We start from the raw sequence: 57671 nt of genomic DNA on the forward strand, positions 1-57671 counted from the left end.
TGCCTTCGATAAGCTTGCGGTTAACGGCCAAGTGATTTTTCCGCTGGAGCCGGCTTTCTGGGGAGCTTTATTTGGACAAATCGAGGACAAATTCGGTATACGATGGATGATTACAACAACTGCGCCACAAGCTTAAAGTACATGAAAAAGGCCATCCCTTCTGCCTTGCGGGATGGCCTTTCCTTTTTAATCCTTATTTCGAGGAGGCAGCAAGGTAAGCCTTCACCTTGTGCACCGCTTCCGCTATCGTACCCGCTTCTATCTCGACTCTATCCTGCTTATACTGCATCATCGAATGCTCGTAACGGGGATCGTAGTAATGCTCCAGCAGCAAACGGACTGCCTGCTCGAACCGGTCTTCCGTTAGAGCCTGCATAATCTGCGCAGCAATCGGCGTATGCATCCGCTTCTCGATCTGCTTAAACGCGGCAATCAATTCCTGCTTGTTCTCATACGGATTGTAGTCCTCCACGATATGGCGGACCCGCTCTTCCAGCGGCAGCCGGATAAAGAGCTGCATGCCGGCTTCTTTCTTCCCGATCAGGAATGGAGGAAGCACGGCTTTGCCGATCCGTTTGCTCTCCCCTTCCATCAGCACGTATGGAGCTTCCTGCAGCTTCAGCAGATCCGTCACGAGCAAGGCTTCGAACGTCTTCTGGTTATTCGCCTTCTGTCCGACCTGGCCAAAGATCGAACCTCGATGACCCGCCATGCCTTCCAGATCAAGAACAGGATACCCTTCCCCTTGAAGCTCGCGCAATATCGCCGTTTTTCCGGTTCCCGTATGGCCCTGCAGCACAATCGCCTGCGGCTTGAGCTCGAGATGCTCGAGCGTATCCACAATCCATTTCCGGTAGGTTCGAAAGCCTCCCGTCAGCCTGTAAGCCCGGATTCCCATCAGCGACAGCACCGTTGCCGTCGTCTTGCTTCGCATGCCGCCGCGCCAGCAAAATACGGCTTTGGAATCTTTGATCTGCTCGAAGGATTTGATGAATGCCGGCAGCTTGGCCGAAAACAATTCAAGCCCCCGGTCTTTGGCGGCCTGGACGCTGACCTGCTTGTAGATCGTGCCTACTTCCGCCCGCTCCGAATCATCGAAGAGCGGAATATTCAAGCTGCCCGGAATGGTGGAATCGGCGTACTCCGAGGGAGAACGCACGTCAATCATAACGATTTCTTTTTTATCCCGTAATGCCAGCAATTCCTCTATGGTGATATCTTGAAACAAGTTAACCGCTCCTTATTCGATCAAGCTACAGTACGACAATACGTCCTGGATGGTCGGCAACCGTCTCTCCGATAATAGCCGCTTCCACGCCGGATTGCTTCAGCTTGCCCAGAAGCTCTTCCGCTTGGCTGCCTTCCACGGAGATAAGCAATCCTCCGGACGTTACCGCATCGCATAGAATCCATTGGCCGATCTGATCCAGCGTATCCGGGAAGGTAATCGAATCCTGCACATGGGCAAAATTGTTCTTGGTTCCACCGGGAACAAAGCCTTCCTCGGCCAGCTCCCTGACGCGCGGCAGTACCGGCACTTCCTTCGCATGGATGCGGATTCCGACGCCGCTGCCTTTGGCCATCTCAAGCGAGTGGCCAATCAGGCCAAAACCGGTGACGTCCGTGCATGCATGCACATGATACGGCTCCATCGTTTCAGCCGCCGTCTTGTTCAATGCAGCCATCACATCCGTCACGCGCTGAACCTCTTCATCCGACAGCTTGTCTTTCTTGATGGAGGTCGTAAGAATGCCTACGCCAATCGGTTTGGTCAGAATAAGCTTGTCTCCAGGAACCGAACCCGCATTGGTTCTCACTTTGTCCGGGTGGATGAGGCCAGTAACGGCGAGACCAAACTTCGGCTCGTTATCGTCGATGGAATGCCCGCCAACAAGGGTAATGCCCGCTTCCTTCATCTTATCGCCCGCACCGCGCAAAATATCCGCCAGTACTTGCTTGTCCAGCGTCTTGATCGGGAAGGCAACGATGTTCAGAGCAGTCAGCGGTCTGCCGCCCATGGCGTAAATATCGCTGATCGCGTTGGCAGCGGCTACCTGTCCGAATGAATACGGATCGTCAACGATGGGAGTAAAGAAATCGACGGTTTGCACCAACGCAAGATCGTCGCTTAATTTGTACACGCCTGCATCGTCGCTCGTATCGATGCCGACCAGAAGATTGGGATCGGCTACGGGTACTGGCAGGGAACGGATAACTTGCGACAGGTCGCCGGGACCAATCTTGCAGCCGCAGCCGCCTTTCGTGGAGTAGGAAGTCAGTTTGATTTTTTCAGTTTCAGGCATTGGCTCGTATCCTCTCTATATAAGAAATGTTTCATAAAGCTAAGCATATAGATTCATGATAAAGGATTATGCAGATAAAATCTAATGGTCCGTCCTAAGCAGTCCGTAGTATCTCAAATCCTCGTACGTATCTCCCTTGCGGATATGGTTACGCAATACCCCTTCGAATTTCATGCCGATCTTCTCCATCACTCTATACGATGCCGGATTCCGGGTCATTGCGGCCGCATACACCCGGTTTAACTCCAATTCTTCAAACGCAAATTTCACAACCCGTCCCGCAGCTTCCGAACAATATCCGTTGCTCCAATAGGGCTTGCCAATCCAATAGCCCATCTCGGCCATATTATGGGTCTTAATAACGTGAAGCCCAACAACGCCAAGGAAAGCGCCCGACTCCGTCAAGGTTACGGCAAAGGAGAAGCCGTCTCCTCTTGCCGCAGCATCTTGCCTCGCTTGGATAAAAGTTGCCGCAGCTCCCGCCGGATAGGGATGAGGCATGTTGAGCGTCGTATCCGCTACATCCTTGTCTCCTGCTAATTGTTCAATGAACTCACCATCTGCCAATTCAAGCGGTCTTAAGGTTAAGCGTGATGATACAAGTGCATGAAACATTCAAATCCCTCCAGATTTTTAATAGTAGAACGCAAAAAAGCCCCGTCCCCGCAAGGGACGGAGCCTGCTCCGCGTTACCACCCACCCGGATCCCTGCTGCCTCGCACCAACCGGCAGTTCTCTGAAGCGGTATTTCCCCGGATTTACTTGTCCTCGTCATCGCATTTCGATATGAATTAGCTACACTATAGAGCAGAAGGAATATTCTGTCAATTACTAACTTTTAGACCTAATCTCTCATATTGTTCCGGCGGAGCATCATGAAGATCCATAATCCGAATCAAATGTTTGACCATCTGCTTTTCAATGACGCTATCTTGCAGCGGATGTTTTTGCTCCGGATCCTTCTCCAAATCATACAGCAACGTTCCGAAACGATGTGCCGGGATATACGAGGCTGCGGGGATTTTTAGCGTACGAACCCCTTTGGTAAAGGAAAAGGAATCCGCCAATTCGATTTCCCGTAGTTCCTCTACGCTAAACAGCGAAGCCATATGAGTCGGCATCAATGTATAGTTGAATAACGGTGAATTATCCGGGCGTACCGGGGCGCGCATATAAACATACCTGCCGTCTGTACAATTGACATGCCCGCCGTGAATGCCGAACAAAACGGCTTCTCGATGCTCCTTCTCATTGAAGGAGGGCAATGGAACGCCAATCATATCTTTTGGCACAACTACTCCAAAGTACTCCAGAAGAGTTGGCGCCAAATCTATCAACTGAGTTAAGCTGCCGCTTCGTTCATTTTTCCTCTTATCACGGGGATCCCAGACGAATAGCGGCGTCTTGGCAATCTCGTTGTAAAAGGGCATGATATTTTTGGCCCACCAGTCATGCTCGCCAAGCAGAAAACCATGGTCGGTCGTCACGATCAGCATCGTATCCTGCCATAGATCGTTTTCGTCCATGGCATCCATAACCTTGCCGAGGTAGGCATCGCACATGCTGAGCAACGCCGCATACTCGAATTTGCAGTGTTCAACCTCTTCCCTCGTTTCCTGAACGGGCAAGTAGCCCGGCCAATCGAAATGCCTGCCCGTATAATCATGCGGGTACATGTCTTTGTACTTTTGCGGAGCAAAAAACGGCTCATGCGGATCAAACGCTTCGATTTGCAGCAGCCATCTGTCCTCCTTCCGATTCGTTCGGATGAACTCGATTCCCCTGGAGAAGGTTTCCGACATCGGATGTTGCTGTTCCTCCGTCATGTATTTGCGGTTAATCCAATCCTGACGGAACAAGTGGCTCCGGTATCCATTGAAATCCCCGACATGCTCGGGAATTTCCGGATCCGCAACTTCCCCTTTCCAAGGATCGCCTTCCTGCCCGCGGACGAAATCCCAGGTTGTATACTGACTATGGTACGTTGCTCCTCCGGGCTCCCAATAATGGTAGTGGTCGCTAACCAAATGCGAATATACCTTATTGGCACGCAGCAGAGCAGGCAGGGAATCATCAAATGGCTCCAATGGCCCCCAGCTGCGATGCAAAAAGTTGTATCTACCCGTCAATAAGTCGCGTCTTGCAGGCATGCACGGCATACTCCCTACCCAATGATTATCATAGGTAACGCTTCGCTCGGCCAACCGGCTGAAGTTAGGAGCTTGCGTCCAATCACCGCCGTAAGGGGGAAGCATATGCCGGTTCAGGGAATCAAACATGACAATAATCGCTTTCAATGCCATTACGCCTCCTCTTGAAGGGATTGATACCACTGCCTGACATCCCTCTCCAGCCTCTGAGCGATTTCCGGATATTGCATGGCAAGATTGATCCGTTCGCTGCTGTCCTGTTCCAGATCGGACAAGTGTACGGCATCGGCTTCCGTGCGGCTGAAGTCAAGCTTGCCGTTCAGCACAAGCTTCCACTTGCCTTCGCGGACTGCCAATTGACCCTCGTACTCCCAAAATAGCTGCTTGTGGGGACTCAGGGCGTTTCCGCTTCGTGCATCAAATATGCTATGACCGTCCAGATCGTATCCTTCCGTTCCAACTCCGGACAGTTCGAGCATCGTCGGAAAAATATCCATCATGGCAAACACTTCGTCCGATATTTGCCCTTGCCGATCGGCAAGCCCAGCCGGATAGCTAAGAATAGCCGGTTCGCGGATACCGCCTTCGAACAGGCTAGCTTTATGGCCGCGGAATCGTCCCGCACTGCCTCCGTAATACAAATCCTCTGTGCCGTCCAGCCAGTTGCGGGATTCCGTAGACGGTCCGTTATCGCTGGAGAAGAAAATAATCGTATCTTCATAAGCGCCCTTTTGCTTCAACGCCTCCACGATCTCGCCTACTCCGTCGTCAACGACCGCAATCATCGCGGCCATAATTCTCCGGTCGGGTGGCAGATCCGGAAAACGGTCCAGATAAGCTTTTGGCGCGTGCATCGGGTAATGCGGCGCATTATAAGCGACGTACATAAAATAAGGCTCATCATCGGGAGCGGCATCGATAAAAGCCGTCGCTTCTCTCGTAATGGCTTCCGTCATATATTCGCCGTTTTCCCATACCTCCGTCTCGTTCCGCCACAAATCATGCACGGGATTTACGCCCCCGCCCTGCCCCCAGTAAAAAATATGGGAGTAATAATCAATGCAGCCGGCGCGAAACCCGTAAAACTCGTCAAACCCGTGAGCATTGGGCCCATACTCTGCCGATGCTCCCAAATGCCATTTACCGAACAATGCCGTCTGATAGCCATGACCTTTCAAGGCGGATGCCAGCGTTGTCTGCTCTAGCGAAAGCCCCTTCGTTCCTCTCTTGCCTCCAAGGATAGAGGTGACTCCCGCTTTCGCGGGGTATTTGCCAGTCAGCAGCGAGGCCCTGGACGGAGAGCAGACCGGCGAATTGGAATACCAATTCGTAAACCGGATGCCTTCGCGGGCCAACTGGTCGAGATGCGGCGTCTTCATGGCATCGGAGCCATAGCAGCCCAAATCTCCATACCCCAAATCATCGCAATAAAATAGGATTATATTAGGTCGTTTCATAGAATCTGCCTCCGTTTACGCATAGAGATGGCATCGCACCTGATGTCCGTTTTCCAATTGCGCGATAGCAACCGGCTTGGTCCTGCAAATGTCAGTCGCGAAAGGGCAGCGGTTATGAAAGCTGCAGCAGGCGCCGGAAGCATCCTGCACCTGCGCCTCCACCACTTCGAAGACCTCCGTCTGCTCCCTCCACGGATCGGGAGAAGAATACAGCAGCAGCTTCGTATACGGATGCTGCGGATTCTGGATAAGCTCCTCGGCAGGTCCGTACTCCATCACTCGCCCGGCATACATAACCGCAATTCGGTCAGCCATATATCTGGCACTGCCTAGATTATGGGTGATCATCATGAGCGCCAGGTTTTCCTTCTCCTTCAAATCCAACAGCAAATTCATAATGTCTATGCCGATGGAAACATCAAGCATCGAAGTGGGTTCATCAGCTATGATGACTTTTGGCACAAGTCCGAGCACCTTGGCTATCACCACGCGCTGCTTCTGCCCGCCGGATAACTGATAGGGATATTTATCGATAAAGTCTTCCTCCGGGGTTAAACCTACCTTTCTCAGCAGCTCTAGCACATGGCTTCGCAAATCTCCTTGCGTTAACCGATGCACCTGCAGCGGCCGGCTTATAATATAACCGATAGTGTGATGCGGGTTTAAGGCGGCGAAAGGATCCTGGAAAATCATTTGCACAAAGGTAGGCAACTTCTTGCGCAGCTGCCTGTTCGTACGCAGGGATTCCCCGTTATACACGATATCGCCGGATGTTGCCGGGATGAGATTGGTAAGCATGCGGGCAACAGTGCTCTTGCCGCTGCCGGATTCCCCAACAATCGCTAGTACTTCCCCGGCTTCCAACGTAAAACTGACGTCCTGAACCGCATGAACCTGTTTCTTGCGGAACATCGAGCGGGAACTGAATACCTTCTCCAGCTCATTCACATGCAGCAGAGGCTTGCTCACGGGATAACCCCTCCTCGGAATAAAGATGGCAGGCAATCTGTCCCTTTTCATCCTGCATTAACATCGGCTGCTGAGTCTCGCACAACGCGAGCGCCTGCGAACAGCGCGGGCAAAAACGGCAGCCTGCGGGAGGCCGGATCAAATCCGGCGTATGGCCGGGGATGCCGGACAATCTTTGCTTCGGTCCGGATAACGACGGAAAGGAATTCAGCAGTCCCTGCGTATAAGGATGTCGCGGCTTCTGCAGTATTTGTTCTCTTGAAGTCACTTCAACCAGCTTACCTGCGTACATGATGCCGATTCTGTCGCACATCTCCAGCATTAAAGGGAGATCATGCGTAATAAAAAGAATGGAGAAGCCAAACTTTTTTTGAAGCTCCATAATCTTGCGGATAATGCCGTTCTGGACAACAACGTCAAGCGCGGTTGTTGGTTCGTCCATAATAACGAGGCTTGGCTGCAGGGCTAATGCCATGGCAATAACGACCCGCTGCCGCATACCGCCCGACAACTCATGCGGATAACTGTCCAGCCGGTCAACCGGCAGATCCACGAGCCGCATTAATTGCTCTGCTCTTTGCCGGGCCTCCTTGCCGACATGAGGATCATGCGCCAAAATCGCATCGGTTAATTGATCGCAAATTTTAAGCACGGGATTTAAATTATTCATCGCGCTTTGCAGCACGATGGATATCTTGGACCAGCGCAGCCGGTCGAATTCCTCGTTACTCAGCGTCGTTAATTCCGTTCCGCCGAGCTGCACGCTCCCGCCCGCGATTCGGGCCGGGTGGCGAAGCAGCCTGCTTACGCCAAAAGCCGTTGTTGATTTGCCGCAGCCGGATTCGCCGGCAAGACCAAAGATCTCTCCTTTTCCAATGGAGAAAGTGACATCGTCCACTGCTCTTACAACCCCGCGCGCTGATGCATACTCGATGCTTAAATGTCGGACCTGGAGTAAATCAGCCAACCTAATCCCTCCTTCTACAGGGCTGCGTTTCCGCGATTCGCCCGATATTTTTCCAAGATGCCGTTGCCGATTAAGATAAATCCGAAGCAGAAGAAAGCAATCGCGAGTCCCGGCGGGAGAATCCACCACCAGGCATGGAATAATACCGCATTGTTCGCGTTAGCCAGCGCCAAGATCGTACCCCAGCTCACATTCGTCGGGTCTCCTAATCCGAGAAAGCTTAGTCCCGCTTCCGCCAGCACGGCTTGCGTCGTAACAAGTACCAGATTGGCCAGTATAACGGGAGTGATATTAGGCAAGATTTCGCGGAACATAATTTCCCAATCCTTCATTCCAACCATCCGGGCCGCTTCTACGTATCCGCTTTGCCTTTCGCTCATCGTCTGGCTTCGGATGCTTCTTCCCATATAGAGCCAGCTTAACGAACCTATGATCACGATGGTGCTCATCGTCCCCATAGACGGCAGGAACGAAGCGAGAATAATCATAAGCGCTAGCGTAGGAATAATCAGGAACAGATCCACGATCCGCATGAGCGACTCCTCAATCCAGCCGCCTTTATATCCGGCAACGATACCAACCGCGACGCCGATTACCGTGGTGATCAAGCCGGCAAGTATCCCGACCCAGAAGGAAGTCCGTGTTCCGTAAATCATTTGGCTCAAGACATCCTGTCCATAGCTGTCCGTGCCAAGCCAATGGCCGAAAGACGGCGGAAGCCAAGAGTCGAAGCCGATAAAGTTCTTCGGATAAGGTGCAACCCAGGTACCAAACAAGGCAACTCCTGTAAAAAACAATAGAATAACGAGTCCCATCTTTCCTTTTATGCCTGGAAAAGCGGACCATCCTGCCTTCACTATTTTTTTCATCATTGGTTGTTTGCCTCCAATGCCAGTTAATTGAGCGCCACTCGGGGATCAATGAGCGGATAGACAAGATCGGCGATCAGATTGCAGACGATAACCGAAATGGCAATACATAAGAACGCTCCCTGGATCAACGGAAAATCATGATTCAGAATCGCATTGAAGGTAACCAACCCCACGCCGGGATAAGAGAATACAATCTCCGTCGTGATCGCCCCGCCAATGACATGTCCGAGGGAAGTCATTAATCCGGTAAAGGAAGGAAGCAGCGCATTCCTCGCGCCGTACCTATACTTCCTTCTGCTTGCGCGAAGCCCTTTGGCCTTGGCCAGAAGCATATAATCCTCCGACAGCACGCGCATCAGGTTGTTGCGTAAGACGAGGATATGTCCCGCCAGAGTTGCGATAATTAAAGTAAATACCGGCAAGAAGGCGTGATAAATAACGGATTTTGCTTTTTCCAGCCAGGAGAAGCTGTCGTAGGCCGGGTCTACCGCCTGCCCTAACGGGAACCATCCCAGATAAAAGGAGAAGATCATAATAAAAATGATAGCGATCCAAAAGAAAGGAACCGAATTGAGAAAAAAGGAAGAAAACAACGTTGTATTATCGAATAGCGATCCCGGCTTCCATGCGCCTCGGATACCGATAAGCCATCCGATTAAATAGCTGAGTAAGGTTGCTATTAGAACCGTTCCGAGTGTCCAGGGCAACGCCTTCAGCATGACATCCGCTACGGGCGACGGAAAGTTGGCGTACGATACGCCAAGATTGCCATGGAGCAGTTGCTTCATGTACTTCGCGTATTGGTACCAGAGGCTGGGGTTATCCAGCCCGAATTGTACTTTAAGCGCGTCGGCCACTTCCTGGGATCCCAGAGCCTTTTCCGACGCAAGAGCGCTCGCCGGATCGCCCTTCATCAGCCTAGGGAGCAAGAAATTCAAGGTTACCGCAACATATAACGTGATCAGGGCGATTCCGATTCTTTTGATAAGATAAACCGAATTGTAGCGCATCGAACGTGTCTCCTCTCCGGATTACTTCTTCTTGATTTGCATCAGGGAAAGAGCGGATGTAACCGGCAAATCCTCATTGTAATCCGTGAATTGATCGACACGGTACGGAATATGTCCGCCAACGTTATACATGACGGCTACCGGTGCTTGTTCGGAAATCCGGCTTTGAATTTTCCCATAGAGCTCTTTCCGTTTGCCGGCATCGGCGGAAGAGGCTTCATCCAGCCATTGATCAACCTCCGAATCCCGGAAGCGCATATAGTTGAGACCTGGTGTATTCTCGCCCGTTGGCGCCGTCATTTTGCTATGGAAAATCTCCAGCTGAGCTTGCGGATCCGGCGGCGTTTGAATCCCGTTCTGCAGCAGTTCATAGTCTCCCGACATCAACAGCTTCGTCAGCTCCGGCCATGTTACCAGCTTAACGGTGGTCTCGACGCCGATGCTCTTCAGCCATTCCGTAATCATGGCGCCTTCTTTGTTTTGAGCCGGCGCGTTGGCAGCCATATGGTAGGTGAACGAAAGCGGCTTGCCATCCTTCTCATAGATGCCTTTGCCATTTTTCTTATAACCCACGGATTCGAGCAGCTTGGTCGCTTCATTCACGTTATAAGCGTAGGATGGGTTATCAATTAGGCCGGAATCCGCCATGTCGCTGAATACGGAGGACAAAAAGCCCGGATTGGCGGGAAATACGCCGTTGGATTCGCCTTTTTCGATTAGCGATTTGCGGTCGATCGCGATTTGGATCGCGCGCCGTACAGCTGTGTCGTTAAGCCCTGGCTTTTCATTGTTCATAATGACGGAGAACGTGTTTAAACCGGGATACACCTGCAATTTATTCACGGGATTTTCCAGCAGTTTCGGCACGCTTGGCATGGCGACAGTTCCGGTTGAGCCTTGCACGTCCCCTTTTTCCAAGGCAAGCGTTAAGGTGGAAGAGTTATTGAACCGGTCCACGAATAATTGATCGATGTTCGGAGAGCCAAGGAAATAATCCGCGTTCTTGTCCAGAACTATAGCGCTTTCATTTATGCTTTTAAATTGAAACGGCCCCGTGCCAATCGGCTGTTTGTTCAGGAACTGGGACGGATCTTCTTTTTCGTACTGATGTTTCGGCACGATATAGACGGTTGATAAATAGAAAGGCAAGGATGGGAAGGTATTGCTTAATTTGAACACAACCGTATCGCTGTCCTGCGCGGTCACTTCCTGCAGCCTGCCGTCCCCCCATAATTGATAACGGTCAAGCACCTTATAGTCTTTCAAGGTATTAAAGGAATAGAGCACATCGTCGATGGAAAAAGCGGTGTCATCCTGCCATTTTGCATTCATATTCAGCTTGACGGTATACGTTTTGTTATCCGCGGACCAAGTTCCTTCACCTTCGGCCAATCGAGGAACCAGCTCGCCTTTTACAGGATTGAAGTAGTATAGAGGATCAAATACGTAATCGAAGAATGGCGCCCAGTTGCCGGTGGCAAGAAACGGGTTAAAATTGGTCACCTGCTCCGGATTTACTGTTTCCCCGAGATGGTATACGACAGCCCCTCCTTTATTAACAGGCTTCGAGGAACTTGTCGTATCCGACTGCCCTTCCGTACCGGTCTGCGCTTGCGACGTTGAGTTGCTGCAACCGCTGAGTACGCTTGCGAGTAAGACCAACGCGCTTAACAAAATCACGGACGTTTTTCTAGAACCCCACTTCATTTGTATCTTCCTCCTCAAGAAAAGATGGTGTTGTAGACATGCGAAATCTACAACACCGATCATAAAGACAAGATGCGTTTTCCGTATATAGACCATTTCCGAACTATGTAACCGGGTACTCCGAGTGCCTCCCATAAAGGTATGGACCTTTTCTGATATCGTTCACATGCCGCGTAAAATCAGTATATTTCATCTTGATTGAGCTTTTTGGGAGCGTGAATATCCCTGTATTCGCCCGGGGTCATGCCTTCGTACTTTTTGAATATGCGGTTAAAGCTGCGCTGATTGGCATACCCGACCGAAGCGCCGATATCCTTGACGGTGAGCTCGCTTGTCTTCAGAAGCTCCTTGGTTTTCTCCAAGCGCAGCGAAATGACGTAATCCATAAACGTCACGCTGATCTCCTGCTTGAACAAACGGCTGACATAAGAAGGATCCAGCTGCAATTGGTCGGCTATGCCTCCGAGCGAAATTTCCTTGTCGAAGTTATTTTGTATGTACGCTATAATCTGCTTCGCTACTGACTCCGGTCCGCTCCTCTTCTCCGCGCAAAAACGACGGTTGGTCTCTCGGATATAATCCTGTACAGCCATTGCAACATCGTATACAGTCTCCATGCGAAGCAGCTTTTCCTGCAGCTTAGCCAGCTCATTGTCGTTATGCAAAGGCAAGCCAAGATCAACGGAACGGTGGAATACCTCAATCATTAGCTGAAAATAAGCATGCTGGATAAGAGGAAACGGCAATCCCTCCGCGCCTTCGGCCACTTTTTCCAGCTTCCGAAGCTCCTCTTCGAATTTCTCGGAAGGCTCTTCCCGGATTAATAAAAGAATTTCGCGTTTTAATGCGGCGAGTTTGCGGATCAGAAGCTGGTCGCCGGGCTTCTTTTCCGACGCAAGCCAGCTTGGCGCAATGCTTTCATAGCCTTTAAACGCCCGGCCTTCCAGAGCCTCGAAAGCTTCGCGATAGGATTCGCTTATATCGCCTGCCTCCGGCTTGAGCTCGCCTATTCCGATACTGACGGTCAAGTTCAAATATTCACTGACTGCTGCCTGAATTCTCCCTGCCAATTCGGGCGTCTCCTGAAAGAAAGCTTCCTTAATCATGGTTTTCTCCGGGTTGCAGATTAGAATAATATCTCTACTCTCGGTGTGCAAAGGGTAACTGCGGCACAGCTGCCCGGTAATCTCGCCGGCTAGCTTCGCGATAAAATAACGAATCAGGCTTTGGTCAAAGCTCCCGTATGTATTTATATAACCATGGTAATTATCGATGCGGATAACCATAACGAAGAAGCCTTCGCGCGAGACCGGCAACTGATAGTACTCAAATTTCGCAAACCGTTCCTCATGCAGCTTTGTCCGTTCATGAATTAATTGTTGAAGGAAGCTCTGCTGTAAAACCGGCCAGTTTTCCTTCAGCTGGCTTTCCATTTCAGCCCCCTGTTCCTTCATCGTTATGAAAGCGGAGAACAGCATGGACATCTCACTTTGATCCTGAAGCGGGACGACAGACTTCCAGTCCTTCTTGTTAATTACCATCTGCACCAAGGAATGAATGGGGCTGTAGATTCTAAGGGTTAAATAAAAGGCGGCAAGCACGGCGGCCACGATACTGAATGCCATTAGAATCAGCATAAAATTCTGAATTTCTTTACTGCTTTTGTATAAGGAGCTTGTTGGTATAAGGTCGACATATTTCCAACCCGTATAGGGCGACGAAACGGCCGTAAACGAGTATTCGCTGCCGCGGAATTTGGTTGTAAAAGCCGATATGTCGCTGCCCAGCTTGTTTTGAATAATCGCGAACTCATCGCCTGGTACCTGTCCCCCCGTATTGCTGTTGAAAGCAAGCGAAGAATCCGGACTGACCATCCAAATTTCTTCCCCTTGCCGCATCAACCGAAACGACGGAATTTGAAACAGCGCTTGTTGGTTCATATTGACCACAATGGCGCCGCGTACGGGAGAGCTGGCCCAAGGCGTGGTACGGATCAAGGTTACCTGCGTCTCCGATAAGTTTTTATTCTCGTCCGGATAATTCCGGACAAACCATTTCCCTTCCGTCCGGCTCATTGCGCGATAAAAAGGGAGCCAAATCAAATCCTCCGTTTCCCCCGATTTTACCGGACCGATTAAGGCAGACTGTATTTTATCGCTAGCCGCATAATACACATAAATCGATTCAATATAGGGCGAAGTAATGTAAGAATCGAGCATATAGCTTTTGATCTCATCCACATCAGCTTCGGAAGGACCGTCATTTCCCGCTTCCATCGCTTCCGAAAAAGCGCGGTTCTGCGCGAGCCTGATTGTAATTTGATCGACATCATTGAGGATCGTATCCATTAGCCGCCGCGTCTGCTCCAGCATCTGAAAGCTGGACTGCTTTACCTCGGTCTTAACTACGCTCTGGCTATGGCGGTTCGCGAAAAAACCTACGACAAATACCGTAAACACGACGAGCAAGACGAGCAGGAACAAAATCCTAAAAAATAAGCTTCGGAATTTGAAGCTCGAAAACGCAACCTTAATAAGACTAATCATTCCTCCCCCTCCGCCTATCCAGTTTCACATCATCCTTCCCCACTGTTTTCCATTTCGTGCCCTCAATCCCCTTTCCGCAAAATGCGATTTTTCAAAAATTTATGTCGCACGCAATAAGGCCGGTATCCTGCAGGATACCGGCCTTATTGCAATTAATCCGTTACTTCTCGATCTTAATCCAGGCAATCATCGGCTTGGAGTTGCCGGCCTTAACCGCTTTTACAACAATCTCGCCGTTTACTGCCGCAATACTGTCGAATACCTTCGCTTCGCGGTTTGAGCCAATGACGTAATTGCTCAACTTAGTCTCTCCGTTAATGGTCAGGTCCATATTCCGGTCGCTAGCCTTCCATGGGTCATAGAAGCCAACGGTTACTTTATACGTACCTTCCTGCAGCTGGAAACGGTACGCGATTCCTTTGCCGTTCTCGTTGCCGTCGTATTGGCGGATCGTCTCGTAAGCGTCTACCGGCGAGGTTTGAGCCCATGTCTTTCCGTCATCGGCTGCATAGCCCCACATCATGCCCGTAATGGGATCAAGGCCGTATTCCTGCTCCTCTTGCGATTGGAAGATGCCAAGCACTTCGCCGTCCTCCAGCGTGCCAGGCGTTCCATCCCCGGCATCCGCATAATAGACGACTTTGTTATTCGAGTTAGGCGTTGCATCCATTGGAGCGGATTCCGAAAGAGCTTCGCCGCGAACGGCAACGACCTTAAACGAATAAACCGTGCCGTTCTGAAGGCCCGTCACAACCGATGAGCCTGGTGCTGCCGTAACCTCTGCAGCCGTTCCTCCATTCTTTGGCGCGTAACGGATCAAGTAGCTGTCCGCTCCGTCCACTTCCCTGTATTGAAGCACAACCTGCCCGTCGCCCTCTTTGATCTGATAGATTTCCGGTGCGGCTGTCAGGTTTTCCGGCTTACGGGCAACCTGCAGGTAAGCGAATTGCGCGTCCGCCCAGCTATGCAGTCCAACGCGTCCGCTTGTGTACGTGGAATCTTTTACGTCAAAGATGAGATTGCCGTCCAGATAAGCTTGAATATGCTGACCGTCAAGCTGTACCTCCATCTTGTAATACTCGCCTAATTTGGGCGAGAAGGGTACGGCTTCGGCCAAGTTTTGCCCGTCTCTGCGAAGGAACAGAATGCCGTTCTCAAAGCCGAACACATAACCCTTCGAATAGCTGCTGCCGCGGAACGTAATTCCCCAATCCGCTTCGCCGAGCGCATGCTTCGCTACCGCGGTAATGGTACCGTCAATGATCGAAAGATTGTTTACGCCAATCTCGCCGCGGTTATTGCCGCCGGAAGCATGCTTCAGAAGTCCGTCTTCCACCACCCATTTGCTGACGTCCTGCGTGTAGCCCGCCAGATTTCCGCTTGTGAAATCGTCCTTGAACCGGATTTCCCCATTGGCAGGCGTTACCGAGGTTTCGGTATAGCCGGTTCCTTTACCGCCTTTGCCAATCGTCGAGACGCGCACGGTTACCGCTTCTCCGTTGGTTAGACCGGTTAATACGGTTTTGTTGCCGCTGATCTGCTGGACATTGTTGTTCAGAGAGGTTTGAACCGTATATCCTGCAGCTCCTTCAACGGCACCAAACGTAAGCAGAGCTTCCCCGTTGCCCGGAATCGCCACCAGCTTGCCCGGTGCGGCAATGTCCGGCTTTACCGTAAACTCAGCCGTAGGCTTGCTGGAGCTGCTGCCGTCCACGGCTTCCACAACGCCGTAATACGCCGTTCCGTTCGCAAGTCCGTCAATCTGTATCTTACCGTTAGGTACTTCGGCCAAAACTTGCTTGTCGTAATTCCCTGACTCGGTGCCATAACGAACGCGATAGTCAGATACGCCAATCTGGGTATCGTAAGCGAGGACGAAGCCTCCATCCATATTTGCCGCTTTTACGCCGGATGGCGCAAGCAGCTTAGGCGTACCGTAAGCTTTCTTGGATGCGGGGCCAAAGCCCTTGTCATTGCCTGCCCGAATGGTTACGTCATACTGCTGATCATTTTTCAGACCTTGCAGGATAACCGTATCGGTGGACATATTCGACAGCTTTAATACCTTCTTGTCATTTTTGCTGCCGTATTCCACTTCGTACTCATAAGCGCCTTTTGGAGCATTGAAGTCGATTTTAAGGCCTTTGTTAAGCGGCTCTACCTTCACGATTTGAGGAGCATCCGGCTTTTTGTTTTCTTTTACGACATCGCCATTAAGCGTCACGATGGAACGGGCCGGGATTACCGCATCAAACGAGCCGTCTGCCGATGCCGGAATGTCCGCGCCTCTCTCCAGGTCCTTGTCTGACGATGTGACGTAAGGCTTCAATACATGAACCGCCTCATGCTTGTCGATGCCGCTGACTTCAACCTTGATATGCTGCTCCTTCGCGCTGTCGTTGACGAACACCGTCGTAACGGTATTTTCCCCGTCATGCTTGTAAGCCGATCCGAGCAGCGCGCCGTTACGCGCGTTATCGTCAAGGCCGGAGAGCGCGATGCGCTCCGCGCCCGGACGGATAAATTTACTGTAGTTGCCAAGCGTCCAGAGCATCTTGGAAGTGAGGATATTTTGTTCGTCGCCCGGGTTATGGAAGTCGGTATAGATCAGGCCGTCCTTGTAATCTCCCGCGGATACCGCCGTCCACCACTGCCAAGCGGAAGCATTTGCTCTCGACAGGTCGAAATGGATCGTCTTCGCGATATAAAGCGCCGGATCAATGCCAAGGTCGCGGCCGGGACCGTAGTCCCCTAGAATGCAATATTCGCTCATCCAGTAAACCGCTTCGCGGTCGTATTTGTTCAAATTGGAGAACAGCAAATCTCTTAACGTACCGTAACGGTCATCTCCCGTCTTGCTGTAATCCGACCAGTAGGAGTGGGAAGCGATATGATGGCCAACCGCTTCCTGAAGCTCCGGATCGCCGAGCAGGTCTTTAATATATTCGCGGTATTTGCCAACGCCAAGGCTATTGGAGCCGCCACTATACTTCTCTTGGCCCGAGAAGGATTTGAACACTTCGTCATCCAGCAGTGCCGTAATCTCTACGCCATCCGGCGCGCTGATCTGCGTCTGCAGTCCTTTGGCTTGCAACTGCTTATACAGCTCGAGAATGACTCGCTTAATATCGTCGTTGTTATATCGGTTGCCTTCCTGGCCTGCTTTGTTCCAGTCCCAGGTCGGTTCATTAATCGGGCTGATATAGTTCAGATTAATGCCTTGTTCCTTAAAATGTTCAATGACATCCGTCAGGAAGGACGCGAACTCGTCTTCATACCCCTCCTTCAGGTTTGTGGATCCAACCGTGGAATCCGGCTGCGCGTGGCCGTTCTTTGTCATCCACACCGGAGGACTGTTAACGAAACCGATAAGCGTATCTACGCCGCGGTTTTTGGCTGCCTGCAGAAACCATTGTTGACCGGCTTGCTTGCTCCAGTCGTACTCGCCATTCTCGGAGGACTTGAACGATTCGACGCGGCGCCAAGGATCGGTAATGATGGTTTTGTCCGTCTCGGTTGAGCCCGCCCCGATATTGAAACGCCAAGCGGTAAGGCCAATCCCCTTGTCCCTTGAGAAGAGCAGATCCGCTACCTTGTTCTTATTCTCCTCCGTCCAGTTCTTTCCGAGCTGCTCCATACTCCAGGCGTCGGACGCTCCGAAGTTATCGATGGTCTGGAAGGTGGTTGAGGCATCGACTTTTACGACGGCATCATACGCGACCGGTGTCTTTGCAGTCTCTGCCGCATAAGTCGGGCTCCCCAGCGAGGTAAGGCTGATGACGGTACCCAGCATCGCTGCCGCGGTTCTTTTCTTAAGCTTGAACGGTTTCAATCGTCTTCCCCCTTAAATTGAAATGGTCTGGACAATTAAGAAAACGGTTTCATGAAACCGGTTTCTTAAAGCTCCAAAAAGGTGGAGCACGTCATTTTATGAAGGGCTCCACGCTCTCGATTTTACTTCCTGCCTCTTCGCTCCACATCCTACTTTGCTCCTAAAAATCCCGTCTTTCAGCCGCTATTTTTGTCTAATCCTAGCTTTTCTTGTTGAATTAACAAATGGAAAAAGCAGTCGCGTTCCTGCTGTCTTTGTGTCCGCTTCGAATAAATTGGCTCCAGTCTATGAGATATATACCTTATTCCGAGCTCGAGGCTTGCACGTACTATGAAGCATATCGTCAATTGAGGAGTTGAATAATGAAAGCTTTAGTTACTGGAGGCGCCGGCTTTATCGGCTCCCACCTGACAGATGCGCTCGTTCAAAGCGGCGCCGTTGTCCATGTCATTGATAATTTATCTACAGGCTTCAGACACAACGTTCATCCTGAAGCGGTTCTCCATGAGCTGGATATGAATAGCGATGAGGCTATGCAGACCATAAAGCAAGTCAGACCGGATATTGTATTTCATATGGCCGCGCAGGTCGATGTCCAGCGTTCGGTAGCTGACCCGGCTTTTGATGCTTCGATCAATATTGTCGGAACGATTCGCCTGATGATGGCATGCCGGCAGGCTGAAGTCGGCAAGCTTGTTTTTTCTTCTACCTCCGCTGTTTACGGCGATGCCAATAAAGAAAGAAATTTGGAGGATGCCGTTACAGCACCCATCTCCTATTACGGACTGTCCAAGCTTACTGGAGAAAACTATATCCGGCTGTTTCACAAAATGTACGGTCTCCCCTATACGATATTGCGCTACAGCAACGTGTATGGCCCGCGGCAGAACGCTACCGGGGAAGGCGGCGTCGTTTCCATTTTTATGAATAAGTTAAAACAAGGCCTCCCCCTTCACGTAAACGGAAGCGGCAATCAAACCAGGGATTTCATCTATGTGCAGGATGTTGTGCAAGCGAACTTGGCAGCTATCCATCATGGAGACCAGGAAACAGTCAATATCAGCACGGGACTGCGCACTTCCATTAACAATCTGATTCATATGATAAAGCTTATCCATGGTCAAAATGTCGACATCCATTACGGTCCGCAGCGGCCGGGGGATATTATGGACAGCTGCCTGGATAATACAAAAGCCAATCAACTTCTAGGCTGGCGGCCTGCAAGCAGTCTGTTTGAAGGACTCTCCCAAACCTATCAGCATGTGCCAATGAAATAACAAGAAAGCTAATAGCCGCTGCAGCCAGCGGCATATTAGCTTTCTGCTTCATTTCCTTCACTTAGTGGCCACATAAATAATGGTAAATCCATCGTCTCTTCCGGGCACAATCTCGTACGTCTCGTTATCTTGCGTTACGGCTTGCTGGATATGAAAGCCATTCTTAACAAGAAGATTGCGCAGCTCTTTCGGACGATAATGACGATAATGATGAGGGTTTACCCCATGCAAAAAGTAAGGGTTCTTTAAATAAGGAATAACGTTCTCGTTAGGCGCCGATATAAGCAGCACCCCGCCTTTATTCAAGCATTGATACAGCTTCCGGATAAATGACTGGTCATCCTTCATATGCTCGACGGTCTCGAAACAGATGATGATATCGTAGCTTGGCAGAGGGAGCTCCTCGTGAAAGGTGCCGGATAAATCAGTCTGGCAATAAACGGTTTTGTGGGAGAAGAAGTGATGAACCGCCCAATCTAAACCGTGCTGAGACTTATCCACTCCGACCGCTAATGTACATGCAGAATGAGCGGCCATATAATGCGTACCGAAACCTGAACCGCAGGCTGCATCGAGCAAAATATCGCCAGGGCGGATAAAACGTACCGCATATTGATAGCGATAGTAATGATCCGGCATGGCATCGTCTACTGACGTTGCATACATTCGTTCCATCTTGGCAATTTCGTCATCCATTTTTTCGCCTCCAGTAACCATAAAACCAAACTTGATTCCGCATAACAGATATTTACCGGGGGATATCTGTACATTGCAATCTTCTAAATCTATGAATCTAATATATGAAAAGCAGAAACGAGGAGGAGATCAGCTTGAGCGACTGGATAGATTTTTCTGCGCAGGAGGTTTCTGTCGGAGCGGGATCGCTGCCGTTGTCAATAGCCACGGGTACCGAGATTTTGCTAACTTCTATCTTTCTTCCTATTGCGGATCATCAAACCCGGATTAACGGTTATGCAACAATCGGCTGGGAAACTCCTCTGTTACAGAACACGCAGCATATCAACATGATTTTTCGAATTCGCCGAGGCGGGTTTACATCGGCCCATAAGTTGATTTGCTGGGTCGTCGATTCCGTCTCCCTAGGCCATGACGTTCCCATATTAACGCTAGATAAGACTTTATCTTTGCAGTTCACCGATCTGCCAAGTTCAGAGAACATTGGAACCTATCAACAATACTGCCTGACAGCAGAGCTCGTGGGTACGGGCATCGTAACAATCTCCGGGCCAATCACGCTTATCGGCGGAACGTTTAACCTTTAAAAAGAGGAGGGCAACAAAAACGATGGCTATTCAAGATTCCGCTTCGATAAGAGTACTGCCGGGCACTCATTCCCTCCCGCTTCCTATCTCTTTCGGTACAGAAACCTTGCTGACATCCCTATTTCTGAAGTGCTCTAGCCCTGAGAGTAAAATCTTTATCGAAGCCTCCGTCTGCTGGAGAGCCGAAGCATCTCTGCTGCCCATTGTGCCGAAAATCATACTCCGGCTAAGACGCGGCGGCGTTACTCCGGCTTTCCCCGAAGTCTCTCAAATCGCTGACTCCTGCTACTGGACTAACAATATGTCGCCAACCTCTGTCACAACCACCTTTTATCACGTGGAATCTCCCGAGCCTGGAACAGACGGATTATATCAGTCCTATTATCTGACGGCAGAATCAGCCGGTATCGGCACAATAACGGTAATGGGTCCGATCGTACTAAAAGGAACAACAATCGGGTATTCCTGATGATTTTGCTTTTTGAAAGGAGGTGATAGCATGACAGTTACGATTGTAGACTACCAATACCAAGAAGTTGCTGCCGGAACGGGCTCGCTTCCGTTCACAATCTCTCCGGGGACAGAATACTTGCTGACTTCCGTTTTTCTCCAAATCAACAACATCAATAACCGGATTGAAATCAAAGCATCGATTGGCTGGGAAGCACAGCTGCTGCTGCTCAATATTGTTCCAAAGCTGCTCTTCCGGATCCGGCGCGGCGGCATCGCTGCTCCTGCTCCGGTAGTGTACCAGACAATGGATTCAGCCTTTATCGGAACAGTACAAGAAGGCCCATGGGTAGCGCTTGATTTCACGACGGCCTTCCAGCATACGGAAACGGCAACGGCTGGTCTGGTTGGTACCTTCCAGCAATATTCCCTCACCGTTGAACATGTTGGACAAAACTCGGTTACCTTAACCGGCCCCGTGCATCTTGACGGTACGGTCTATCTGTAAGCAGGCAACATTGAGGTGGTTGGTTAGCTGGATTCCGGCTAACCAACCGCTTCTTTGTTTACCTGTCTTCGAAAATATTCTGCGATCCGGTTCTCGTATCCATCCATACAATGAAAGTTGTCCCTGCCGCGTTGATTTCCAGGTCGTTATAATCGCCAATGGACGGTGTAGGTTCGCCAATCGACGGGTCTGCGTTTGGATCAAAGGAGACGCTGGTAATCCGGCGGTTAGGCAGAAACGTATTGCCGGCATCATTCGACTCGGTCAAATACACATCAATGAGATTAGTGGTTACACGGTTCGTATAGTACATAGCCTTGAATGCGCCGGTGTCGCGGGAAACTGTCGCATTGGGCAAAAAGTTCTGCGTACCGGCTGGGCTGTCATCAATCTGCTTGGCGGCTGACCAGGTATTGCCCCTGTCCGTCGAACGCGACATAAAGATATGCGCACTGCCCGTACGGTTATCTTGCCAGACGGCATAGACGATACCTTGGCCGTTAAACGGCGAAATATCCGTTGCCATATAGGCTATGGTTAAGACACGGAAGCCAAAGGTTGGAACCGGAAGAGGGGTTGGTACGAGGCTGACCGTGGACACGGTTACGATTGGCCCAAAGGTTACTCCCCCGTCCAGCGATCTGCGCATTAAATATTGCGGCGTCCCAGGTCCGTATTGCATCCATCCGACATACACATCACCTTGCGGTCCGATCGCAATCGTAGATCCAAAGCTTGATACGCCTTGCACTTGATTCGTCAGCAGAATTGGCGGAGACCAAGTCTGTCCTTGATCAAGGGACCGTTGAAACAGGGTTTCCGACTGCGTGAAATTGTTAAAGTATCGGGTATACGCCACGTAAGCCTGCCCTAAATAAGGGCTGCCATTCGCCGTATCAATCACTAGCGCCGGTTTATCATTATAAACGGCCGTCCCGAAGCCCTGATTGACAATGATTGGAGCAGAAAAAGAAGCTCCGTTGTCGGTTGAACGATAGACGATAATAGACGAGTTCTGCACAGGGTTTACAGTGAGCGCGGTAGCGGCGACGAGAAAGGTCTGACCATAACCAAAAGCGGCTATGCCGTCTCCCGAGGCGTCAAATCCCGGTGGAGGTGAAAGTAAGGTTTGAGTATACGATACCCCTGCGTTAATCGAACGGTAGACCGTTGTCATGTTATTGCCCGAACGCAAATCATTTGTTGTTACCACGATGGTAGACTGGTCAAGCGTATTAAGCGCAATGGACGGCTCCTGCTGAGGTCCGGAAGGGGTAATTTGTTGGTTTGCCATTATCATTACTCCTTTCTAATTATTTATTAAGACTGGTTGGCTTGAAACAAGATCGAGCCAACAATATGGTCGTCTACGATTGAAAAAGACTTAGGAATGTCCATCTGATATGCATTCCGGAAATAGGTGCATATTTTCGCCCCATGGTGACCGGGATGCTTAAGCGGATGGGAAGCCTTGCGGATATGCTGTTTGCTCAGAAGCCGTTCATACAGCTCTTCGATTCGTTCTGCCATTGCGGGAAGAGACCATTGCTTGAGGCCCCAGCTGTGTCCGTTCTTGGCTAAACGGTTGCGAAGCGGCTTGTTCTCGATCAACAATTGCAGGCAGCGCGACAGCTCGCCGCTATCCCCGGCTCTTGCCATCAGACCGGTCTGACCGTGCTGAACCATCTCCGGAATACCTCCGGCATCCGAAACGAGTATCGGCTTGCTCGCAAGCTGAGCTTCCATGACGGCATACGGCTGGTTGTCATTCAAGCTTGGAAGGACGATGATATCCGATTGACGCATTAACGAAGGCACGTCATTCCTGCTTCCCGCAAATACAACATAAGGCGATAAGCCGAGTTCAAGCGCTTTGATCTCCAGCTCTGCCCGGAGATTGCCGTCGCCAACAAACAGACATCTCCAATCGTTTCTGGATTGTTTGAGCAGGTGCAGGGCATCCAACAAGCTGCTGTGTCCTTTTACTTTATCCAGGCGGGCTGGACATAGAATATTGCAGTTGTCTTTTGGTAGCTTGAAAGAAGTTCTTTCTTTTGTGCGCTGCAAAAAATGCTCGATGTTCATTCCGTAAGGTACGACCTCCATATGGTCACCGGGCACCAAGTAACTGCCAAGCGTCCGATGCAGCCAGTTGGTAGGTACAACGGCCAAATCGCTTGAGGTAGCCCCATAATATTCTCTGGCGCAAGCATACTTCCAAATTGAATCGGAAGGTGCTCGGCCCTCCAGGGAAACCCAGAAATCGGTAGCGAGGCACCCGTGTATCGTATTGATCAAAGGAACGCCAACCGGCTTGATTTGCCATAAGGCACGCGAGGAAATGACGTCTTGCGCGTGGATGATATCATAACCCCGAAGGCCCAAATACGAAGCCGCCAGCGCATAAGAGCAAAACTCGATTTCCTGGTCCACGATCCAAGGGTCGATTGGAATCGGCTGCGAGGCATACACCGCTTTTATTTCTTTTTCAATTAAAGGTCTAAACAATTTTTTCTCAACTCTGCGGCCGGTATTCACGATATAGTAGCTGCTCTCGTCCGGATGTCTCGCTAGTATGTCTACTTCATGGCCGAGCTTCTCCAGACTCGCTTTCAGATCCTGAATATATACCCATACCCCGCCTACATGCGGAATCAGCCAATACGTTGCTATAAGAATTTTCATAGGCTGTCAGCACGCTTCGATGCTATCGTTTTCTCGTAAAGAAGAATCGTCCGGTTAATCATCGTTTGTAACGACCAATTGCGAAGACCTTGATATCTCGCTTGATTGGCCAACTTCTTTCTCTGGTCTTCATCACCAAGCAGCTGATTCAAGCCCCTGCATAACAGATTCGCCTTCCCGTTTGGAAAAAGGACGCCCGTCTTTCCATTGTCAATCATTTCGGGTATTCCCCCTGTGTCTGAAGCTATGATGGGTTTTCCAGCCACCTGCGCTTCCATTACGACAAACGGCAAATTGTCATGAATGCTTGGCAGAACAATCAGATCCGCTTCCTGCAGCAGCAGAGCCATGTTATTTTGGTGACCAAGAAAGCTTACCTGTTGACCTAACCCCAATTGGCTTACCGATTGTTCCAGCTGGCTGCGCATGGGACCGTCCCCCGCCAACCAGCAAATCCAATCCGAACGGGTTTCCTTTAGCTTAGACAAAGCTTGCAGCAGCACTTGATGGCCTTTCACAGGATCGAGACGCGCGGGACATAGGATTAATTTCAAGCCGTTTTTATTTAAGGCAGGCGTATAAAGGGCGGATTGATGGAGGAATTTCATCGTATCGAAGCCATAAGGAATAACCGCTGCCGAAGAATTTGTTCGGCCGGGTTTGACGTCATATTGCCGCTTAAGCCACCCGGAAGGAAAGATAACCCGGTCAGCTGCTAGTCTTCCGTAATGATCAAGCGCTTTCGCCCATTCCCAGGATAAGGAGCGCTTCGAGACAACACCCTGATGCATCCATTCCGCGGCCAGGTCTCCGTGAAGAGTTAACAGCAGCGGGATATGGGCCGGTTTTACTTCATGGGCGCCTATCGCGGATATGACATCCTGCGCGTGGATGAGATCGTAATCGTTCAATCTGAAATGGGATAACGCTTGACGGAAAGCGATGCGCTCGCTTTCCATATCACCCAGCCAAGCGTCAAAGGAAGGCATCTTTATATTGTATCTCGTACCGATCTGCCGCTTTACCGCCGCCGAAACCAACGGTTTATCGATGGTTTTCCCCTTGTCTACAATGTGGTATTTCATCCCCGTTTCGTTATGGGAGATAATATCCACTTCATGTCCCAGGTCTTCAAGTCCCTTCCTTAATGCCAGCGTATACGTGGAAACTCCACCGGAATAAGGAATACACCAATAAGAAACAAGGGCAATCTTCATTCCGCTTCCCTCCTCCGGCTAGACTGTCTCTCGGCTGATACGCTGGCGGTACCACTCAATCGTTTTAATTAGTCCTTGCTCCAGTGACACGGACGGGCTGTAGCCTAGTATAGTCTCCGCCCGAGTCAAGTCGGGCTCGCGGGCCGGCATATCCTCGTAACCCGGACCGTAAGCCTCCGCATAGGATTTGAGTATAACCGGCGACGTAGAACGGCTCAGCTGGATAATCAGCTGCGCAAGCTGAGTGATCGTCACGGAATGAGTCGAGCCGACATTAAATGCCAGACCGTCTGCCTCCGGGCTAAGCGCCGCGATCGTTCCGCTTACGGTATCGTCCACAAAGGTGAAGCATCTCCGCTGCGTACCGCTCCCGTATACCTCAAGTGGTTCTCCTTTTAATGCGGCGGTAATGAATCTGGCTACGACCCCTCCATATTGCGAGTTTGTTTGTCTAGGTCCGTAGGCATTGAAATAACGGAGCACCGTTACCGGAAGTCCCTTCGCCGCATACGCAAAGCACATATGCTCGTCAATGGATTTGGCCGTTGCGTAACTCCAGCGATGAATGGAAGGCGCGCCGTATACGCGGTCCGACATCTCGTTAAACGGCAGCTTCTCGTTTTTCCCGTAGATCTCCGAGGTCGATGCAAATATAACCTTCATGCGGCTTGGATAAGCCAGTTCAAGAATGTTACGGGTCCCGTCGATATTGCCTTCGATTACCTTGATTGGATCTTCTACCGTATTTTTCACTCCAAGCACGGCTGCCAGATGATAGACCGTATCCGCTTGACTCATGCATTTCTTCACTAACTTCCGGTCTAGTACCGATCCTTCAATAAGCCTATGACGAGGATGATTGGATAAGTGAGCGAGAAACTCGTGTCTTCCGTTCGAGAAATCGTCTAATGTCGTGACGGTGTGTCCTGCCGCCAACAAGCTTTCCACAAGATGAGAGCCAATGAACCCTGCCCCGCCTGTTACCAATATCTTCAAGAAATTCCCTCCTTAAATTAGGATCACATTATTCCGGTCCGCAAGTTTGCCGGTTGCATTTCTAGTATCCAAGACGATAGGGGTATGAGTGACAATAAGCTCGTATGGAATATTGGAATGATCCGTCAGAATGACGGTGCAATCGTAATTTTTCATATTCCTGGCAGTAAGCGGAAGCGAATGGAGGGTTGTTTCTCCCACTTGAAGTTCGTTAACGTAGGGATCGAAAAACCCGACTTGGACGCCTTCTTGCAGCAATTGTTCAATGATAGGCAAAGCGATGGATTCGCGCATATCGTTTACGTCTTTTTTATACGTGACTCCGATAATCAGCACACTGCTGCCCTTCAGCTCTTTAGGCTTCAGTGTTTTAGAAACTCTTCCCACAATATAAGCGGGCATACTCTCGTTTACTTGCGAGCTCAGCTCGATGAAAGGCATGTCGATTTGATGCTCTCTCGCCTTCCACAGCAAATACAAGGGATCAACCGGTATGCAATGTCCGCCGATTCCAGGACCGGGATAATATTTGGTAAATCCGAACGGTTTTGTCCCTGCTGCCTCAATAACTTCCCAGAGATTGATATCCAGCTCCTCGCATAGCTTAAGAAGACTGTTCATAAAAGAAATGTTCAGGAATCGCTGGCAGTTTTCCAGCAGCTTCGTCATCTCCGCGGCGCGGGGGGAAGAGACGACCACCACCTTCTCAAATGCCGTACCATAGACTTCCTTGGCGTACGAAGTGCTTGCCGGATTCACTCCGCCTACTACCTTTGGAATTTGCGAGAGCTCCCAATGCGATCCGGGATCGATTCGTTCCGGCGAATAAGCTAGCAGAAGATCCTTCCCGACCTCCAGTCCCGTGCTCTCGAGAAGCGGCTTCAGGATTTCCTCGCTGGTTCCCGGGAAGGTGGAGCTCTCGAGGGCTACAAGCTGGCCTCTTCGCAGATAAGGAAGTATGCAGCGTGTAGCGTTTGTCACAAATCTCAAGTCCGGCTGCATTTGCTCGTCAAGCGGTGTCGGAACGCACAAAATAATGACATCCGCCTTCTCTATCACTTCAAACGAATGGCTGACATGAAAGTTTTTTCCGCTGAATAGCTCTCGAATATCGTTCCTCTTATAGTCGGATAAATAGGACTGACGTTTCTGCAGCATTTGAATCTTGCGAATATCGGTATCGATTCCGTATACCGTATTCCCCTTCTCTACGAACAGCTTCGCGAGCGGCAATCCGACATACCCCAGGCCGATTATGGCAATTTTATATTTATGGGCAAGCTCCAATCTCTTTCAACTCCTTCAATTCATCTTCTAGCATGATACGCAAATGAATCAGAGAAGCATTAGATTAACGTCTAAAGGCTATGAAAATAGTAGTTTATCCCGAATTTTCGGACTAAAAGAGATAAATGCCATGCTTTGGCGATTATTGTTGGGAATCTATCTTTTATACAAGCTGCTTAATAGGCAAATGCCCGTCCGAAAATACAAGTGAAATAGGTTCATGTACGTTAACAATACATTGGTTGAATCATATACTAATGGGACGACGGACCAATCGGAGGACACAACATGCGAATCTTAATCGCTTGCATGTGGGCACTGCCGCATGCCGGCGGCGTTAATACCTATGTCAATCAACTGGTCAAGGGATTACAAGGTGCCGGACATGAAGTTGATATATTTTCCTCAACACCGGATGCGCAAGGCTTCTATATTCCAAGCAGAAATTTATTGATAGAGAAGAGTAAGCTAGCACCTCTCATTGCCCACCAAACGGAGCTTTATTTGAATCAAATGCTGCTTGATATCGATCCCTGGATCAAACAAGCAGAGGTTGATAGATTGTGCATGGAAGCGGCCGCTTTGTATTTTGGGCTAAACGAATACGATGTCATACACGCGCAGGACATCGTAAGCGCACACGCGATTGCGCGCGTTAAGCCTGCACATATCCCGCTTGTCACTACCATTCATGGTTGTCTGACAAAGGAATGGTTTGTTAAATTGAAAGAAATGGGCATAACCGACCAAAATATAAACTCTCCCTTGTGGCATTATTCGTCCTTGCGGGAGTACCTTGGCGCAACGGTTAGCGATGTAACAATTTCTCCTTCGCTTTGGTTAAAAAACGAGCTGGTTAATGATTTTGCCGTTCCCGAAGAACGAGTGACGGTCAGTCATTACGGGTTTGATATCGCGGAATTTCAAAATAAAATGCTAAGAGAACCAAAGACGGTTAAACCCCTTGCCGAAAAGGTATTTATATGCCCCGCCCGCTTCGATATCGTCAAAGGACATTCCACTCTCATTCATGCCTTAGCCAAGCTAAAGGAAGTACGCTCCGATTGGGTATGCTGGCTGGTCGGGGACGGTTTCCTGCGCGAGGATTTAATTCAACTGACCAATCAGCTTGGCCTCTCGAATCATATTCTTTTCTGGGGACACCGGGAGGACGTGCCCGAAATGATGCAGCAAGCTGATTTTGTCGTGTTGCCCAGCATGCAGGACAATCAGCCGTTTGCGATCATTGAAGCTCAAATTGCGGGTAAACCGGTAATCACCTCTGATGCCGGAGGCATTCCGGAAATGGTTACCCATCTTCAGAACGGGTTGGTATCCCGCTTGGGAGACCCGGAGCAGCTTTATTCATGCCTTCGAACAGCCCTCGAGGAGCCGGAGCTGTTAAGCGTGATGGCCGAACAAGCGAAAGCGTGGGGACATCATCATTGGTCATTGTCTACGATGATCTCACGGGTTCTGGAGCTGTATGAGTTCGCGCGGAGTAAACATGAGGAGGAGCGTCTTTCCTTTGAGGCTCAATCTGGGGAACAAGCCATCTCAATGCCAGAGGAGGAGCGCAAATGGGTTTCATCAAGAAAAAGAAAACGGACAGCTCGAAAAACAAAAAAATACCGAAAAAAAATAAGAGGTTTAAAAAGATAAAAAAGGCAAAAAAGCCGTTTAATAAACGAAGAAGGAAGCATGTGCCGGCTTCAATTGAAACGCTGAACCTCGCGCCTCTCTTTGCTTCTCCTCTCGATCCAAACTTTATCCTTTCAAAAACGGATGAAGAAGTTTGGAGACGTATTCTGAAAGCTCAGCCCAAAGACTACGTCCTCCCTGACACCTTTACCTTTCAAAGGCTTAAGCAAGTCATTCCGCCGATAATAGCACCTGAATCAGAGGAATCGATATCGCAATAAAAAAGAGCGGGCCGTTCATAAGCAAACGGCCCGCTCTTCCTATTCTTCCCGCTCCTGCGGCTTGTATAATTCCTGTTCCTTGAGATGCAGGTTTTGTCCGTAATTTTCAATCTTGGAGTCCAGCCGCTCCAGCGTCCTTGTCATTTCGTCGATCCGGAGACGGAGCTGCTCCCGCTGCTCGATTAGCAGCTCTTTCCTCGCCTCCGTCGTATGATCGCCCTGCTGGCACAGATTGACGTATTCGATCAAAGCTTCAATCGGGAGACCGGCGTATCTCATGCATTTGATAAACTCCACCCATCTGAGATTATCCTCGTTAAACTCCCGGATGCCACTGTTATTGCGGTTCACGGACGGGATTAATCCAATACGTTCATAATAACGGAGCGTATCCTGTGACAGGTCGTACTTGGCGCTGACCTCGGCCATTCTCATACGAAATGTCCCTCCTATCCATAATCGATATAATAGTAGTTTACATCGTCGACATATCGATGACAAACCGATAACGGACATCGCTGCGGAGTACGCGTTGATAAGCTTCATCCACCTGATCGGCGTTGATCCGTTCAATTTGCGGCTTAATGCCATGCTCCGCCGAGAAATCAAGCATCTCCTGCGTCTCGCGGATGCCGCCAACAAGCGAGCCGGCAAGGCTTCGGCGCTGCATGATCAGAGAGAAGGCTCGATAGGAATCCGGTTCGGAAGGCGCGCCGACGTTAACCAGCGTACCGTCAACGCGGAGCATAGACAGATAGGCATCCACATTCAGATTGGCGGACACGGTATTCAAGATCAGGTCAAACCGGTTGGCCAGCTCTTTGAACGTATCCGGGTTGCTTGTTGCGTAATAATGATCCGCGCCAAACGCGATGGCCTCTTCCTTCTTGTTCATAGACTGGCTCAGAACAGTCACTTCCGCTCCAAGGGCATGAGCGTATTGCACGGCCAGATGGCCAAGGCCGCCCATGCCAACGATAGCAACCTTTTTACCCGGGCCCGCATTCCAATGCTTCAAAGGAGAGTACGTTGTAATACCCGCGCATAAAAGAGGACTTGCAGCGTCAAGCTCCAGGCTGTCCGGAACTCGGACAACAAATCGCTCCGTTACAACGATCTTCTGGCTGTAACCGCCATAAGTCGGCTGCCCGTCATAGTCGAGGGAGTTATACGTGCTGACCACGCCTTTCGTACAGAACTGCTCCTCGCCCTGCAGGCAATATTCGCATTCGCCGCAGGAATCCACAAAGCAGCCTACCCCAACGCGGTCGCCAACGGCAAACTTCGTAACCTCGGACCCTACTGCTTCCACGACACCCGCAATTTCGTGCCCGGGAACAAGCGGGAAGATTGCCTCGCCCCATTCGCCAAAGGCCGTATGGATATCGGAGTGGCAGATACCGCTGAATTTAATATCGATTAGAACGTCATCCGGACGCAGGGCTCTCCGTTCAATCGTTGTTTTTTCGAAAGGCGCTTTTGCGCTTGCAACACTGAGTACATGAGATTTACACATAGGTTTTCTCTGCTCCTTTAATCTATGAAATAAAGAACACAATCGGAGTATACATGCTGGAGTGAACTCCAAGTCAATCCCTTTGCTTAAACAAAAAGAACCGCTCCTCCTGGAACGGCTCCCTTCTTAAACAACCTTATAGATTGGCGTATACGATATTTCTTAACCGAGGATGGATGTAAGGCTCCTGATTGTTGAGAAGATGCTGAGCATACATGACGGCCAGTCCGGAGTCCGGATCCATAATCGCCATGCAGCCTGCGGCACCGCTCCAGCCAAATTCCCCCAGCGGGCTTAGCGATCCGCTTTGCGCTTTGGAAGCATGCGTTCTGACGCCTAATCCGTAGCCGTAGCCTTTCAGCTGCTCCCAGTTATAATCCCCGCGCATACGGTCGGTCAAATGGTCCGTCCGCATCAGATCAACCATCGCCGGCGACAAAATACGCACGCCATCCGGGCTTGTTCCCTTATTGGTGAGGGCATTGAGGAATAAAGCATAGTCGCTTACCGTAGAGAGCAGTCCCGCGCCGCCGCTCTCGTATTCCGTTCCAAGCCGGTAGCCGTTCCCGTCTTTGCGGACCGGTCGGCCCTGTTCATCCTTGTATTCGTATTGCGGCAGGAGGCGGCTCTGCTGCTCCTCGGAAAGATCAAACGCCGTATCCTTCATACCCAAAGGACCCGTAATCTCCTCCCGGATATAGGCGCCAAAACGCCGGCCGTCCACAACCTCAACAAGGGCCGCAAGCACGTCGTGACATAGGCTGTAATTCCAGCGGGTGCCCGGCTCGAAAAGAAGCGGTTCTTTGGCCAATGCCTCCGCAAAGGCTCGAGTCGGCACCCTTCCATTCGTTTGCTCCGCAACCTCCTTCAAGGAAGGAGACCCGATATCATAAGAGAAGCCGGCCGTCATCGTAAACAGATCGCGAACGAGAATCGGTTTCTTTGCTCTTTGGATCTCAAGCTTGCCGTCCGGAAGACGCTTGCGGACGTTCATGTCCGCGTATTCGGGAAGGTAAGCGGACAGCGGATCGTTCAGCAGCATTTTACCCTGCTCCACAAGCTTAAGAGCCGCCACGCAGGTCATGATTTTCGTCATCGAATAGATGTTGAAGATACGTCCCTCTTCAATAGGAGTCTCTTTCTCCAGATTGGAGAATCCGCTGCGATAACGGAATACCGTTTCGTTGCGGTGAATGACCATTACTTCCGCCCATGGAATGCGCCAGGAGGTCAATCGGTCGATAAATTCGGTCAAAGCTTTCATGAGTGCACTTCCATTCTATGAGATAAGTTTCTATTCGTAATCCATGACAACCATCTGATGGCATTGCAGCTCAGGCACGGTATAAGCAACTGCGCCATCGTTGCTGCTGAACGGCAGCGGAGTCATCTGCGGCGCTAGATAGACCTGTCTCACGGGACGAGCTGTCCGAACCGAAACCTGAACATTGTACAGAGGAATAATATCCTCGATGACTTCCACCCCGTCGCCTCTTCTTACCGGCGAAGCATACAGGAGATGATTAACAAGGCGATTCCGTTCCTTCTGCTCCTGAAGGGTAACGATGCCCTGCGCGGGCAGACTGGTTTGAAGCGTCTTATCCGGAAGCAGGCGATCCAACGCGTATAGAACGGCTTCCTTCAGAATCAGGCTGCCTTTCTTCGCGTAATCCTCAAACACGTTCCAGGCGATGTAGATTCCGCTGCCGCTCTCCACCATGCCGGGGCCTCCGTTATTGTAGCTGCTTGGCGTGTGCTGATGGGAGCAGAAGGTGAAGGCCTCCCGGTTAAAGAACGGATCTTCACGCCTGCCGAGCTCGGTTCCCCCGTTAAGCTCAATCTTCTGACCCTCGGAATAAAAGATGAAGGAGGCCTCTCCTAAACTCTTTAACGCAAAGCCCGGACGGAAGTAATCGGGGTTAAAAGGGTTCACTCCCAGGTAACGTACTCCGAAGTCAACGGCAAACGCTTCCCCTGCCGAATCAAGCCCGGACCAGCCCGTGGCGAGGAGCTTTCCGCCTTGCCGCAGGTACAACTCCAGCTTGTTCCGCAGTGGTTCATCAATTGCAACGTAATCCGGCAATATCAACGCCTTATAGGCGCTGAAATCATGCTCCTTGTCGATAACGTCAAACAGAATTTTGCCCTCAAGCAGCATCCGTACGGCCCCTGCATCGGATGCCCCTTTGGATAACCCATCCCGCGCTTTCTCATGGACGCCAGCGGCTTCAAGCGACAGAAGCGCCACATCGGCGACATTTGACGTGTCCGCGCACCAGGCTTCCTTGCTCTCAACCTCGCTATAGGCGGAGCCAATAAGCGCATACGTCGCTTTATCCATATAACCGTCCGGATGCAGCTGATCCCCGATCGAGCATTTCGCGCCATTGGCTATGCTGAGCGCCGCTTCGTAACGGAGGGCGTTCGGATGCTTATAGCCGCCGAATTCTCCCCAGGATGTATGGAATTTCCCCGTCATGCCAAGGAAATCAACGCCAAGAGTTTGGGCGTATCTGGCCGACAGAGGGAAATGATCGTAACCCCAGCCGCCCGTCGGCAGCGATTCCAGCTCCAAATGGGTGTTCATCATGGCCAAGTCGCGGCGTCCCCGCTTAATGTGTCCGCCATTGTGGAAGATCGGCAGCCCCGGCTTAACCGACTCCACCGTTTCCTTCACCTTTGCCGTATAATTGGCATACGTTCTTTCCCATAAACGGCGCATGGCTTGCTCATCCCTTGGATCCATGCCTTCCCGCCTTGCGCTCTCGATACAGTTATGGCAATAGCATTTGCGCACGCCAACTATATCGAGGAATACACCGTCCGCATCGTAACGAGACACCACTTCGCGAATTTGTGCGAGAAGGATATCGAGATAAGGGGAGTTCATGCAAAATTGATGATAGCCCGGCTCCAAAAAGCCTTTTACCCATCCGGTCGTATCGTTCTCGTCGCGGATCAGCCATTCCGGATGCCGTCTGGCCAGCTTCTCGTCAAGTCCGGCGGACAAGTAGACAGGAGTTTTGACGTCAATCTCATGCGCAGCCTCGATCTGGGCGGCAAGCAGATCAAAGCTGAGACCCGGATGGATCTCGTTTGCTTCCGAAGGATGGTAAGCCCAGCCGTGATGGCATTTGGAGAATACGGTAATGGAATCAACATGGCCTAGACGCAGCATCTCCTGAAACTGCTTTTTGTCAAAACGTTGACCAATGGGGGCGATAGCCTCTGAGGTATGGAAATCAAGATGGACCTGGCGAAAACGCATAAGTTGTCATCCTTTCCGGTTCGGTTTACCTTAACTATATAAGTTCCGCGTTTGACCGGACAGGTTCATTAACGACTTTTTATAGCACATTTTCTACCTAACGGATAATGGCCGTGATACAATCGGGTAAGCGATTACAACGCAAAGGAGCCTTCACCATGTTTTGCCTGGAACTTGTCATCCCTCCGCTTCCGCAGCTATTGACGATCGGTCATTCCTTCTGGACGCCGGGACAGCAGCATGTGGCAAGATCGTTTAACGTATACGACATGCTGTTTGTTCTGAAAGGAACCTTGTATATGACCGAAGACGATGTGCCTTACGAGATAAAGGAAGGCACCATGCTTGTGCTGGAGCCGAACCGCATGCATATCGGGCATCGCCCGTGCGAGGAAATAACTGAAATCTACTGGATCCATTTCGCTCATCCCGCCCCGGTCCGAGCGATGGACAGCGGGCAAATCTCTTGGTCGATTCCTTTCACCAAAGGGACCGTCGACGATCTCACTCCCCATCGGCAGGTCATGTACTTACCGAAATTCACGAATATACGCGCCACCGACGTTCTGCCGTTCCTGCAACAAATGCTGGAGCTCCATCATACCTTGTCGCCTGCAAGCTCTTTGCCGCTCCAGACGCTGCTAGCCGGACTTTTTGTTGAACTGCAGACAGCGGTAAGCAGCCAATTCGCTCCACGGTCCAGGCTGCTTTGCGATCAGACGATCGCTTATTTGCAGCAGCATCTGACCCGCCCGTTTGACGCGAAGCATATGGAGCAGACCCTGCATTTTCATTTCGACTATCTCGCCCGCTGCCTGAAGAAATATACGGGGATGAGCCCGCTTCAATATTTGCATAATCTGCAGATCAAAAAGGCTAAAACGCTGCTTGAGAGCACCGAGCATTCCGTATCCGAAATCGGCCAGCAGGTCGGGATCGAGAATACGAATTACTTCATAAGGCTGTTCCGCAAACAAGCGGGTATGACTCCAGGGCAATACCGTTCCGTCAGATTCGGACGGGTATAACCCGGGCCGGCTACTTGGCGGCATAATGCAGCGCCGAGCGGTAGTCGAGAGGCGTCATTCCTTTTTGCTTTTTGAACAGCTTGCAGAAATAAGGAGCGCTTAACCGGCCAACCTCATCAGCGATCTGCCGCACCGGCATGTCGGTGCTTCCTAGAAGCACGCATGCCTCGCGCATTCGCCTTGCCGTCACGTAATCCGTCAGCGAAACTCCCGTATATTGCTTAAATAGATGAGAAACGTAGTAAGAGGACAAATGCAGCTCTTCGGCAAGCAGCTCAAGGCTGAAGGGCTCGCGGAAATGACGCTCGATCCAATCCATCATCGCTTCGATATGGACGGTTTTGGCTGCGGACCATTCTTCCGGAGACAGCTGCGGCTGAGCAATAACCGACAGCTGCAGGTATCGCAGCAAAGAAATCAGCAGCAAAATTCGAGCCTCCTGCTCCTCCCCGTTCTCCCGTATCGATTGTACCTGGCCTTCCATGACGGACATTAATTGATTTTCCGAAAAGGAGAACTTAGGCATGGGCAGCGCTCCCCTGGTCAAGTAACGGAAAAAGGATAACAGCTTCGGAAATGGCGCCAGATAAGGCTCCAGAAACCGGGGATCAAAGGTCAGATTGGTTCGGACATAGCGGGCACTCTTCCGACCCGGAATTTCCAGCTTGTGCAGCTGATACGGCTGAAAGCAGAACAATGAACCCCCTTCAAGCTCGTAGCTATTGCCTTCCACCTCCACGACCCCGCGACCCTCATGAATAAAAAGCAATTCAAGACCTTGATGGGCATGAAACCGCAAAAAATGCTCCTCCGTCCATTCATCCCGGAATGCGAGAAAAAAGCTGCTTTGCCCCGGTGCTACATGCTCGATGCGAGATGCCAATTGTATCTCTCCCCCAAAGATAGAATCGCAATTTAGTTATATCTTAGCACAACAGAGAATAGTTCGTCCGGCTATATAATGAAGGCATCTTGATGATAGAACCCGGAGGTGCCTTATGCAGCGATATCATTATTTGGCGCACTGCCGCCATGGCGTAGATCCTTCCGTCTACTTCCGCGATGTTGCAAGCGAGCTTCAAGAACGGATGAAGGAAGCGGTCGTTCACCATCTTAGCTTGTTCCACTATGGATCCAAGCTTTTTCTCTACTATGAGAGCCCATTAAAGGATGCGGATCCGCACGCTCTCTTCGAGCGCTGCGAATCCGGACTTGAGCAATGGCCGGGCACGGACGCGCCCCGGAGATGGGTACCGATGATGGATATTTTCCATTATCAGCAGCCTGCCGGCGCGGAGCATTGGCGACGAATCCACCCCTCGCCGCAGCCTTATGCCCGGATCGCGCGGCTGAAACCGGAGCAAGCGGCCAGCTATATTTTCTACCATTATCAATACCAGGAAGAGCGCCCCGGTGACGGAGACAAATACGGTATGATCTCGCTCTACGAGAATCTGTTGTTTTTCTATTCCGAATCGCCGGCTACAATTGAACCGCCACCGTATGCAGGCAAGCTTGACACCGCAAATACGCCTTCCGATTGGCAAGCCGCAATGGATCCCCACTTCATCATGTGGGATCAAGACGCCGGCAAATCCCTGGCCTGGCTGGAGATTCCCCTGCTGCTCCAGCTTGAAGGCGAAGCTTATGGCAAGGAGCATGCACGATGAGAACAACGTTTAGCTTAAATGGCGAATGGGATTTCATGCCTCTGTATGAGCATGGACCAGACTTGACTCTTCCCGAGCAGCTTATCTACGAGGAACGGAAAGTACAGGTCCCGTCCAGCTGGCGTTCTTCTTACGTGCGGGCATCGGGCAAAAGCTTTGGGGAAATAGCCGATCACGGATATGCTCCCTATGATTGGTATGGTTATCCGAAGGAATGGGCACGGGCGGATGCCGGCGTGCTCCATCGGGTGTTTCAGGCGCCCGTAGAGAAGAACGAGCGTCTATTCCTCAGGTTTGACGGCATCATGCAAAAAGCCGCCGTCTATCTGGATCATCAGCTGATTGCTGTCTGGGAGGATGGTTATCTCCCGCTTCTCGTGGAGGTAACGGAGCGGATCCAGGCGGGAAGCAGCCACCAGCTGCATGTCGTGTGCGGCAGCTTTGACAAAGTTACGCTGCCTTCCGGGCAGCAAAAGGTTACCGGGTTAGTCGGCTCCTGGTTTGGCGCTCTAGCGAGAGGCCTATGGGCGGATGTTTATTTGGTAAGCAGGCCGCTGCTATCGCTCTCGGATGTAACGATCCGCACATCCGTCCGGGAGGGCCGGCTCCACGTAAGTACCGGGATAAGCCATTCCTGTAGGGAGCAGCTGGACTCGTCTATCAGAGTTGAACTGCGCGTAAGGGAGAGCAGCTCGCAAGCAGCCTCCCCTATTATCATAGCAGCTGAGGCTGTTTCGGCTGAATGGTCGAATAAGGGTCAATCCAGCCAAGCCGTTTTCTCTATCGAATGGGCAGATGCCAAGCTGTGGAATCCGGATCATCCTTTCCTCTACGCGCTGGAGCTGGTGCTAATAGACGGTAACCGTGTACTGGACCGGGTGGAGGAACGGTTTGGTTTTCGCGAAATCACTACCGAAGGTCCTCGATTCTATTTAAACGGGACTCCCCTTAACCTGCGTGGCGATTCCTGGCATTTCCAAGGCGGGATTCAACAAACGAAGGAGTACGTAAGGAACTGGTACCGCATGTGCAAGGAAGCCGGCGTCAACTGCGTTCGCCTTCATGCGGAGCCGCATCCGGCTTATTATTTGGACATTGCCGATGAAGAAGGCATGCTGATTGTGGACGAAACCGCGATTTACGGCTCCAGCAAATCGATGTTGGCCGATCATCCCGAATTTATAACGAACTGCAAGAACCATATCCGAAGATTGGTGGAACGGGACAGGAATCATCCTTCCGTTATCCTGTGGAGCCTGCAGAACGAGATGCGCTGGGTGGACGGGCGCGACGTCTTCAAGCTGCATATCCCGTCTATGATGGCTGTCATTCGCGAGCTTGACTCTACCCGTCCCATTATTCTGGAAGGAGATAACCGTCTTCTGTCCAAAAAATTAACCGAAGTAGAGACCCGGCATTACAACATCGACGGAACCATTGACGGTTGGGACCGCAAGGCGCCTCTCGTCTTTGGCGAGCATGGCGGCTGGTGGTATATTTGCCCTCAGAACAGCAGCATGTATGTTGGTCATCTTGCGTACAAGGATACGGAGGAATGCACAAAGGGGCTGGCGGAAAAGGAACGTTTGTTTATCGAATACGCGAGGCGGCAAGGGGTATCGGGTCTGTCCACCTTCAACTTTGCCCATTATTTCATGCGTGCGATGCCCGAGCGGGACATCCCGCTTCAGCTGCCTCATTCGGAAGCGGAAGGTCCGCAGCTGAAAGTGATTCCGCGGTACTCCCTAACCCTTAATAACGGCCTTCTTCCGGAGGAGTATCCGATGTACCGGAAAAATCCGTCCTTTGAGATTTTGGCCGCTGCTTTTAAGCCCGCCACTCTTATCCCGGCCGAATACAACCGCTCGTTTTTTGATGATGAGCCAATTGTCCGAAGCTTTGATGTATATAACGACACGCTGCATACCCGTCAGACGACTGTTGTCTGCGAAGTACGGCAGGAAGGACGGCTCATTCACAAGGAGACTTTCGAGTTCCGGCAAGCTCCGGCTAATCGCACCACGGTAACAACAAGATGGAAGCCGGAATCCGTTCATGATCAATCTCTTATTCAATTACATGCCGTGTTGCTGCATGATAATGTACCTGTGCATGAACTGGGTTTGAGCTTCAAGCTGTATCCTTCCCGATTTAAGACGGAGCCCGTCGTCATCAACCGGCCCGTCGTTTATACAGGCGGCGAGCACGACTACGCTATAATTCGTACATTGATTCCGGAATGCAAGCCCGTCACTGCGGAACAGATTCTGCAGCTGTCTCCTGATCATCTCCTCGTGGCGGGAAGCAAACTCGAAGATCCGGATGGACGGCTTGAGGAGGCGCTTAACCGGTACGTCGGTCAAGGCGGCAGGATTGTGCTGCTCGAGCAGCTTCATTTGTCCTTTGGAGATTTGGCGATCTCCCGGCAAAACTTCATGAGAGCTCATTCCGGGGATTACTGCCATCCCGTTTTTCAAGGACTGGATAACGATGATTTCATGTTTTGGCATGAAGAGCTTCGGGAAGACGGGCCTCTCCCCATTATCCATGCCGCTTTCGAGAAGCCGGTTAAAGGCCCTTTCAAGATGCTTCTGGAATGCAGCGCGGGAGATTTCGGGGATGGCGGAGATTTATGGTCGCCGCTTCTGGAATACCGGAGCAAGGAAGGGCTGTTTGTTGCCAATCAGCTGGAGCTGATGGCGAACTTCCACCGGGTACCGCAAGCCTGCCTCTTGCTTCGCAATTTGCTTGCTTATGCGGGGAATGTCGAGGACACGATTGCCCACCGTACAGGAGCGTTCATAGAGACGGGTGGAGAAACGGAAGCTTTCCTGCGTACAATTAGCCTTGTTTTTGATCGGCTTACGGACATTCCTAAAAAGCTCGATGATTATGGCTTAATTCTGATCGAGCCGCATCTGCTCGCAGATCCTAATTCGGCGACGGCTATACGGAGATATGCGGCAAAAGGCGGCAAGGTGGTCATCCTTCCTGCCGTAGACGGACAAGAAGCTGCGCTGGCCGCACTTCTTAGTCGGAATGTCACCGTCCGGGAGAAAGTAACCTATCATCTTGAAGCGGACTATTCGGATCCGGCGGTTCAAGGCATTAGTCCGGTAGATTTGTTTGGCTACGACAAGGTGTTCTTGTCTCCGCGGGACGTCGTGAACCGCCCTCTTGCTTCGCACAGCCTGTCGGTGGATGGCGCTGACGTACTGTGCAAGAGCGTGGAAGGTACCGCGTGGCACGATTATTTCATCGGCCAGCATACGGATGAATACAGCAGATTAGCTCTGGTTGAACTGAATCGGGAGAAAGAACAGCCAGCCGGGCATTACCTCCTTCACATGCAGGCAGGCCAAGGGTTGTTTATGCTCTCTCAGCTTCTTCTGGAACCGGAAAGCGACAAGTCGATTCGTTTGTATACGAGATTGCTTGCTAATCTCGGCGCGTCGTTTAATGACGGTCTCCTGTCGGCAGTCAAAGGCAGCAGTCAATGGGCCGTGGAGAAAATCATGGCCATGCCTTGCCGGCCTTATGTCGATTTCGAAGCCATGAAAGCCTACTATATCGATCCCGAGTTCTCGCTCAACAATCTAGGCGAAGGACTTTACGGCTGGATGCAGAAAAAAGAGCGGAGCCGCGATGACGGAACGTTCCGCATTCTTAATCCAAACGGAGACCGCTGGTTTCTCAGCTGCTTTGTTTATATGCTGGACCCTTCGTCTGAAGTAAAGAAGGGCCGGCTACAGATTACAACCAACAGCTCCTGCGAGATTTATATAAACGGCAGCCCGGTGGACGCGCCGGATCAAGAGATTACTCTCCAAGCCGGAATTAACCGGCTGATTGCCATTGTGGACGGTACGGAAGAGGATATCAGGATTGGCATGGTTTTAAAAAATACGGACGGCACTCCGATGAAGCATCTGCAATACAAGCTGACTCTCGACGAAGTAGAGCCTAAATAGAATAGGAGGAACGTCCTCATGAGCAAAAAGGAACTCATTTCCAAAACCGCTGCTGCAGCTAAGGATGAACTTCTGCGTTTAGCGGAGGAGAGTATGTCCGTCAGCTGTCATGCCGTTCCCGTCTGGCATATTCCCGGCTTTTATTTCAATGCCGCCGGTCACCAGGCCGCGAAAAAACTCATGGAAGCCGATGCGCAAGCCGCTTACGCGACAGCTCTTGCTTACCGGGTTACCGGTCAGTCCATCTATGCGGACAAAGCAGTGGAGCTGCTGCAGGGCTGGGCTTCTATTAACCGGGAGCTCGCGGACAAAGACGGTCCGCTGGTGTCCGCTTATTTGGGATCAGGCTTTCTTCAGGCGGCGGAGTGGCTAAAAGGTCATCCGGGATGGAGCCAGGAGGATCGGGATTCATTTATCCAGTGGATTACGACTGTTCTATTACCGGAGTGGGACCGTATCCCGCTCCGGAACAATTGGTGGAGCTGGAGCTTGTACGCCCAGCTATTGCTCTATCGTTTCCGGGATGAGGAAGCCTGTTTTGCGGAGGAGGTCGCTCATTTGAAGGAGCATATCGACTCTTCCCTGTCGCTTACCGGCTTTATCCCGGAAGAAACGCTAAGAGGAACCCATTCGATCTGGTACCATTATTTTGCCCTTGCTCCTCTCACGGCTGCGGCCAAGCAGGTGCTGGATTATACGGGCGAGGACTTGTATCGCTGGACCTCCCCAAGCGGCAATACCATCAAGAAAGCGTTAGATACGCTGCTTTATTATGCCAACGGCCGTGCAGGGAAGTGGCCATACGAGAAAGGCCAGAACGTCCCGGACCCTCTCTCTTCCCAGACCTGGCCTCTTGATCTCTATGAAGCGATGTCTAACATTTTCAAAGATCCCGAATACGATCAATTCGTCTCCCCATACCGCCCGATCATCGGCAACCGGAACAAAAGCAGCGGTTATTTTCAGTCCTACGCTTGGGTTTTCCCGGAGCTGCTGTAAAAAGAAACAAGGTACTACCAAAGTCATTAACGACTCGGGTAGAACCCTGTTTCTTTACATGTTAAACAGCAAAACGACGTACGTTGGATTTCATCCACTATATTCCTCTTATTTGGGCCAATCATCGTCACTAGGATGGATTCACTCCGGTAAAATCTCCGATTTTCTGCCCTTTGCCACGTTTTAAGCGCATTTCGTTGGACGAAATCCAATGTAGCCCGTGAGATGCTGCTAGCAGTACCATTTTATTGGATAAAATCCAACGTACGTAATCCAAGCTGGCTTGAGCAGACCCAAAATCACAAATAGCGGTGCAGAGGCTTGCCCCTGCACCGCTTTTTCCACTTACACCGTTAAGCTATTCCCTTGCAAAACATACGCTGCATCCCGCAGAAGATAAGCGGCTGCCTCAGCCTGAATATGCTTGCCGCTTTGCGCCTCCACATGGTTAATAAAAGCTTCCAAACTGCTGTTGTCCAGCTTCATCGTTAAGCTATTAGCGATGCCCTGGTTATCAATCCAGTTGAGCTCATAGAATTGCGCAACTAACTCTTTCAGCGAACCGATGTCGGCATAGGTGGTGAAGGTCACCGTGCTCTGCCGCGTATTCCCTGCCAGGTCAATGGCAGAAACCGTAAACGTATGGGACCCTGCAGCCAGCGTATACAACGGAATAGCTGCTCCCTGCTGCAGTGTCTGACCATCCAGCTGCGCGGTTGTTTTGCCTTCATCCACTCCGGAGACGGTATCCGTGACCGCCCAAGACAAGGTCACTGTTTCCGAGTTTGCGTATGCCTTCTCTTCCAATCCCGTTATAGAAGCCTCGGGTTTACTAGTATCAAGCTTAAAGCTTATCGATTTGTCCTCTTCTCGATTTCCGGCCGAGTCAACCGACCGGTAGTGCAGCGAGTAACTCCCGTCTTCACTAAACATTAGCTGGCTCTGATAAGGAAGCCAGGTCACCCCGCCATCGGTGCTGTATTCCGTGCCTGTCACGCCAGTTCCGCTGTCGATTGCGCTCAGATCAACGGTTACAGGCTTGGAATACCAATCTCCGGTGCCATCAGGCTGCGATGGAGTCATAGCTGCCGCCGTTACCGGAGCAGTCCGGTCAATCCGCGTAAACTTGACGTCGTCGAACCAGAACTCGCTGAAGCCCCCGACATAAAAGCCCACCGTTCCGGATGCATTATGCTTGGTATCCGTGCCGTCCAGCCTTAGCTCCCCGTTGACATACACTCTAATTCTTGCTCCGTCTACCAGAACCCGGATGCTGTATTCCGAATTAGGCTGCAGATCCTGACCGGAGAAGTTATTCGTCTGCAGCACTGTCCAATTCGGATTGTATAGAATCCACTGCGACGTGCCATCCGCCAACTTCTTGTATCCGATCTTGCCTGAAGTGCCGGAAGCCGATCGGTCATACACGTAGAAGGTACCCTGAGCCGGCATCTCCTCAGGCGTCTTCAGCTTAAAGGTTAAATCATAATCGGTAAATACCTTCGGATGTAGAGCGGAAGCTCCAGCTACAATGCGGTACATCTTATTGCCGTTTACGGTTACGATGCTCCGGTTCGGGTCAACCGGCCAGCTGTTCGCTCCTGAATCGAAATCCGTGTACAGAAGGATATCGGAGACGACTATTTTAATAGAAGCCGAAGCTTGCGGATTGGCAACGGAGGTGACCGTAATTGTCGTCTCGCCTTTTGCCAAGGCGGTTACCTTGCCGCTCTCGTCGACGGATGCAATATCCGGATTTACGGATTGCCAGACAACGGCGCGATTGGCGGCATCCGACGGATCGAATTGCACCTGCAGCTGCTGCTGTTCGTCAATGACCATGTTCAAGCTGCTCTTATCCAGCAGCAAGCCGGCTACATCGGTCGTCGGAACCTTGTACTGAATATCGTCGAACAGCAAATAATCAAAGCCGCCGGCATAGAACCCGACTTTGCCCGAAGGATTAAAGGTCGGATCCGACGCTTTCAGCTTCAGCTGGCCATTGGCATAAACGCTAATCTCCTGTCCCTTCACAATAATCTTAATATCGTATACGGTATCGGGCTGCAGATCCTGGGAGGCTGACGTATTTTGCTTAATCGTTGCCCATGCCCCATTATAGAGAATCCACGAGGAGGTTCCGTCCGCAAACTTCCGGTAACCGATTCTTCCTCCGCTGCCGCTTGGATTCAACCGGTCGAATACGTAAAAGGTAGCCAGCTCCGGAATAACGGGCGGCGTCTTCAGCTTGAAGTCAAGCTCGTAATTGCTGAAATCGTTATCGTTGAGCGCGGTGGCGCCTTTGAGCAGCTTATACATGTGATTGCCGCCGCCAACGTCTACAATGCTGCGGTTAGGATCGGTTGGCCAGCTATTCCTGCCGTTCTCGAAGTTCGTATCGTCCATAATGCCGTCTCCGACCTCGACGGTCACTTGGACTTCGTCCTTAAGAAGCGGATTGTCTGCCGATGCGGCCGTAACCGTTGCGCTGCCCAACTTCACTCCCTTCAGCTTGCCGTTTGCATCCACCTTCACGACGGATGGATTGCTTGATGTGTACACCAGTGCAGGATTAGTCGCATTCCATGGCAGCACCGCCGCATAAAGATCGTAAGTTTTGCCGATTCCGATCGCAAGGTTATCCTCATACAGCTCCACGCCTTCGACAGGAATAACGTCAGGAGCCAGGTAGGTTCCCGCTTTTTCCGTCAATCCCATCTCGCCAAACGGAATATCCGCAAAGCCCGGTATTTGCTGGAATACCGCCGCGTCGGACTTCAAATTCAAATTCCCGCCGGCCAGGTCTACAAATCCCGGATCCGAGTTCGTCACCCAGTTGTTTGCGTATTGCACCAGATTAAGCTTATCGTAAGCGCCGTTTGCGTTTGTCGTGCTGCTTCTCGCTTTAGTCGGATTGTAAATAACATTGTTCTTAAACGTATTGGTGTCCGGATAATAGCGGTTCTCGGTGAAGAAATCCGCCAGCTCCGGATATTTGGTCAGATGCGGCATGCCAACGAAGTTATTGTACTTGTCGAATAAAGCATGCCACGGTCCCATGTAGTTTTTGGAGATTTGCTGCTCCGGACCGTCGCCCAGGTACATATCCGAATATTCATATGGCGTCTTCGCGTCAATAAAGAGATTATTGCTGGTCTTAATATGGGCGCCGCCATTGTTCAGAATCGCGGAATTGCCCATCCGGTAGAAAATATTTTCCTCAATCGCAAGTCCCATCGTAAAGTTGTCCGGATATACCCCCTGCACGCCAGCCTTGCCTTCCCCGATATGATGGAAATAGTTCCTTCGGATAACGGTTCCCCGTTCCTGCGGCGATGCTCCCAGATTCATATAGATTGCGCCAAGATCCGAGAACGTTTTGCATACGTCATAAATGTTGTTGTATTCGACCACTTGATCGTTGCCAAAGATAAGGACACCCGGGTGCGGAGCGTCATGAATCTCGTTATGGGATATGCGGTTACCGGCTCCGGTCAAGATGACGGCAGGATTGTAAGCTTTATGGTAATAGGCAAAATCATGAATATGGCTGTTCTCCACCACGTTATTTCCCGGCTCCAGCGTCAGCCTGTCGCCTCCGTTCAGAATGACTCCCGTTCCTCCGATATGGTGGATATGGGTACCGATCACCGCATGATTCACCCCGGAAGCCTTGGCGAAGTCATCGTAAAGCCACCGGCTTTGGGTATTAATGCGCACGCCGCCTTCGGTGAAGTTGCGGATTTCGCAATACACGATCCGCACGTGATTGCCGCCCATGATTACCGCAGCGGAATCGCGGCCATTTTCCAATATTAAATCCTCAAAATTTACGAAAGACGTATTGACCGTATTAATCATCGGAGTCTTCAGCATCGTTACGGTAATATCCGGATTGGCTTTTTGAAGAAAAGCGGCTGTCGGCATGAAATACAGGATGCCTTGGCTCCGGTCCAAATAGTACTCACCCGGCATATCAATCTCTTCCAATAGGTTCTGGGCAAAATGAAAGTCCGGGTACCAGTTCTTGAACAAACCGCTCATTTCCCCGTAAGCCAATGTGATGGTTTTGCCCACAGTATCTATAGAAGCAACCTTGTTGTAGGACCATTCCCAGCTATAGCCGAAAATGCCGTCCAGCCATATATCGTCCGCCTGCGTCCATAACGCCGGCCGGTCGTAAGTATACTTGAACGTGCCGCCCCGCGTCTGCAGGTCAGCATCCTTGCGGGTTGGACCGGGGTCAACGATATCGCCCATCTGTACCGTCCCGTTATTCGGCCATCTTGCCAGGGTCATGCCCTGGCCTTCCACATACAGCTCCATGGGCGGCGTCTGGCTGACATCGTTAGCTTTGTAATAGCCATGCCGGCTCAGGACGCCGTAATCCGTTATGCCATGTGCCTTCAAATCTACCTGCAATACCTTTGTTCTTGCATCCGTGCTGATTATCCGGTTCAATACCGCTTCGCTCGTTACAGGCTCAAACCAGTCCTTCTCCAAGTTCCGGCCCCCGCTCAGGCTGACGGATTCTCCCGGGTAAGCCTTATAGGTGATCGGTTTATCCGCCGTACCCGAATCCTGCTCTTCGAGCTGAAAGCTTCCGGTCCGGTTGTAAACGCCGCCTCTTAAATAGACCGTAACGCCTCCTTCCGGCAGTCCCGAGCTTTGCTTTAATTGACGGACGGCATCTCTCGCCTTCTCCAGAGTAAGAAAAGGCGATTCTAAAGTCCCGGAGTTGGAATCGCTTCCATTTGGCGAGACGAAAAAGACCGCTCCGGCATTTTCGCCGGAACCTGTGCTTGAATCCGGGGATTCTGCCGCGAGCACGCCGCCTGCGGGAAACCCGCTCAGAAGCAAAGCCATTATCCATACGACCATCAGCATTTTCTTCTTCATGCTTAACTATTCCTCCTTATTGCTTGAAATAGAAAGGGAACCTTCTGGTTCCCTTCGCTTAGCCTTTTACCGATCCAATCATCGTTCCTTTCTCGAAATATTTCAGCAGGAAAGGATATACGACAAGCACAGGCAACGTGCACACGATGACGGATGCCATCTTCAGACTCTCCGGTGCCGGAGGAATCAAATTCGTTGCCGTCGTAAACGGATCTACCTTGTTTTCGATTAGAATTTGCCGGACAACCTGCTGAAGGACAAACTTGGACTGGTCGGTCACGTACAGCAAATTATCCATAAACGCGTTAATATGGTGAACCATGGACCACAGTCCGATCGTGACAAGCGGCGGAATTGAGAGCGGCAGCACGATGCGGAATAAAATCCCGATATCCCTGGCTCCGTCGATCCGGGCTGCTTCAATTAAGGCATCGGGAAGCGACCGGAAGAAGGATAACATGACCAGAACCTGAAAGGCATTAGCCGCCGTAGGCAGCACGTAGACCCAAAGGGAGTTAAGCAAATGCAAATCCTTCATAAGCAAATAATGAGGCACGATCCCTCCGTCAAAAATCATGGTGAAGAGCAGAAGCAAAGTAAGGAGCCTTTTGACGGGAAAATCGGGACGCGACAGCGGATAAGCCGCGCAGACGGTAACGAGCAGCGTGAGGGCCGTACCCACGACCATCCGGAAAATCGTATTCGAGTAGCCGGACCAGATAAACGGGTAGTTCAGCAGCTCCCGGTAGGCCGTCCACTGGACATCCCTCGGGAAGAAATGGAACCCGCTGCGAAGCGCCTCCCCTCGTCCGCTGAACGAAACGGCTATGACATGGATAAACGGATACACAACGATTACCGCGAGTGAGGCCAATACAAAATAAATGATGCCGGGGGCAATACGTTCCTGCCATCTTCTTGCCTTCATGACAAACTTCCTCCTGTCCCTACCATAACCCGCTCTCTCCCCGGCTCATTTTCCGTACAAGCAGATTGGCGCCGAGAATAAGCAGAAGGCCGACCAGCGACTTGAACAGACCAATCGCCGCCGTATAGCTGTATTGGAATTGCTGCAGGCCTACCCGGTAGACATAAGTATCAATCACATCGCCGGTTTCGAACGTAACCGGGTTAAGCAGGTTGATGATTTGTTCGAAATTCGCGCTTAAGAACCCGCCGAGACTGAGAATAAACATAATCGCAATCGTAGGCATAATGGACGGAATATTGATCTTAATCATCCGCTGCCAGCGGTTGGCGCCATCGATAATCGCGGATTCCTGAAGCTCCGGGTTGATCCCTGTCAAAGCTGCGAAATAAATAATGGAGCCCCAGCCCAGATCCTTCAGAATCGCGGAAATAACTACAATGGAGCGGAAATACTCCTTTTTCCCCATATAGAAGACAGGCTCTACCCCAAACCATCCCACGATTTCAGCCAAAACCCCGGTCGTTGGCGACAAAAAGTAAATGATAAGCCCCGACATGATGACCCACGATACAAAGTGGGGCAAATACATCGTCATCTGAATAAAGCGCTGGAAGTAGCGCGACCGGACTTCGTTAAGCAGCAGCGCCAGAATAATCGGTGCGGGGAAAGCAAAAAGAAGCAGATACAAATTAAGAAGCAGCGTATTTTTAAGGAGACGGTAGAAATCGCTGTTCTGGAACAGCTCTTGAAAGTGCTGCAGCCCTACCCAAGGACTTCCCCAAATGCCGTCCACCACTTTGAAATCCTTAAAGGCAATGATCACGCCATACAGCGGACCGTATTTGAAAATGAAGAAAAAGAGAAACGAGAACAGAAATAACGAGAGCAGCTCTCCGTGCCTGCGTATAGTCTTCATGCCACACTTCCTTGCAACCTTGCCCGGTCCGCCCGCAAGAGCTGGCATCAGCCCTTGCGGGTCCGCGGAGCCGGCCGGTTAATTTTTGAATTGCGCCTGGTACAGCTCGTTAGCCTCTTTGGTTAACTCGTCGCCGCCTCTAGCCTTCCATTCCGTTACGAATTTATCGAAGTCGTCAAGCGGAATTTCACCGCTAATAATCTGTGCGAAATACTTCTGCATAAGCGCGGTCAGATCCGCCTTGTATTTGCCGTCGGACGGCAATACCGAGAACAGAAGGGCATCCGTCAGGTTCGGCGCGGACGAATACGTTTTGATCGCTTCGTTCAGCTTCGGATTGGAATATTTCTCGCGGTATGCCTGCGTCGTAATGTTGCCAAGCGAGAAGAGACGGATTCCTTCCTGGTCGCGCTGCTCCTGCTTCTCGAATGCCGGAAGGAACTTGGTAGCCCCCGAAGTCGCTCCGCTGTCCGCAAAATCCCAATGCGTCCCTTTCACGCCAAGGCTGGTCATGTTAATCGTTTCTTCATCGCTGCTTTCCGCGCGGAGAATTTCGTACAGCTTCTCCAGCTTCTCAGGCTGATCCTTCACCTTGCTGCCGATCACGACGAAATTGCTCTTCACGCCCCAGTCCCAAGATCCATCTCCGCCCGGGCCTTTCGGATTTTTCGCGAAGACAAGCTCCGCGTCTGGACTTAAGGATTTCATCTCCGTTACGGTGCCGCCTTCCGGAAGCGCGCCTTTGGCGATTTGCTCTTCAATAACGCCGATCCGGTTGTTGTACAGCTTCTTGCGGTAAGAATCCTGCGTATCGGTAATAAATTCAGGGTCAATAACCCCGTCCGCATACCACTGCCGCAGCTTCGCCAATGCTTCCTTCGTCTCCGGCATAACCGAGCCATTGACGATCTCGCCATTCTTCTCATGCCACATCGTTGGCTCCACGCCAAACGCCCCAAAGATCGAGTAGAAGCCGGAGGACCAGGTCGAGGTAGCCGTGCCGGTCAAGCCGTACGTATCTTTCTTGCCGTTCTTGTCCGGGTCTTTCTGCGCAAACGCGTATACCGCCTGCTCGAATTCGTCCAGCGTCTCCGGCACCTTCGTAATGCCGACGTTATTCAGCCAATCCTTGCGCCAGAGCATACCCAGATCATAAGGTTTCAAATCGATAAACATCGGAATCGCCCACAGCTGATCGTTAAAGGTAACGGTCTGGAACAGCTTGCTGTTTTTTTCGATATCGGTATAGTATTCCGGCATCTTTTCCTTCAATTGATTGGGATCAATGCTCATGAGCACGCCTTGGTTCTGATAAGCCGACACGTTAGCGGGATCACCCAGCATAAAGATATCCGGAATATCGCCGGAAGCGATACTGGCATCGGTCACTTTCACCGGCTTAATCTTGACGTTGAATTTCTGTTCCAGCCATTTCTGAACCTCGGTGTTCTCCACGACGCCCGCAGCCTGGAAATGGATCCCCCATGTAATTTCAATCGGCTTTGCGTTTGCTTCTTTTGTTTCCGCTGGCTCGCTTGCATTTGCGCTTGGGCTGGCAGTAGGATCCATTGTTTTATTATTAGTCGTGTTATTCGAATTGGAGCTGCAGCCCGCGAGTAATCCCGCAGCCACGATTGCCGCCAATGCGGCCTTGCCCATTGTCTGTCGTTTCATTTGCAATTCAATCTCCCCCTATTGATTCGGTATAATGGACCGCATCCAGGCTCTGGCTCCCGGCCGGGTTATGGGAGCGGTTACAATATTTACGATAGCCTTCTCCGCCGGCGTTCTCAATCCTCTATTCCAATTCTCTTTTATGTTTTTCCGCTTTTGCGCCGGTTTGAACGCCTTATGTTTTTCTCTTTTTTGTATGTTTTTCGCGCATTTCCTTTCCAAGGGAGGCAACTGTGATATAATCCCCGTATTAGCGCCCGTTGTTTGGCGCCTCGTTATGTAAGCGCAATCATCGAGACAAGGAGTGAATCCAATGCCGGGCTCAATCAAGCAGAACAGCATGTTCGTGAAGCAGCTTCTTTCCTTAACCGCTATTGCCGTCATCACGGTTGTTCTTATTGCATCCGTTACTTATTCCATCTCGGCAGACAACAGTATTCAAAATGCGATTACATACAACGAATCTGTCCTTACCCAGCAGCAAGAGCTCATCCACAAAGAACTAACCTCCATTAAATATAACGCTTCAAGCATGATTGCGACCCAATCGTATCTTTATCAAATGAAAGGAAGCAAGCTAAGCGTCAGCTCCCTTATCGACTTAACCGGCTTTGTAGCCGAACAGAAAAAAATCAGTCCTTACATCGATTCCATCTATATTTATTACGCTCCGCTGGAGCTTGTCCTGACCTCGCGGCAGGAGATCCGGACCTCCCCGATCTCCACCTTCGCGGACCGGTCCTGGCTGGATACGTGGAAGCAGCCTTCGGCAAGCCGTTCCGTCTGGATTACCGGGAGAGAGGATGGCTTCTCCACCGATCATTCCGCGGCCAGCCTGCTTCAAAAAATGCCGTTGATCGGCCAAGTCAACGGCGCTATCGTGATCAACTTGAAGCTGGATCTACTGTTTAACGATTATTTAAGCCATTACCATAATAAAAAAGGCACCACTCTCGTGCTTGGAGCAAACTCCGAGCTGCTCTATACCGATGCGGCCGACGGGGATCGATTAATGAAGGCTGTTAATCTCAGCCGTCTAAACACGGAAAGCGGCTCCTATATCGATGATTCCGACCGGATCATCTCCTACACGACCTCCGAGCTGACAGGCTGGAAGTTTATCGACGTCACGGAGAAGTCGGCCCTCCTGCAAGGGATGGGGCGTATCAAAGTCATCGTGGTCAGCGTAGCCGCGGCTTATCTGACAGCCGCAATCGCCATCTCCTTTTTCGTGTCCAGAAGATTGTACCGTCCGCTCCACAGCGTCATCTCTTATATTGAGAATGCCGCGCATGACCAGCGGGATAGTGGAATCAGACCTCTACCAACCGGTGACGAGGCGGGTTTTATCCGGCAGCGGTTCGAGCATATGATCCGCAGCTGGGAGACCCTCGCCAAGGAAAAGAGGAAGGTTGATTCCCTGCTCACCGACAACCGTACGGCAATTAAAGAAAAATACCTGAACGATCTAATCCAAGGCGGCGAAGGAAACGGGCAAGCCGTGGAGCTGCTAGGGCTGCGGATTGATTTCTCCCGGTTTGCCTTGCTTACGCTTGAGCTGGAGGAGCCGTATCCCGTAAAGGACGATCTTTTTCATTTCCACCTGCTGCGTTACGGGTTTATGGATGAATTAGGCGCGGATATCGACGGCGAGGTATTCGCCAAGGATGATAAAAGAACGGTTATTCTATTGGCTGTTCCACCCGACAATGACGAATTTCCTCTGGAATACGCCAAGAGGCTGAAGCAGCATATGCTCACCAGGTATGGATTAACGGTTACGATTGCCGTCAGCCGAATAGGCACGGGAGAGGAATCGGTAAGGCAGGCTTACGAGGATACGATTGCGGTCTTGAACCTGAAAATCTATATCGGTAAAGGCGAGGTGCTGCCCTATTCGATCTTGGGCGACTGGCAGACCGGAGAAGAAGATGCCTTTTACTATCCGTATGATCTGGAGGCTAAGCTGCAGCAGGCGCTGCTTCAAACGGATAAAGAAGAGTGCTATGATACCCTCCGGGAAATCACCGGGACCGCGATGGATAAAAAGCTGAGCAAGGCCAATATCCAGCAGCTGTTCTTCCAGCTGAGCGGCGAGATTGTCAAAACCCTTGTCCAATCCCGGGGGGATATTGCCGCCGTATTCGGCAGCCGCGCTGCTTATGCCGATTTAATTGCGCGCGCCGAGACGCTGAAGGATATGGAGAAATGTCTGATCGAGATGTGCGGCAGAATTATCGACTACCACCGGGAGAAGCGCTCCAAAATGACGGACGTCACCTTGCAGCTCGCCATCGATTACATGGACTCGAATTTCAATAACAACATTTCCGTCGATACCGTTGCCGAATACGTGGAACGCAGCTCCTCTTACTTAAGCCGTATTTTCAAAGAGTCCACGGGTATGACCATCAACGACTATTTGATTCAACTGCGCATCAAAAGAGCGACGGAGCTGCTAGGCCAGGTTAACCTGTCCATTGAAGAGATCTGCCATGAGATCGGGTATGCCAATGTCAGCTACTTCAATAAGATCTTTAAAGCCCGCACGGGTCTAACTCCCGGGCAATACCGGCAGCAGCAGGCCGCGGATAAGCTGATTACCCATAACCACTAATCATAATTTTCCTGTTGTTTGCTCATAATACGTAAACAATGCATGGAAAATACAGGTGGTGAAGTTATGGCTGTCTCTTACGCTCAAATCAAAGAATACTTGTCCGATTCCGAGGATCTGAAAGCTCAAAGCCTCATTCTTCCTAATGCGGCGGCATGCACCATCCTCTATTTGGAATCCATGGCTAATCTGGAATTCATTCAATCCTTCATCATCCAGCCCTTGCTGGAGACTCCTTACCACAACATCGAGCAGTTTGCAGCTGCCACCGGGGCACAGAAATCTTCCGATCTTGAATTCATCGGCCATTCTTTGCTGGATGGTTATTGCGTTATCCGTCTGGAAAACCACGAGAATGTTTACATGATTTCCGCAGCTCAGTCTTATGGCCGTTCAATCGACGAGCCTATGGCTGAACAGATCATTAAAGGCTCTCATGAAGGCTTTGTGGAAAGCCTCAGTACAAACCTTTATTTGCTTCGATACCGGATTAAAAGTCCGCAGTTCAAAGTAAGGTACTTCACTATTGGCACTCTGACCAATACAAAGGTAGCCATGGTCTACATGGAGAAGCTTGCCGATCCGAATATTGTGAAGGAATGCGAAAATCGGCTGAAATCCATCAATCTTACCCAGCTTTATTCGACGGGTGAAATTGACGAAATGCTCGAGGAGCATCCGCTTTCCCCTTTTCCCCAATCCCTGAACACGGAACGAACGGACCGTGCCGTTTCTTATTTAATGGAAGGTAAGATCAATATTTTGGTGGATGGCTCCGCGACGGTATTAGTTCTTCCGATTACGTTCTTCTCCTTCTACCAGTCGCCGGATGATTATAACAGCAGGTGGATAATCGGGTCCTTTTACCGTCTTGTCCGGATGATCAGCTTCATTCTGGCTATCAGCCTGCCTGCGATTTATATTGCCATCGTTTCCTATCATTCGGAAGTGCTACCGCCGGGGATCCTGTACTCGGTTAAGGTTTCCCTGACTTACGTTCCGTTTCCCCCTATTGTTGAAGCCATCGCTATGCAAGTTATTCTAGAATTATTAAAGGAAGCCGCCATTCGGCTCCCTTCCCCTATTTCACAAACCATCGGCATCGTTGGGGGCTTGGTCATCGGCACAGCCGTTGTCGAGGCGCATCTTGTCTCCCATACGATGATCGTCGTGATCGGGCTGACTGCTATCGCTTCCTTTGCAGCACCATTAAACGAATTTGGGACCAGTCTGCGCATATTGGGCTTTCCGACGATGCTTGCCGCGGCTTTGTTCGGCTTTTTCGGCATCTCCGTTATGATGATGGTCATCTTTATCCATCTGTGCAAAATCGAAACGCTTGGCGTCCCTTATTTCGCGCCCTTTGGTCCGTTTCATGGAAAGGACAGCATGAAGGATATCTTCCTTAGGCTTCCGGTTTGGAAAAGCCAAAAAAATGCCCAGCTTCCCGGTCCTTATAAACAGTCGTTTACTCAGAGGTGGAAAAGGCATTGAATATATCAATTACGCAGAGACAATTGTTTTTCCTCATCATTAAAACGCAGATTGGCATAGGGCTGTTATCGCTGCCTTCCGTCATACAGAATTCCGCCGGCGGAGATGCATGGATATCCGTGCTGGGCTCGGGCCTTGTCATCCAGTTGTTGATTCTTGTGTATTGGCGCCTATGCAGCCAGTACCCGGGGATGAACTTAAGGGAGATGAGCCTGCTCTTCTTCGGAAAATATGCCGGCAAAGCGGTCAATTTTATTTACTACTGCTTTTTTGTTGTTGTTGCGGGTTATGCCTGTACCCTCTATGTCCGTCTTATAAAAGTCTGGCTGCTTCCATTAACTCCAAGCTGGGTGCTCCTTCTGCTTATTCTCGCGGTGGGCGTTTACCTAGCCGTAGAAAATTTACGGGTTGTTGCAAGATTTTACGAAGTAGCCTCCATCCTGTTGATTATATTGCTGGGGATAAGCCTGGCAAGCCTTTCGAACGAGGCCCATATCTCCAACATTCTGCCAATGGGTCAATCCGGCATTGCCCACATCGCAAAAGGCAGCGAAAAGACGTTTTTTGCCATGCTTGGGTTTGAAGTTATTCTTTATTTTGCGGCCCAATCGAAAGATACGCCTCGCGGCCTAATAAGAACCATTTCATTTGCCAATTGGTTCGTGACGTTGTTTTACGCCTTTTTTGTATTTATTTGCTTAATCGGGTTCAGCCAGGATGCTTTGTCGAAGGTAAAGGATCCCGTCTTGTTCCTGCTCAGAGGATTGACCTTCCAGCTTTTTGACCGGCTGGATCTGATCTTTCTTTCGATATGGATCATCCCGATGTCCGCAACTATCGTTTCTTATCTGTGCATGGCCGGCAAAAGCCTAACAAAAAAAAGAAGCGCCTATCAACGGATGGTATGGTTCAGCGGTACGCTTGTGTTAGTGCTGGCCAGCTACTTGTCGACTCGCGAAACCCTTGATACCTTCAGCAAATGGATGGAATACGGCTATCTCGTGATGATTGCGGCGGTTCCCCTTCTGATGTGGGCGATGTCCTTCTTGTTCCGCAGCTTTTATAAGAGGAGATTGACATGATTAAGAAGCTCATACCTTCGGTTAGCATTGTCCTATTGCTGCTTCTTCCGGGATGCTGGGACGCCCAGTATTTGATCAATAAGAAATTAGTAAACGGGATTGCGATTGACTCGCAAGAGAACGGACAATTGCGGGGCACGGTTAAAGCCATTATTCTCGAAAGCAAAGGCGGCGGCCAATTTAACGTGAAAGATAAATTGGAGCAGGCATCCGGACGCAATATCCCGGAAATCGGACATAAAATCGACAGCATGCTCCCGGGGACGATCGAAGCGAATAAAGCCTTTGTTATCATAGTTGGGGATGAGCTTGCGAAGAAGGGCATCATGCCCCTATTGGAGTTTTTTTACCGTCTGCCGAAAGCTTATTTGAACACCAAAGTGCTGATTGCAAAAGGACAGGCTGCCGATATTCTAGCGGTACCCGAGACGGAAAATAATCCGATTGCGTTTGATATCAAGCAAATGATTTTTAGCTCCGAAAGAACCACGCTGGTAACGAATCAAACTCTGTATTCCTTATGGAACCAGATCTCGGATCCTGCTGAAGACGCAATATTGCCGATCATCCGCAAACTGAACAATCGCTCGCTTATCATTGACAGCACGGGTTTATTTAATGGAGATATCTTTACCGGGGTCACCTTGTCCCGAAACGAGAGCGGCTTATTGCTGCTGCTTAAAGACAAAATGAGCAATGTGGCTTGGCTGGATGTTCCTCTAGAGACGAATGTGGTTTCCTTTGAGGTACGCAAGATGAAACGGAAGTTCGAGGTAACTGTCGATGAGCAGACCCAATCGATTGAAAGCAACATACGAATTGATTTGTACGGTAATATCGTCAGCTATACCGGCAATCCGGACTGGTCCGTCAATCCCTCTCAATTAAGCAAAGAGCTGGAAAAGTCCCTAAGCAAGCAAGCAATCGCGGTAACGGATACTTTGCTGCAAGCGAATTGCGATGCTTTTGGTATTGGGCGTAAGCTTAAGGTAAGCCATTCCGGTCTATGGAAGAAGATCGATTGGAAAACCAAATACCCTCAAATCAAGCTGAAGCCGGAGGTGCGTGTACACATTACAAGCACCGGAGCGCTTAAATAATGGATGCCTTATACCGGACAAGACCCCATGCTTCCGGGAAGCATGGGATCTTCCTAGCTTTCTATGCCTCTTCCCGGCATTGACCCGGCGTCATGCCTAACGTCTTCCGGAACGAGCGGATTAAATCGCGCTTACGACTTCCGTATTCTGAATCAATGCAACCAGGTAAGCCAGCGTTAAGCCCTGCCCCCAGCCTTGCACCCGCTTCCTGGAAATCACCTTGTAGTCGTCCGCCGAATACATAACCGCCGTACCGGCGGATACATTCCGGACCGAACCGTCATCATCGATATTGGCGCGGATGCCTTCATAAGCTTTGGCCATATAATTCTGATGCAGCGGATGCGCGTAAATCGTCAAGGCTGCGGCAATGCCGGCGGAAGCCGAGGTTTCCTCGTACGAGGTCTCGTCATTCAAGACCGTACGCCATAATCCGTCCGGCGACTGCAGTCTGACCAGAGAGCTCAACTGATCGCCAAGCGCTCCGCCAAGCTGCATCCACATTGGCATAAACGGATTAAGCATTTTATGAGCCTGGGCCATTGTGTAAGCTGCCCATGCATTCGCTCTGCCCCAATAGATGCCGGACAGGTGATCTCCTCTGACATTATCCCATGCATGGTAGAACAGATTCGTCTTCGTATCCTGCAAATATTCTTCATGCCAGTAGAACTGGTTAAGCGCATCGTCGATATATTCCTTCTTGTCCAGCTTGAAGCCAAGTCTGAGCAGGAAATACGCCGCCATAAACAATGTATCCGCCCACGCCTGCTCGGGAAAATCGTTTTTGGACGAAACGGTATGCTGGAATACGCCTTCTCCAAACCGGATCGCATCCTTGCGCAGGTATTCGGCTTTCATTAAAGCGAGATCCAGGTATTTCTGGTCGCCCGTCGCTTCATGCAGCGTCAGCATCGTATGTCCCATGGCACAGGAATTAACCATTAAGGCCGGAAGCCCCAGCTCCAAATACTCGTCCACCCATTTCACCAGAAAATCGATATATTCCTGATTTTTCGTTACTTCCCAAGCTTTGCTGATGCCGTAAAAGGCAACTCCGCAAGACCA

At 50.7% G+C, this 57671-nt stretch carries 43 protein-coding genes (2 of these 43 running past the window's edge); 15 read left to right on the forward strand and 28 right to left on the reverse strand.

Going from position 1 to position 57671, the window contains the following annotated elements:
- Positions 1-136, forward strand: partial view of a VOC family protein gene (locus tag ACR9FF_RS20300; protein ID WP_435164218.1) — the end only. Its footprint begins 269 nt before the window's first position; only the last 136 of its 405 coding nucleotides appear in the window; the start codon falls outside the window, past its left edge; it ends in the stop codon at positions 134-136.
- Between the two features lie 57 nt (positions 137-193).
- Here the strand turns inward: ACR9FF_RS20300 and mnmH are convergent, their stop codons facing one another.
- From mnmH to ACR9FF_RS20360, 12 genes are all read right to left on the reverse strand, one after another.
- Positions 194-1228 (reverse strand): tRNA 2-selenouridine(34) synthase MnmH, encoded by a 1035-nt coding sequence (gene mnmH, locus ACR9FF_RS20305; RefSeq protein ID WP_435164221.1) that lies wholly within the window; start codon positions 1226-1228, stop codon positions 194-196.
- Positions 1229-1253: 25 nt separating this feature from the next.
- Positions 1254-2303, reverse strand: coding sequence for a selenide, water dikinase SelD (selD, locus tag ACR9FF_RS20310; RefSeq protein WP_201001993.1), 1050 nt, complete (start codon positions 2301-2303; stop codon positions 1254-1256).
- A gap of 81 nt (positions 2304-2384) precedes the next feature.
- Positions 2385-2918, reverse strand: a complete 534-nt coding sequence (locus tag ACR9FF_RS20315) for a GNAT family N-acetyltransferase (protein ID WP_201001995.1) — start codon at positions 2916-2918, stop codon at positions 2385-2387.
- Between the two features lie 209 nt (positions 2919-3127).
- Positions 3128-4606 carry a sulfatase-like hydrolase/transferase gene (locus ACR9FF_RS20320; protein WP_435164225.1) on the reverse strand — a complete coding sequence of 493 codons (1479 nt, stop codon included), beginning with the start codon at positions 4604-4606 and terminating at the stop codon, positions 3128-3130.
- Entirely contained in the window at positions 4606-5910 is a 1305-nt protein-coding gene (locus ACR9FF_RS20325; protein WP_435164228.1) for a sulfatase-like hydrolase/transferase, read from the reverse strand. The genes ACR9FF_RS20320 and ACR9FF_RS20325 overlap by 1 nt, the downstream gene beginning before the upstream one ends.
- A 15-nt stretch (positions 5911-5925) precedes the next feature.
- Entirely contained in the window at positions 5926-6879 is a 954-nt protein-coding gene (locus ACR9FF_RS20330; protein WP_435164231.1) for an ABC transporter ATP-binding protein, read from the reverse strand.
- The gene (locus ACR9FF_RS20335; RefSeq protein ID WP_435164234.1) at positions 6851-7846 is read right to left on the reverse strand and encodes an ABC transporter ATP-binding protein; all 996 of its coding nucleotides are present in this window, start codon (positions 7844-7846) and stop codon (positions 6851-6853) included. Before ACR9FF_RS20335 ends, ACR9FF_RS20330 begins: the two co-directional genes overlap by 29 nt.
- 14 nt (positions 7847-7860) lie before the next feature.
- Positions 7861-8718 (reverse strand): ABC transporter permease, encoded by an 858-nt coding sequence (locus ACR9FF_RS20340; RefSeq protein ID WP_435164237.1) that lies wholly within the window; start codon positions 8716-8718, stop codon positions 7861-7863.
- 23 nt (positions 8719-8741) lie between these two features.
- Positions 8742-9728: an ABC transporter permease gene (locus tag ACR9FF_RS20345; protein WP_435164240.1), complete on the reverse strand. Its 987-nt coding sequence runs from the start codon at positions 9726-9728 to the stop codon at positions 8742-8744.
- Between the two features lie 21 nt (positions 9729-9749).
- A complete protein-coding gene (locus tag ACR9FF_RS20350) occupies positions 9750-11435 on the reverse strand; it encodes an ABC transporter substrate-binding protein (RefSeq protein ID WP_435164243.1) in 1686 nt (561 codons plus the stop codon).
- Between the two features lie 179 nt (positions 11436-11614).
- On the reverse strand, positions 11615-13981 hold the full coding sequence (locus tag ACR9FF_RS20355; protein WP_435164246.1) for a helix-turn-helix domain-containing protein: 2367 nt from the start codon (positions 13979-13981) through the stop codon (positions 11615-11617).
- A 160-nt stretch (positions 13982-14141) separates the two neighbouring features.
- Complete coding sequence (locus ACR9FF_RS20360) at positions 14142-17813, reverse strand: glycoside hydrolase (protein ID WP_435164249.1); 3672 nt, start codon at positions 17811-17813, stop codon at positions 14142-14144.
- A 362-nt stretch (positions 17814-18175) separates the two neighbouring features.
- Between ACR9FF_RS20360 and ACR9FF_RS20365 the strand changes: the two genes are divergently transcribed.
- Positions 18176-19090: an NAD-dependent epimerase/dehydratase family protein gene (locus tag ACR9FF_RS20365; protein ID WP_435164252.1), complete on the forward strand. Its 915-nt coding sequence runs from the start codon at positions 18176-18178 to the stop codon at positions 19088-19090.
- Positions 19091-19147: 57 nt separating this feature from the next.
- On the opposite strand, the gene ACR9FF_RS20370 is transcribed toward ACR9FF_RS20365, so the two are convergent.
- The gene (locus ACR9FF_RS20370; protein ID WP_435164255.1) at positions 19148-19786 is read right to left on the reverse strand and encodes a class I SAM-dependent methyltransferase; all 639 of its coding nucleotides are present in this window, start codon (positions 19784-19786) and stop codon (positions 19148-19150) included.
- 134 nt (positions 19787-19920) lie between these two features.
- Here ACR9FF_RS20370 and ACR9FF_RS20375 point away from each other — a divergent pair, with 134 nt between their 5' ends.
- From ACR9FF_RS20375 to ACR9FF_RS20385, 3 genes are read left to right on the forward strand one after another with little or no spacing between them, the layout of a single operon-like run.
- Positions 19921-20373 (forward strand): hypothetical protein, encoded by a 453-nt coding sequence (locus tag ACR9FF_RS20375; protein WP_435164258.1) that lies wholly within the window; start codon positions 19921-19923, stop codon positions 20371-20373.
- Between the two features lie 22 nt (positions 20374-20395).
- Complete coding sequence (locus tag ACR9FF_RS20380) at positions 20396-20842, forward strand: hypothetical protein (RefSeq protein ID WP_435164261.1); 447 nt, start codon at positions 20396-20398, stop codon at positions 20840-20842.
- A 30-nt stretch (positions 20843-20872) separates the two neighbouring features.
- Positions 20873-21331 (forward strand): hypothetical protein, encoded by a 459-nt coding sequence (locus ACR9FF_RS20385; RefSeq protein WP_127490581.1) that lies wholly within the window; start codon positions 20873-20875, stop codon positions 21329-21331.
- Positions 21332-21389: 58 nt separating this feature from the next.
- On the opposite strand, the gene ACR9FF_RS20390 is transcribed toward ACR9FF_RS20385, so the two are convergent.
- The 5 genes from ACR9FF_RS20390 to ACR9FF_RS20410 are packed head-to-tail and all read right to left on the reverse strand — an operon-like array spanning position 21390 to position 27516.
- Complete coding sequence (locus tag ACR9FF_RS20390; protein WP_435164264.1) at positions 21390-22625, reverse strand: sialidase family protein; 1236 nt, start codon at positions 22623-22625, stop codon at positions 21390-21392.
- A gap of 26 nt (positions 22626-22651) precedes the next feature.
- On the reverse strand, positions 22652-24016 hold the full coding sequence (locus ACR9FF_RS20395; RefSeq protein ID WP_435164267.1) for a glycosyltransferase family 4 protein: 1365 nt from the start codon (positions 24014-24016) through the stop codon (positions 22652-22654).
- Positions 24013-25233, reverse strand: coding sequence for a glycosyltransferase family 4 protein (locus ACR9FF_RS20400; RefSeq protein WP_435164270.1), 1221 nt, complete (start codon positions 25231-25233; stop codon positions 24013-24015). The genes ACR9FF_RS20395 and ACR9FF_RS20400 overlap by 4 nt, the downstream gene beginning before the upstream one ends.
- Positions 25234-25251: 18 nt before the next feature.
- Positions 25252-26229 carry an NAD-dependent epimerase/dehydratase family protein gene (locus ACR9FF_RS20405; RefSeq protein ID WP_248762748.1) on the reverse strand — a complete coding sequence of 326 codons (978 nt, stop codon included), beginning with the start codon at positions 26227-26229 and terminating at the stop codon, positions 25252-25254.
- A 12-nt stretch (positions 26230-26241) separates the two neighbouring features.
- Positions 26242-27516, reverse strand: coding sequence for a nucleotide sugar dehydrogenase (locus tag ACR9FF_RS20410; RefSeq protein WP_435164273.1), 1275 nt, complete (start codon positions 27514-27516; stop codon positions 26242-26244).
- Between the two features lie 288 nt (positions 27517-27804).
- On the opposite strand from ACR9FF_RS20410, the gene ACR9FF_RS20415 reads away from it, so the two are divergent.
- Both ACR9FF_RS20415 and ACR9FF_RS20420 read left to right on the forward strand, forming a co-directional pair.
- On the forward strand, positions 27805-29178 hold the full coding sequence (locus ACR9FF_RS20415) for a glycosyltransferase family 4 protein (protein ID WP_435164275.1): 1374 nt from the start codon (positions 27805-27807) through the stop codon (positions 29176-29178).
- Complete coding sequence (locus tag ACR9FF_RS20420; RefSeq protein WP_435164277.1) at positions 29097-29438, forward strand: hypothetical protein; 342 nt, start codon at positions 29097-29099, stop codon at positions 29436-29438. Before ACR9FF_RS20415 ends, ACR9FF_RS20420 begins: the two co-directional genes overlap by 82 nt.
- A 39-nt stretch (positions 29439-29477) precedes the next feature.
- On the opposite strand, the gene ACR9FF_RS20425 is transcribed toward ACR9FF_RS20420, so the two are convergent.
- The 4 genes from ACR9FF_RS20425 to ACR9FF_RS20440 form a co-directional block, all read right to left on the reverse strand.
- Positions 29478-29873: a MerR family transcriptional regulator gene (locus ACR9FF_RS20425; protein ID WP_435164279.1), complete on the reverse strand. Its 396-nt coding sequence runs from the start codon at positions 29871-29873 to the stop codon at positions 29478-29480.
- A gap of 40 nt (positions 29874-29913) precedes the next feature.
- Positions 29914-30954, reverse strand: a complete 1041-nt coding sequence (locus ACR9FF_RS20430; RefSeq protein WP_201002019.1) for an NAD(P)-dependent alcohol dehydrogenase — start codon at positions 30952-30954, stop codon at positions 29914-29916.
- A gap of 136 nt (positions 30955-31090) precedes the next feature.
- Positions 31091-32218, reverse strand: coding sequence for a serine hydrolase domain-containing protein (locus ACR9FF_RS20435; protein ID WP_435164281.1), 1128 nt, complete (start codon positions 32216-32218; stop codon positions 31091-31093).
- A 30-nt stretch (positions 32219-32248) separates the two neighbouring features.
- Positions 32249-34222 carry a beta-galactosidase trimerization domain-containing protein gene (locus tag ACR9FF_RS20440; RefSeq protein ID WP_435164283.1) on the reverse strand — a complete coding sequence of 658 codons (1974 nt, stop codon included), beginning with the start codon at positions 34220-34222 and terminating at the stop codon, positions 32249-32251.
- Positions 34223-34380: 158 nt separating this feature from the next.
- Here ACR9FF_RS20440 and ACR9FF_RS20445 point away from each other — a divergent pair, with 158 nt between their 5' ends.
- Positions 34381-35250, forward strand: coding sequence for a helix-turn-helix domain-containing protein (locus ACR9FF_RS20445; protein ID WP_435164285.1), 870 nt, complete (start codon positions 34381-34383; stop codon positions 35248-35250).
- Positions 35251-35260: 10 nt separating this feature from the next.
- Here ACR9FF_RS20445 and ACR9FF_RS20450 read toward each other — a convergent pair whose 3' ends face one another.
- The gene (locus ACR9FF_RS20450; protein ID WP_435164287.1) at positions 35261-36133 is read right to left on the reverse strand and encodes an AraC family transcriptional regulator; all 873 of its coding nucleotides are present in this window, start codon (positions 36131-36133) and stop codon (positions 35261-35263) included.
- Positions 36134-36248: 115 nt separating this feature from the next.
- On the opposite strand from ACR9FF_RS20450, the gene ACR9FF_RS20455 reads away from it, so the two are divergent.
- Genes ACR9FF_RS20455 through ACR9FF_RS20465 form a run of 3 tightly spaced genes read left to right on the forward strand, consistent with a single transcriptional unit; the run spans position 36249 to position 41890 of the window.
- Positions 36249-36920, forward strand: a complete 672-nt coding sequence (locus tag ACR9FF_RS20455; protein ID WP_435164289.1) for a hypothetical protein — start codon at positions 36249-36251, stop codon at positions 36918-36920.
- Complete coding sequence (locus tag ACR9FF_RS20460; protein WP_435164291.1) at positions 36917-40891, forward strand: glycoside hydrolase family 2 protein; 3975 nt, start codon at positions 36917-36919, stop codon at positions 40889-40891. The genes ACR9FF_RS20455 and ACR9FF_RS20460 overlap by 4 nt, the downstream gene beginning before the upstream one ends.
- 18 nt (positions 40892-40909) lie before the next feature.
- Entirely contained in the window at positions 40910-41890 is a 981-nt protein-coding gene (locus tag ACR9FF_RS20465; RefSeq protein ID WP_435164293.1) for an alginate lyase family protein, read from the forward strand.
- A 345-nt stretch (positions 41891-42235) separates the two neighbouring features.
- Here ACR9FF_RS20465 and ACR9FF_RS20470 read toward each other — a convergent pair whose 3' ends face one another.
- The 4 genes from ACR9FF_RS20470 to ACR9FF_RS20485 form a co-directional block, all read right to left on the reverse strand.
- Entirely contained in the window at positions 42236-46789 is a 4554-nt protein-coding gene (locus tag ACR9FF_RS20470) for an Ig-like domain-containing protein (protein WP_435164295.1), read from the reverse strand.
- A gap of 58 nt (positions 46790-46847) precedes the next feature.
- A complete protein-coding gene (locus tag ACR9FF_RS20475) occupies positions 46848-47717 on the reverse strand; it encodes a carbohydrate ABC transporter permease (protein ID WP_127490599.1) in 870 nt (289 codons plus the stop codon).
- 19 nt (positions 47718-47736) lie between these two features.
- Positions 47737-48636 carry an ABC transporter permease gene (locus ACR9FF_RS20480; RefSeq protein WP_127490600.1) on the reverse strand — a complete coding sequence of 300 codons (900 nt, stop codon included), beginning with the start codon at positions 48634-48636 and terminating at the stop codon, positions 47737-47739.
- 78 nt (positions 48637-48714) lie between these two features.
- On the reverse strand, positions 48715-50310 hold the full coding sequence (locus tag ACR9FF_RS20485) for an extracellular solute-binding protein (protein WP_435164298.1): 1596 nt from the start codon (positions 50308-50310) through the stop codon (positions 48715-48717).
- A 313-nt stretch (positions 50311-50623) separates the two neighbouring features.
- Here ACR9FF_RS20485 and ACR9FF_RS20490 point away from each other — a divergent pair, with 313 nt between their 5' ends.
- From ACR9FF_RS20490 to ACR9FF_RS20505, 4 genes are all read left to right on the forward strand, one after another.
- On the forward strand, positions 50624-52927 hold the full coding sequence (locus ACR9FF_RS20490) for a helix-turn-helix domain-containing protein (protein WP_435164300.1): 2304 nt from the start codon (positions 50624-50626) through the stop codon (positions 52925-52927).
- Between the two features lie 66 nt (positions 52928-52993).
- The gene (locus tag ACR9FF_RS20495) at positions 52994-54421 is read left to right on the forward strand and encodes a spore germination protein (protein ID WP_435164301.1); all 1428 of its coding nucleotides are present in this window, start codon (positions 52994-52996) and stop codon (positions 54419-54421) included.
- Entirely contained in the window at positions 54418-55503 is a 1086-nt protein-coding gene (locus ACR9FF_RS20500) for a GerAB/ArcD/ProY family transporter (protein ID WP_435164303.1), read from the forward strand. Before ACR9FF_RS20495 ends, ACR9FF_RS20500 begins: the two co-directional genes overlap by 4 nt.
- Entirely contained in the window at positions 55500-56603 is a 1104-nt protein-coding gene (locus tag ACR9FF_RS20505; RefSeq protein ID WP_435164305.1) for a Ger(x)C family spore germination protein, read from the forward strand. The genes ACR9FF_RS20500 and ACR9FF_RS20505 overlap by 4 nt, the downstream gene beginning before the upstream one ends.
- 120 nt (positions 56604-56723) lie before the next feature.
- On the opposite strand, the gene ACR9FF_RS20510 is transcribed toward ACR9FF_RS20505, so the two are convergent.
- Positions 56724-57671: the 3' portion of a glycoside hydrolase family 88/105 protein gene (locus ACR9FF_RS20510; protein WP_435164307.1), read on the reverse strand. It continues 90 nt past the right edge of the window; 948 of the gene's 1038 nt are visible here — the last part of the coding sequence; the start codon falls outside the window, past its right edge — the gene reads right to left on this strand; its stop codon occupies positions 56724-56726.

The sequence above is a fragment of the Paenibacillus glycanilyticus genome (assembly GCF_051200795.1).
Taxonomy (GTDB): Bacteria; Bacillota; Bacilli; order Paenibacillales; family Paenibacillaceae; genus Pristimantibacillus; species Pristimantibacillus glycanilyticus.

What these genes read in the sequence shown, in the direction of transcription:
- selD (WP_201001993.1), bottom strand. Translation starts at nt 2,303, where the DNA reads ATGCCTGAAACTGAAAAAATCAAACTGACTTCCTACTCCACGAAAGGC.
- ACR9FF_RS20315 (WP_201001995.1), bottom strand. Translation starts at nt 2,918, where the DNA reads ATGTTTCATGCACTTGTATCATCACGCTTAACCTTAAGACCGCTTGAA.
- ACR9FF_RS20320 (WP_435164225.1), bottom strand. Translation starts at nt 4,606, where the DNA reads ATGGCATTGAAAGCGATTATTGTCATGTTTGATTCCCTGAACCGGCAT.
- ACR9FF_RS20325 (WP_435164228.1), bottom strand. Translation starts at nt 5,910, where the DNA reads ATGAAACGACCTAATATAATCCTATTTTATTGCGATGATTTGGGGTAT.
- ACR9FF_RS20340 (WP_435164237.1), bottom strand. Translation starts at nt 8,718, where the DNA reads ATGATGAAAAAAATAGTGAAGGCAGGATGGTCCGCTTTTCCAGGCATA.
- ACR9FF_RS20345 (WP_435164240.1), bottom strand. Translation starts at nt 9,728, where the DNA reads ATGCGCTACAATTCGGTTTATCTTATCAAAAGAATCGGAATCGCCCTG.
- ACR9FF_RS20350 (WP_435164243.1), bottom strand. Translation starts at nt 11,435, where the DNA reads ATGAAGTGGGGTTCTAGAAAAACGTCCGTGATTTTGTTAAGCGCGTTG.
- ACR9FF_RS20355 (WP_435164246.1), bottom strand. Translation starts at nt 13,981, where the DNA reads ATGATTAGTCTTATTAAGGTTGCGTTTTCGAGCTTCAAATTCCGAAGC.
- ACR9FF_RS20365 (WP_435164252.1), top strand. Translation starts at nt 18,176, where the DNA reads ATGAAAGCTTTAGTTACTGGAGGCGCCGGCTTTATCGGCTCCCACCTG.
- ACR9FF_RS20370 (WP_435164255.1), bottom strand. Translation starts at nt 19,786, where the DNA reads ATGGATGACGAAATTGCCAAGATGGAACGAATGTATGCAACGTCAGTA.
- ACR9FF_RS20380 (WP_435164261.1), top strand. Translation starts at nt 20,396, where the DNA reads ATGGCTATTCAAGATTCCGCTTCGATAAGAGTACTGCCGGGCACTCAT.
- ACR9FF_RS20385 (WP_127490581.1), top strand. Translation starts at nt 20,873, where the DNA reads ATGACAGTTACGATTGTAGACTACCAATACCAAGAAGTTGCTGCCGGA.
- ACR9FF_RS20390 (WP_435164264.1), bottom strand. Translation starts at nt 22,625, where the DNA reads ATGGCAAACCAACAAATTACCCCTTCCGGACCTCAGCAGGAGCCGTCC.
- ACR9FF_RS20395 (WP_435164267.1), bottom strand. Translation starts at nt 24,016, where the DNA reads ATGAAAATTCTTATAGCAACGTATTGGCTGATTCCGCATGTAGGCGGG.
- ACR9FF_RS20400 (WP_435164270.1), bottom strand. Translation starts at nt 25,233, where the DNA reads ATGAAGATTGCCCTTGTTTCTTATTGGTGTATTCCTTATTCCGGTGGA.
- ACR9FF_RS20415 (WP_435164275.1), top strand. Translation starts at nt 27,805, where the DNA reads ATGCGAATCTTAATCGCTTGCATGTGGGCACTGCCGCATGCCGGCGGC.
- ACR9FF_RS20420 (WP_435164277.1), top strand. Translation starts at nt 29,097, where the DNA reads ATGGGTTTCATCAAGAAAAAGAAAACGGACAGCTCGAAAAACAAAAAA.
- ACR9FF_RS20425 (WP_435164279.1), bottom strand. Translation starts at nt 29,873, where the DNA reads ATGAGAATGGCCGAGGTCAGCGCCAAGTACGACCTGTCACAGGATACG.
- ACR9FF_RS20430 (WP_201002019.1), bottom strand. Translation starts at nt 30,954, where the DNA reads ATGTGTAAATCTCATGTACTCAGTGTTGCAAGCGCAAAAGCGCCTTTC.
- ACR9FF_RS20435 (WP_435164281.1), bottom strand. Translation starts at nt 32,218, where the DNA reads ATGAAAGCTTTGACCGAATTTATCGACCGATTGACCTCCTGGCGCATT.
- ACR9FF_RS20440 (WP_435164283.1), bottom strand. Translation starts at nt 34,222, where the DNA reads ATGCGTTTTCGCCAGGTCCATCTTGATTTCCATACCTCAGAGGCTATC.
- ACR9FF_RS20445 (WP_435164285.1), top strand. Translation starts at nt 34,381, where the DNA reads ATGTTTTGCCTGGAACTTGTCATCCCTCCGCTTCCGCAGCTATTGACG.
- ACR9FF_RS20455 (WP_435164289.1), top strand. Translation starts at nt 36,249, where the DNA reads ATGCAGCGATATCATTATTTGGCGCACTGCCGCCATGGCGTAGATCCT.
- ACR9FF_RS20460 (WP_435164291.1), top strand. Translation starts at nt 36,917, where the DNA reads ATGAGAACAACGTTTAGCTTAAATGGCGAATGGGATTTCATGCCTCTG.
- ACR9FF_RS20465 (WP_435164293.1), top strand. Translation starts at nt 40,910, where the DNA reads ATGAGCAAAAAGGAACTCATTTCCAAAACCGCTGCTGCAGCTAAGGAT.
- ACR9FF_RS20470 (WP_435164295.1), bottom strand. Translation starts at nt 46,789, where the DNA reads ATGAAGAAGAAAATGCTGATGGTCGTATGGATAATGGCTTTGCTTCTG.
- ACR9FF_RS20475 (WP_127490599.1), bottom strand. Translation starts at nt 47,717, where the DNA reads ATGAAGGCAAGAAGATGGCAGGAACGTATTGCCCCCGGCATCATTTAT.
- ACR9FF_RS20480 (WP_127490600.1), bottom strand. Translation starts at nt 48,636, where the DNA reads ATGAAGACTATACGCAGGCACGGAGAGCTGCTCTCGTTATTTCTGTTC.
- ACR9FF_RS20485 (WP_435164298.1), bottom strand. Translation starts at nt 50,310, where the DNA reads ATGAAACGACAGACAATGGGCAAGGCCGCATTGGCGGCAATCGTGGCT.
- ACR9FF_RS20490 (WP_435164300.1), top strand. Translation starts at nt 50,624, where the DNA reads ATGCCGGGCTCAATCAAGCAGAACAGCATGTTCGTGAAGCAGCTTCTT.
- ACR9FF_RS20495 (WP_435164301.1), top strand. Translation starts at nt 52,994, where the DNA reads ATGGCTGTCTCTTACGCTCAAATCAAAGAATACTTGTCCGATTCCGAG.
- ACR9FF_RS20505 (WP_435164305.1), top strand. Translation starts at nt 55,500, where the DNA reads ATGATTAAGAAGCTCATACCTTCGGTTAGCATTGTCCTATTGCTGCTT.